Source organism: Aeromonas sp. R3-1, from assembly GCF_040908345.1.
In the GTDB taxonomy this organism is placed as follows: domain Bacteria; phylum Pseudomonadota; class Gammaproteobacteria; order Enterobacterales; family Aeromonadaceae; genus Aeromonas; species Aeromonas veronii.
Map to the genome: position 1 here is coordinate 1 of NZ_JBFODN010000025.1, position 51,475 is coordinate 51,475.

General features: G+C 61.1%; 44 protein-coding genes and 4 tRNA genes. 24 read left to right on the plus strand and 24 right to left on the minus strand.

Annotation, left to right across the window (positions count from 1 at the left end):
* Positions 1-39: 39 nt before the first annotated feature.
* The 9 genes from AB5Y85_RS01440 to AB5Y85_RS01480 form a co-directional block, all read right to left on the minus strand.
* Entirely contained in the window at positions 40-450 is a 411-nt protein-coding gene (locus tag AB5Y85_RS01440) for a DNA breaking-rejoining protein (protein ID WP_257687914.1), read from the minus strand.
* Between the two features lie 159 nt (positions 451-609).
* Complete coding sequence (locus tag AB5Y85_RS01445) at positions 610-1,581, minus strand: formate dehydrogenase subunit gamma (protein ID WP_257687915.1); 972 nt, start codon at positions 1,579-1,581, stop codon at positions 610-612.
* Positions 1,578-2,237 carry a formate dehydrogenase FDH3 subunit beta gene (fdh3B, locus tag AB5Y85_RS01450; protein ID WP_005353752.1) on the minus strand — a complete coding sequence of 220 codons (660 nt, stop codon included), beginning with the start codon at positions 2,235-2,237 and terminating at the stop codon, positions 1,578-1,580. Before fdh3B ends, AB5Y85_RS01445 begins: the two co-directional genes overlap by 4 nt.
* Positions 2,238-2,241: 4 nt before the next feature.
* A complete protein-coding gene (locus AB5Y85_RS01455) occupies positions 2,242-5,118 on the minus strand; it encodes a formate dehydrogenase subunit alpha (RefSeq protein ID WP_064335763.1) in 2,877 nt (958 codons plus the stop codon).
* Positions 5,119-5,141: 23 nt separating this feature from the next.
* The gene (locus AB5Y85_RS01460) at positions 5,142-5,345 is read right to left on the minus strand and encodes a transcriptional initiation protein Tat (protein ID WP_257687916.1); all 204 of its coding nucleotides are present in this window, start codon (positions 5,343-5,345) and stop codon (positions 5,142-5,144) included.
* A 101-nt stretch (positions 5,346-5,446) separates the two neighbouring features.
* On the minus strand, positions 5,447-6,064 hold the full coding sequence (locus AB5Y85_RS01465) for a molecular chaperone (RefSeq protein ID WP_076491393.1): 618 nt from the start codon (positions 6,062-6,064) through the stop codon (positions 5,447-5,449).
* Between the two features lie 9 nt (positions 6,065-6,073).
* Positions 6,074-7,843 carry a 4Fe-4S binding protein gene (locus tag AB5Y85_RS01470; protein WP_257687917.1) on the minus strand — a complete coding sequence of 590 codons (1,770 nt, stop codon included), beginning with the start codon at positions 7,841-7,843 and terminating at the stop codon, positions 6,074-6,076.
* 103 nt (positions 7,844-7,946) lie between these two features.
* Positions 7,947-8,546, minus strand: coding sequence for a DUF3306 domain-containing protein (locus AB5Y85_RS01475; RefSeq protein WP_257687918.1), 600 nt, complete (start codon positions 8,544-8,546; stop codon positions 7,947-7,949).
* Positions 8,539-9,117, minus strand: a complete 579-nt coding sequence (locus AB5Y85_RS01480) for a DUF3305 domain-containing protein (protein WP_257687919.1) — start codon at positions 9,115-9,117, stop codon at positions 8,539-8,541. The genes AB5Y85_RS01475 and AB5Y85_RS01480 overlap by 8 nt, the downstream gene beginning before the upstream one ends.
* Before the next feature lie 313 nt (positions 9,118-9,430).
* Here AB5Y85_RS01480 and AB5Y85_RS01485 point away from each other — a divergent pair, with 313 nt between their 5' ends.
* The 3 genes from AB5Y85_RS01485 (at position 9,431) to AB5Y85_RS01495 (ending at position 12,187) form a co-directional block, all read left to right on the plus strand.
* On the plus strand, positions 9,431-10,339 hold the full coding sequence (locus AB5Y85_RS01485) for a nuclease-related domain-containing protein (RefSeq protein WP_182963480.1): 909 nt from the start codon (positions 9,431-9,433) through the stop codon (positions 10,337-10,339).
* 108 nt (positions 10,340-10,447) lie between these two features.
* Positions 10,448-11,305, plus strand: a complete 858-nt coding sequence (locus AB5Y85_RS01490) for a formate dehydrogenase accessory sulfurtransferase FdhD (protein ID WP_257687920.1) — start codon at positions 10,448-10,450, stop codon at positions 11,303-11,305.
* A 15-nt stretch (positions 11,306-11,320) separates the two neighbouring features.
* The gene (locus tag AB5Y85_RS01495; protein WP_213389712.1) at positions 11,321-12,187 is read left to right on the plus strand and encodes a helix-turn-helix transcriptional regulator; all 867 of its coding nucleotides are present in this window, start codon (positions 11,321-11,323) and stop codon (positions 12,185-12,187) included.
* An 80-nt stretch (positions 12,188-12,267) separates the two neighbouring features.
* Here AB5Y85_RS01495 and AB5Y85_RS01500 read toward each other — a convergent pair whose 3' ends face one another.
* Entirely contained in the window at positions 12,268-14,370 is a 2,103-nt protein-coding gene (locus tag AB5Y85_RS01500) for a HAMP domain-containing sensor histidine kinase (RefSeq protein ID WP_257687921.1), read from the minus strand.
* 25 nt (positions 14,371-14,395) lie between these two features.
* On the minus strand, positions 14,396-15,751 hold the full coding sequence (locus AB5Y85_RS01505) for a sigma-54 dependent transcriptional regulator (RefSeq protein ID WP_058055711.1): 1,356 nt from the start codon (positions 15,749-15,751) through the stop codon (positions 14,396-14,398).
* 255 nt (positions 15,752-16,006) lie between these two features.
* On the opposite strand from AB5Y85_RS01505, the gene AB5Y85_RS01510 reads away from it, so the two are divergent.
* From AB5Y85_RS01510 to AB5Y85_RS01535, 6 genes are all read left to right on the plus strand, one after another.
* Positions 16,007-16,849, plus strand: a complete 843-nt coding sequence (locus tag AB5Y85_RS01510) for a substrate-binding domain-containing protein (protein ID WP_068976719.1) — start codon at positions 16,007-16,009, stop codon at positions 16,847-16,849.
* A 64-nt stretch (positions 16,850-16,913) separates the two neighbouring features.
* Positions 16,914-17,615 (plus strand): ABC transporter permease, encoded by a 702-nt coding sequence (locus tag AB5Y85_RS01515; protein WP_257687922.1) that lies wholly within the window; start codon positions 16,914-16,916, stop codon positions 17,613-17,615.
* Between the two features lie 34 nt (positions 17,616-17,649).
* The gene (locus tag AB5Y85_RS01520) at positions 17,650-18,345 is read left to right on the plus strand and encodes an energy-coupling factor ABC transporter ATP-binding protein (protein ID WP_257687923.1); all 696 of its coding nucleotides are present in this window, start codon (positions 17,650-17,652) and stop codon (positions 18,343-18,345) included.
* Positions 18,317-18,961: a molybdenum cofactor guanylyltransferase MobA gene (gene mobA, locus AB5Y85_RS01525; RefSeq protein ID WP_257687924.1), complete on the plus strand. Its 645-nt coding sequence runs from the start codon at positions 18,317-18,319 to the stop codon at positions 18,959-18,961. Before AB5Y85_RS01520 ends, mobA begins: the two co-directional genes overlap by 29 nt.
* On the plus strand, positions 18,958-20,721 hold the full coding sequence (locus AB5Y85_RS01530) for a bifunctional molybdopterin-guanine dinucleotide biosynthesis adaptor protein MobB/molybdopterin molybdotransferase MoeA (protein ID WP_257687925.1): 1,764 nt from the start codon (positions 18,958-18,960) through the stop codon (positions 20,719-20,721). The genes mobA and AB5Y85_RS01530 overlap by 4 nt, the downstream gene beginning before the upstream one ends.
* 62 nt (positions 20,722-20,783) lie before the next feature.
* Positions 20,784-21,842 carry an FUSC family protein gene (locus AB5Y85_RS01535; RefSeq protein ID WP_257687926.1) on the plus strand — a complete coding sequence of 353 codons (1,059 nt, stop codon included), beginning with the start codon at positions 20,784-20,786 and terminating at the stop codon, positions 21,840-21,842.
* 77 nt (positions 21,843-21,919) lie between these two features.
* Here the strand turns inward: AB5Y85_RS01535 and AB5Y85_RS01540 are convergent, their stop codons facing one another.
* From AB5Y85_RS01540 to AB5Y85_RS01580, 9 genes are all read right to left on the minus strand, one after another.
* Positions 21,920-23,293: an HD-GYP domain-containing protein gene (locus tag AB5Y85_RS01540; protein ID WP_257687927.1), complete on the minus strand. Its 1,374-nt coding sequence runs from the start codon at positions 23,291-23,293 to the stop codon at positions 21,920-21,922.
* A gap of 87 nt (positions 23,294-23,380) precedes the next feature.
* Positions 23,381-23,935 carry a DUF3332 domain-containing protein gene (locus AB5Y85_RS01545; RefSeq protein ID WP_047439970.1) on the minus strand — a complete coding sequence of 185 codons (555 nt, stop codon included), beginning with the start codon at positions 23,933-23,935 and terminating at the stop codon, positions 23,381-23,383.
* A 180-nt stretch (positions 23,936-24,115) separates the two neighbouring features.
* Positions 24,116-25,417 (minus strand): methyl-accepting chemotaxis protein, encoded by a 1,302-nt coding sequence (locus AB5Y85_RS01550; protein WP_005353794.1) that lies wholly within the window; start codon positions 25,415-25,417, stop codon positions 24,116-24,118.
* A gap of 90 nt (positions 25,418-25,507) precedes the next feature.
* Positions 25,508-25,987: a GNAT family N-acetyltransferase gene (locus AB5Y85_RS01555; RefSeq protein WP_040065789.1), complete on the minus strand. Its 480-nt coding sequence runs from the start codon at positions 25,985-25,987 to the stop codon at positions 25,508-25,510.
* A 97-nt stretch (positions 25,988-26,084) separates the two neighbouring features.
* Complete coding sequence (locus AB5Y85_RS01560) at positions 26,085-26,528, minus strand: DoxX family protein (RefSeq protein WP_257687928.1); 444 nt, start codon at positions 26,526-26,528, stop codon at positions 26,085-26,087.
* On the minus strand, positions 26,525-27,277 hold the full coding sequence (locus AB5Y85_RS01565) for a DNA-binding domain-containing protein (RefSeq protein ID WP_257687929.1): 753 nt from the start codon (positions 27,275-27,277) through the stop codon (positions 26,525-26,527). Before AB5Y85_RS01565 ends, AB5Y85_RS01560 begins: the two co-directional genes overlap by 4 nt.
* Positions 27,270-28,118 (minus strand): DUF692 domain-containing protein, encoded by an 849-nt coding sequence (locus AB5Y85_RS01570; protein ID WP_257687930.1) that lies wholly within the window; start codon positions 28,116-28,118, stop codon positions 27,270-27,272. Before AB5Y85_RS01570 ends, AB5Y85_RS01565 begins: the two co-directional genes overlap by 8 nt.
* A gap of 72 nt (positions 28,119-28,190) precedes the next feature.
* Positions 28,191-28,454, minus strand: coding sequence for a DUF2282 domain-containing protein (locus tag AB5Y85_RS01575; RefSeq protein ID WP_005334862.1), 264 nt, complete (start codon positions 28,452-28,454; stop codon positions 28,191-28,193).
* Between the two features lie 434 nt (positions 28,455-28,888).
* Positions 28,889-29,089 carry a YbfA family protein gene (locus AB5Y85_RS01580; RefSeq protein WP_005334863.1) on the minus strand — a complete coding sequence of 67 codons (201 nt, stop codon included), beginning with the start codon at positions 29,087-29,089 and terminating at the stop codon, positions 28,889-28,891.
* 212 nt (positions 29,090-29,301) lie between these two features.
* On the opposite strand from AB5Y85_RS01580, the gene AB5Y85_RS01585 reads away from it, so the two are divergent.
* Positions 29,302-29,595, plus strand: a complete 294-nt coding sequence (locus tag AB5Y85_RS01585) for a hypothetical protein (protein WP_005347702.1) — start codon at positions 29,302-29,304, stop codon at positions 29,593-29,595.
* A 48-nt stretch (positions 29,596-29,643) separates the two neighbouring features.
* On the opposite strand, the gene AB5Y85_RS01590 is transcribed toward AB5Y85_RS01585, so the two are convergent.
* Positions 29,644-29,717, minus strand: a tRNA-Cys gene (locus AB5Y85_RS01590).
* A gap of 57 nt (positions 29,718-29,774) precedes the next feature.
* Positions 29,775-29,850 (minus strand) — tRNA-Gly (locus AB5Y85_RS01595).
* Between the two features lie 249 nt (positions 29,851-30,099).
* Between AB5Y85_RS01595 and AB5Y85_RS01600 the strand changes: the two genes are divergently transcribed.
* From AB5Y85_RS01600 to AB5Y85_RS01650, 11 genes are all read left to right on the plus strand, one after another.
* The gene (locus AB5Y85_RS01600) at positions 30,100-33,537 is read left to right on the plus strand and encodes an ATP-binding protein (protein ID WP_257688043.1); all 3,438 of its coding nucleotides are present in this window, start codon (positions 30,100-30,102) and stop codon (positions 33,535-33,537) included.
* 415 nt (positions 33,538-33,952) lie between these two features.
* Positions 33,953-35,638 carry an ABC transporter substrate-binding protein gene (locus AB5Y85_RS01605; RefSeq protein ID WP_005362139.1) on the plus strand — a complete coding sequence of 562 codons (1,686 nt, stop codon included), beginning with the start codon at positions 33,953-33,955 and terminating at the stop codon, positions 35,636-35,638.
* A 118-nt stretch (positions 35,639-35,756) separates the two neighbouring features.
* On the plus strand, positions 35,757-36,740 hold the full coding sequence (locus tag AB5Y85_RS01610) for an ABC transporter permease (protein WP_005334871.1): 984 nt from the start codon (positions 35,757-35,759) through the stop codon (positions 36,738-36,740).
* Between the two features lies 1 nt (position 36,741).
* On the plus strand, positions 36,742-37,662 hold the full coding sequence (locus tag AB5Y85_RS01615; RefSeq protein WP_005353820.1) for an ABC transporter permease: 921 nt from the start codon (positions 36,742-36,744) through the stop codon (positions 37,660-37,662).
* Entirely contained in the window at positions 37,659-38,678 is a 1,020-nt protein-coding gene (locus tag AB5Y85_RS01620; RefSeq protein WP_257688041.1) for an ABC transporter ATP-binding protein, read from the plus strand. Before AB5Y85_RS01615 ends, AB5Y85_RS01620 begins: the two co-directional genes overlap by 4 nt.
* Positions 38,679-38,689: 11 nt before the next feature.
* Entirely contained in the window at positions 38,690-39,682 is a 993-nt protein-coding gene (locus AB5Y85_RS01625) for an ABC transporter ATP-binding protein (RefSeq protein WP_005353824.1), read from the plus strand.
* 114 nt (positions 39,683-39,796) lie between these two features.
* On the plus strand, positions 39,797-41,518 hold the full coding sequence (locus AB5Y85_RS01630) for a glycoside hydrolase family 9 protein (protein WP_368221078.1): 1,722 nt from the start codon (positions 39,797-39,799) through the stop codon (positions 41,516-41,518).
* Positions 41,511-42,383: a BadF/BadG/BcrA/BcrD ATPase family protein gene (locus AB5Y85_RS01635; RefSeq protein WP_368221079.1), complete on the plus strand. Its 873-nt coding sequence runs from the start codon at positions 41,511-41,513 to the stop codon at positions 42,381-42,383. The genes AB5Y85_RS01630 and AB5Y85_RS01635 overlap by 8 nt, the downstream gene beginning before the upstream one ends.
* A complete protein-coding gene (locus AB5Y85_RS01640; protein ID WP_257688039.1) occupies positions 42,368-44,233 on the plus strand; it encodes a beta-N-acetylhexosaminidase in 1,866 nt (621 codons plus the stop codon). The genes AB5Y85_RS01635 and AB5Y85_RS01640 overlap by 16 nt, the downstream gene beginning before the upstream one ends.
* 212 nt (positions 44,234-44,445) lie before the next feature.
* Entirely contained in the window at positions 44,446-45,999 is a 1,554-nt protein-coding gene (locus AB5Y85_RS01645; protein ID WP_101529850.1) for a PAS domain-containing methyl-accepting chemotaxis protein, read from the plus strand.
* A gap of 66 nt (positions 46,000-46,065) precedes the next feature.
* Positions 46,066-46,422, plus strand: a complete 357-nt coding sequence (locus AB5Y85_RS01650; protein WP_019446729.1) for an MGMT family protein — start codon at positions 46,066-46,068, stop codon at positions 46,420-46,422.
* Positions 46,423-46,438: 16 nt separating this feature from the next.
* Here the strand turns inward: AB5Y85_RS01650 and AB5Y85_RS01655 are convergent, their stop codons facing one another.
* Together AB5Y85_RS01655 and topA are read right to left on the minus strand one after the other, a co-directional pair.
* Entirely contained in the window at positions 46,439-46,603 is a 165-nt protein-coding gene (locus tag AB5Y85_RS01655; protein ID WP_005334891.1) for a hypothetical protein, read from the minus strand.
* A gap of 108 nt (positions 46,604-46,711) precedes the next feature.
* Positions 46,712-49,333: a type I DNA topoisomerase gene (gene topA, locus AB5Y85_RS01660; protein ID WP_005362158.1), complete on the minus strand. Its 2,622-nt coding sequence runs from the start codon at positions 49,331-49,333 to the stop codon at positions 46,712-46,714.
* A gap of 355 nt (positions 49,334-49,688) precedes the next feature.
* Between topA and astB the strand changes: the two genes are divergently transcribed.
* From astB to AB5Y85_RS01675, 3 genes are all read left to right on the plus strand, one after another.
* On the plus strand, positions 49,689-51,026 hold the full coding sequence (gene astB, locus AB5Y85_RS01665) for an N-succinylarginine dihydrolase (protein WP_257688038.1): 1,338 nt from the start codon (positions 49,689-49,691) through the stop codon (positions 51,024-51,026).
* A 241-nt stretch (positions 51,027-51,267) separates the two neighbouring features.
* Positions 51,268-51,352, plus strand: a tRNA-Tyr gene (locus AB5Y85_RS01670).
* A gap of 38 nt (positions 51,353-51,390) precedes the next feature.
* Positions 51,391-51,475, plus strand: a tRNA-Tyr gene (locus tag AB5Y85_RS01675).

A 51,475-nucleotide genomic window follows, 5' to 3' on the forward strand; every position in this document is an offset into this window, starting at 1 on the left:
TGTGGCCGCCACCTCTGTGACGCTTGTCAGCGGCCGGCATTAGCCGCTGATGCCCACCTCCAGCTTGAACGGCGTCTTGGCCTTGCTGCTCTCGGCCGCCCCCATCTGGTAGACCCGAATGGTATAAGTGCCCTTGGCAGGCAGGGTCGCCTCAAAGTTGTTCCCTTCCGTAGAGCCGATAAACATCGCCTCCCCCTTGCTGCCCGGCGGCAGAATATTGAAGTAGGGCTTGCCGGTCAGGATCACCACCATGCTCTGGCCCTTGTTGGCCGTCAGCTTGTAATCGAGGGTCTGGCTACCTTGAATGGTGCCGTTGATGGTTGCCCCTGACTCCCCCTTCTTGAACTGCACCTGCTGGGCCTTGATCCCGTCAGCCGCCTGCGCCACGCCCGCAATACCACCGAAGAGCGCAGATGCACATACCGCTGCCAGCCATGCTTTTCTCATCATTTGTCATCCCTTGTGTGAATGGAACCCCTGTTACTGTTGCTCAAGGTGGCCCAAAAAACCATCGCCGTTTGCGGCATCGCTCAATCAATTTGCCATCACGATCGACCCGCCATCAAAAGGGGCGCCGCAGCGCCCCTTCCCTTTACTCTTTGTCGACCATCAGCTTGATTTGCCCACCTTGGGCTCATCGAGGGTGTGTTTCACCTCTTCATACCAGAGGTCATGGTGCTCCTTGGCCCAGGTCTCGTCCACCTCGCCGGTCACCATCCCCTCCAGCGCCCCTTCCAGCTGGAACAGACCCATGTAGATATGGAAGATAAAGCCGCAGATAAGGATCAGCGCTCCGACGATATGGATGAAGCTGGCCCACTCCATCTGGCGGCGCAGCTGGCCGAAGATGGGGAAGTCGAGGAACAGCCCGGTCGCCACCACAATGCCGCCAAACCAGATGAGCAACCAGAAGATCGCCTTCTCGCCGCCGTTGGAGAAGCCCGCCGAGGGGTGACTTCCCTTGTGCTTGCCAAGCATGCCACCAAACTTCATGAACCACTGCACATCCACCATGTTGACGATGTTGTGGCGGAACCACTTGATGAGTACCCCCATCAGGCAGAGGAAGAAGAGCGGCCCCACGTAGTTGTGGAACACCTTGGCAAACCAGATCCAGTTCTCCCACACCCCGAGACTCACCACCGGCTTGATGAAGTACTTGCCGTAGATGATGGCCAGCCCCGACCCGGAGAGGGTCAGAAACATGGCCGCCGTAGTCCAGTGCAGCGCCCGATCCAGCCTGCTCCAGCGCTTGAGCTTGCGCCCGGTGCGCGGTTTGGAGAGCTTGGTCTGCCCCACCACCAGATACATCAGGCCACACATGGCGAGCGACCCGAAAATGGCGATGGCGCCGAGCGGCGACACCCACTTGGTCTTCACCTCGAACCAGAGCTGGCCCGGCACCGAGATCAGCACCCCGTGCTCCGGCGAGCGGGAGGTGGTCACCCCCTCCTGCCCATCCTTCACCGCCCGCCAATAATCGGCGCCGGCAAAGCCGACCGCCTCTTTCTGCGCATCAGCGAAGCTGGGCGCGCTGAACAGCAGCAAGGCCGTCAGCAGCGCTGTCAGCCAGTGTCTCATTGGCCATCCTCCTGCTTGCCAAGCTTGAGCCCCTTGCCTCTGCCATCGTGAGGTTTGCTGGCGTCGCGATAGAGTGCCTGTTCATCAGCCCCCCAAGCTGCATGAGGGGCGCCGCGATAGGCGACCCGCTCGCGGAAGATATCAGAGATAACCTGCGCATCCCCCGCCAACAGCGCCTTGGTGGAGCAGAGCTCGGCACACATGGGCAGCTTGCCCTCGGCGATGCGGTTGGCACCGTACTTCTGGCGCTCCGCCTCGCTGTGATCCTCTTCCGGGCCGCCGGCGCAGAAGGTGCACTTGTCCATCTTGCCCCGATCGCCAAAGGCGGCGGTCTTCGGGAACTGGGGGGCACCAAACGGGCAGGCGAACAGGCAGTAGCCGCAACCGATGCAGAGATCCTTGTTGTGCAGCACTATGCCGTCGTCGGTGTGATAGAAGCAGTCGGCCGGGCAGACCGCCATGCAGGGGGCATCAGTGCAGTGCATGCAGGCGACCGAGATGGAGGTCTCTCCCGGCAGGCCGTCGTTGAGGGTTACCACCCGGCGACGCTGGATGCCCCACTCGAGGGCATCGTCGTTCTCGTTCTTGCACGCCGTCACACAGCCGTTGCACTCGATGCAGCGCTTGGTGTCACACATGAATTTCATTCTGGCCATGGGATCAGGCTCCTACTTTGCGAAAACGGCACAGGGTGACCTTGGTCTCCTGCATCTGGGTGACCGGGTCATAACCATAGGTGGTAACTATGTTGACCGACTCCCCCAGCACATAGGGGTCAGACCCTTCCGGATATTTGGATCGCAGATCCTTGCCCTCGAAGTGGCCGCCGAAGTGGAACGGCATAAAGGCGAGCCCCGGTTTGACCCGCGGGGTCACCAGTGCCTTCACCTTGACCCGGCCCCCTTCCGGCCCCTCGACCCACACATCCTGACCGTCGCGCACGCCGACGTCATTGGCATCCGCCGGGTTCATCTCGACGAACATCTCCTGCTGCAATTCAGCCAGCCAGGGGTTGGAGCGGGTCTCGTCGCCGCCCCCCTCGTATTCGACCAGACGGCCGGAGGTGAGGATGATGGGGAACTCCTTGCTGACATCCTTCTCCTGCACCGAGGCGTACTGGGTCGGCAGGCGCCATAGGCTCTTCGAATCAGGCCAGGTGGCGTAGTCGGCCAGCAAGTCGCGGCGCGGGGTGTAGAGCGGCTCGCGGTGCTTGGGCACCTGATCCGGGAAGGTCCACACCACGCAGCGCGCCTTGGCGTTGCCGTAAGGGACGAAGCCGTGCTTGATGGCGACCCGCTGGATACCGCCGGAGAGGTCAGTCTTCCAGTTCTTGCCCTCGGCCTCTTTCTTCTCGGCCTCGGTCAGCTCATCCCACCAGCCAAGCTGTTTCATCAGGTCGGCAGTGATCTCGGGATAACCGTCTTCCACCTCGCTCCCTTTCGGCCAAGAGTCTTCGGCGAGCAGCGAGACGCCCTGATACTCGATGCCGAAGCGGGCGCGGAAACCGCCGCCCCCTTCCGATACCGGAATGCTGGTGTCGTAGAGGATGTGGCTGCCGGGATGCTTCATCTCAGGGGTGCCCCAGCAGGGCCAGGGCAGACCATACACTTCGCCGCTGACCGGGCCGCCTTCGGCCTTGAGGTTGGTCTTGTGGAAGGTGTGCCAGTTCTGCTGGTGCGCCTTGAGCCGCTCCGGGCTCTGGCCGGTGTAGCCCACGCTCCACATGCCGCGGTTGTACTCGCGGGTGATGTCTTCCAAGAGCGGCTGGTTGTTCTCCACCTTGATGTGCTTGAACAGCTGGTCGGCAAAGCCAAGCTTCTTGCTCAGCAGATACATGATCTCGTGATCGACCTTGGATTCGAACAGAGGCTCAATCACCTTATCGCGCCACTGCATGGAGCGGTTGGTGGCGGTGACGGAACCATAGGTCTCGAACTGGGTGGTGGCCGGCAGCAGGTAGACGCCGTCGGTGCGATCGTTCATCACCGAGGCGACGGTGGGGTACGGGTCGACAATCACCATCATGTCGAGCTTTTGCATCGCCTTCTTCATTTCCGGGCCGCGGGTCTGGGAGTTGACCGCATGGCCCCAGTAGAACATGGCGCGGATGTTGGAGCCCTGCTCGATGAGATCGGCGTTCTCCAGCACACCGTCCACCCAGCGGGAGACCGGAATGCCATTGTTGTTCATCGGCAGCTTGCCGTTGTAGGCCTTGTTGTCGAAGCGGGCCTTGATCCACTCGTAATCGACATCCCACACCCGGGCCCAGTGCTTCCAGGAGCCCTCTTCCAGCCCGTAGTAGCCGGGCAGAGAGTCGGAGGTGACGCCAAAGTCAGTGGCCCCCTGCACGTTGTCGTGACCGCGGAAGATGTTGGTACCCGCCCCGCTCTTGCCCACGTTGCCGAGGGCCAGTTCGAGGATGCAGTAGGCACGGGTATTGTTGTTGCCGGTGGTGTGCTGGGTACCGCCCATGCACCAGACCACGCAGCCGGGGCGGTTGTCGGCCAGCAGCTTGGCAGCGCCATAGACCTGCTGTTCGTTGAGGCCGGTTACCCGCTCCACTTCCGCCGGGGTCCAGCGCGCCACCTCTTTTTGCACCTCGTCCATGCCATAGACGCGGGTGCGGATAAACTCTTTATCTTCCCAGCCATTCTTGAAGATGTGCCAGAGCATGCCCCAGATAAAAGCGACGTCGGTGCCCGGGCGCAGGGAGAGGTACATGTCCGCCTTGGCGGCGGTGCGGGTGCGGCGCGGGTCGACCACCAGGATCTTGCAGCCGTTGCGCTCTTTCGCCAGCAGGATGTGCTGCATGGCGACCGGGTGGGCCTCCGCCGGGTTGGAGCCGATAAACATGATCGACTTGCTGTTGTGCATGTCGTTCAGGCTGTTGGTCATGGCGCCGTAGCCCCAGGTGTTGGCGACGCCAGCCACCGTGGTGGAGTGGCAGATCCGCGCCTGGTGATCCACGTTGTTGGTGCCCCACAGGGAGGCCATCTTGCGAAACAGATAAGCCTGCTCATTGGAGTGCTTGGCGGAGCCGAGCCAGTAGACGCTGTCGGGGCCGGACTCCTTGCGCAGGCGCAGCACCTCGTTGCCCACCTCTTCGATGGCCTGATCCCAGCTGATGCGCTGCCACTTGCCACCCACCAGCTTCATCGGGTACTTGAGGCGACGCTCACCGTGGCCGTGCTCGCGCAGGGCAGCCCCCTTGGCGCAATGGCCGCCAAGGTTGAAGGGGTGATCAAAGGCCGGCTCCTGACCGGTCCAGACGCCGTTCTGCACCTCGGCATAGACGCCGCAGCCCACCGAGCAGTGGGAACAGATGGTGCGCTTCACCTCGACCGGCACCCCGGCCGCCACGGTTTTGGCCTCGGCCCGCTGCATCATGGCCGGGGCCAGCCAACCGGCGGCCACGGCGCCACCGGCCACCAGACCGGAGTTGACCATAAAGGCGCGACGGGTCAGCCCCTGACCGCGAATGGCCTCATTGCCCTGCTCGCCCGCCTGGGGCAGCTCGGCACGTTTTGTCAGTTTCATGAGTTCTCCTTCACTGATCCGGCTCAGTCGGTGCCGCGCAGGGTGCGATAAAAGTCGTGAACATGGGGGGTCTCCCGATAGCCCTTGTCAGGCTCGGTGTCCTGGGTCAGCACCTCTTTGCCCACCACCCGACCGGTGGCACCGGCCAGCACGCCTATGGTGGCGACCACGCCAACTCCCTTGATCAGATTGCGGCGGGACGGGTCTTTCAGCTGTTCATCGCTCATTCTTGTGACCTCTGTTGTTGTTCTTGCCGGCGCCTGCACGCCAGCTTCGCGTCCAATGGGATATCTCGTCTGTTCGTTTTGTTGTGGGTGGTTCGGGGCATTCAGCCCGGCACCACGCAGGCGCCAAACGGCAGGCGCAATTCGTTTTCCAGCTTGAAGAAATCTTCGGCAAGGGCCCCGACCGCCCGGTAGAAGCTGCCCCCTTTCGCCTGTTGCTGATCGCGGCAGCAGGCGAGTACCCAGGGGGCAAGGTGGCGCTCATAGAAGCGGTTGCGCTCCGGGTGTTGCTCGCCAATCAGTACCGCCATCACCTCACAGAGGGCGGCGAGATGATCTTCCGGTTCGCACACTCCGCTCTGGCGCTCAAAACCGAGGGACTGGAGGTCTGCGCGCAGTACCGCCAGCGGCAGCTCCATCAATGAGCCGGTGAGATACCAGGAGGCAAACGGCACAATCTCTCCGCGCCCCAGCCCGATAAAGAGATCCTGATACTCCTCGGCAAGCTCGTTTTCGTGGTGGCTACTGGCCGCCAGCTGCACCAGCCCGAGCCCTCTGGCAAAGGGGCCAGGCATAGCCTGCAACCCTTGCAGCCAGGCGAGCTGTTCGCCACGGGGGGCGGCACGCCAGAGGCTTGCCAGCAGGGCGTAGAGATCGGCGCTGCTCTGTTCCAGTTCGGTCATGGTCAGTTCGCCAGCCTTTTCGTTATGTTGTTCACTCATCACTGGCCCTCACACCTTGAGCTGGGAGACGGGATCCGCCGCCAGCGCCGCAAACACATCCTTGACCCGACAGTCCTCGCACATCAGCAGCCGCTGGGCGGCCTCGTTCTGGAAGTGGGAGTGACCGGCCAGTTTTTGCTGGATGCGGCGGATCATCGAGGCGGGCGCGAACGGCTTGCCGCAACGAATGCAGCAGGCCGCCTCTTCGGCTTTGAGGCTCTGCACGGCGCGGCGCGCCTCGGGCACGGGTTGCAGGCGGGGCATCAGTACGATGGCCTGCTCGGGGCACGCCTTTTCGCACATGCCGCACTGGATGCAATCCTGCTCGATAAAGTTGAGACCCGGAGTGTGCCCCACCGCATGCAGGGCACGGCTCGGGCAGACCGCCACGCAACCCATGCAGAGGGTGCAGTCAGACTCTTTGAGTTCCACACTGCCGTATTGGGCGCCATGGGGCACCGCCAGCGGCTCGCAGCTCCCCTCATTGGCCTGCCAGAGGGCATCGAAGGCGGCAAACAGGTTTTCCCGTTTGTCTCCTTTCAGCGGCTTCTCCAACAGGGCAACGGCTGGCTGCGCGTAAAGAGACTCATCCATTTCGGCATCGCCGTTAAACAGAGCAATGCGATCGGCAGCAAGACCGGCACCCGCCAACAGCACGGCGGCGCTGGCCAGTTCCCGCTCAACCAGTGCCCGCACGCTTGCGGGGGCATCGTCACCCAGCGCAATGCTCACCGCGCTGGCGCCATAGGCAAGGGCGGCGAACCAGCTTTCGATGCCTAAACTCGCGCTCTCCTCCACCCAGACCGGCAGCCAATTGGCGGGCAGGCGGGTGAGTTCGGATTCCACCCATTCGCGCTCGTTTTCACCGGCGATCAGTAACTGGGGCGCTTCGCCGCCCGCCTCCCGGTAGTGCTTGAGCAATCGGAACAGATAGTCGCCGCTGGTGTTGGCATCGGGCTGGTGATAGGCAATCGCCCCGGTCGGACAGGCAGAGGCGCAGCTACCGAAGCCCTGACAGAGATGGGGATCGATCTGGATGCGACCATTGATGGGCTTGAGGGCATCGGTCGGACAGACATCGAGGCAGCGGCTGCAACCCGGCACGCCGCGGGCGGTAAAGGCGCAGGCCTCGGGGTCGAGGCGAAAATAGCGTGGCTTGTCGAAGATACCGGTCAGTGCGCAGATCTCGGCAAGCCGTTCGGCCAGCCCTTGATCATCGGCCAGATGCAGATAGCCAACCGGCGGGCGCTCCAGTGCAAAGAGCGGGGCGCGGCCCAGATCGGCCACCAGATCAAAGTGCGGTTCGCGTGGCTGTTCACTAACAGCAGCCGCTTGGTGTGGAAAGCCTTGTTGTGGGAAGCAAAGCGCCGCCAGGTTAACCCGATCCCCCTGCCCATTGAGGCCAATGAGCTGGAACTGCCCCAGATACCCTGTCAGGCCCGGTTCGCGCAGGGTCAGGGCCGCGAGGGATGCCGTGGCATCGAAAATGGTTTCGAGATCGGCCACCTCTGCATCGTGGACCGCTTCGGTCACCAGCAGGGTGGGCTTCACCCCGGCGGGCAGCAGGCTAGCAGCGCGGCGAATGCGATCTTCCGGGCCGACCAGCAGCAGGCGCCCCTGACTCTGGTAAGAGACAGTGGCCGGGATCAGGTTGTCGGTCTTGACCGTATGCTGCAGGGCATAGGCGCGAGCGCGCGCGTTATGCGCGGCTGCCCCCGCCTCCCCCGCCTCGTGGGTCAGATTTGGGCTCAGATTTGGCAATGTTTGTTCAGTGCTCACATACGCTCCTGCGCGCGCCACCTCATGGGATGGGCGCTTGTTGGTAAGCCGAGAGAGCAAGAGGCGAGCCAACTCCCCCGGAAAAAAAGTGACTGACAGGGAGTCAGGATCCTGAGGGTTCCATTCCCCCACCTTTGGTTGGGACATTTTGTCCACCAGAGGAAACCAAAATGTCCCGATCATCGGTGTGGGTTTGAGAATGGTTATCAGCCAGCTCGGGCGGCTCGGCGGCAGGTTCGCTGGCAAGCGCCACCGGTTCAGCGGATCCGCTGGCCGGATTGGCCGATTCGCTCTCCGGGGCGATCACCTGATCCACCAGCCAGTTGCGCAGCCCGGCGGTCAGGGCCGTAGGCAGCAATTCGGGCTGGCTGAAATCCTGGGTGTAGTCGTCGAGCCCATCCGGCTTGTGGCTGCGAAACATGGCCCGCAGCGCCTCCCTGTCGGGGAGTTTGGCCTTGCCCGGCAGAGCCGTTTTCAGCGGCGGTTCGCCACTCTCGGCCCCCTCAACGGCAAGGGGGTCACAGCTCCCCTTGTCAGTGCTGACTACGGGGCTATCCAGCGCAGTATCTGAGATTTCAACTTCGCCACTGCCTTCGATGGGGGCGGCAACTGCCTCGGGGATAACCTCTTCCCTCGGCTGCAATGCCTGATGCTTGCGCGCCTCACTCTTGCGAGACGACCAGCGCTTGAGGAACTCACTCATGGGCGCTGTTTCCGGCCTTGTTTACGGCACAGGTTCCGACGTCGCTGCCACGCTCGCGGCCATCGGGGCCGGTGGCTTTAACGGCGCCACAGCTGGCTTGATCCTGGCTATCGACACCCAGCTGATCCTGCGCCCGACCCTTGCCCTTCTTGCCCTTGCGGCGGGCCTCCAGCAGCTCGCCGTGGCGGCCAATAAAGGCCTCCACCCAGGCTTGCAGCGCGTCGGGCAGCGGGCAGGAGAGCACCTGCCGCTCGCCATCCATATAGGCGGCGGCCACGGTCTGGCTCAGGGTCAGGCCATCGGCCACAAAGCCGCTGTCTACGCGGCTTCCGGTGACAAAGAGGCGGGGCGAGCCGGAGCTCAGATTGAAGCGATAATCCCCCCGCTCATCGCGAAACAGGGTAAGGGGCAAGGCACCGGCAGCCTCGGGCTCGGCGGGGTGGAGCGCCGCAATCTCGAAACGGCGGCTCTGCCAGCGGCCAACCTGGCTGTCGATGGCCTTTAACTCCAGTTGCAGCCAGCGCTGCGGGGGCAAGGTATTGGTGGTGTCTTGCACTGTCACGGCTCCCATCAGAAGGTCTCTGCCGGGCCGCCCTCCCCCATGAACCACCCAGTTCGGGGTGGATCAGGGCAGGAGTTTTATGGCGGCCACGGCCATCAATGGGATAAGACTTAGCAAGAGTGGGGCCAAGGAGGGATGGGGTTTCGGCAGCTCGATTAGCGAATCTCATTCGGATGATCGCGCATTCATAACATGGCGCAATGACAGAGGATTTAGCGTCTAACTTTTAGCTTTATAAACAATTAACTAACGCAAAATCATATTGATAGACTCTTACAGGGCCGCTACGCTACAGCGTCACACTTCAACAAAGACGATCGAAATGGAATTCTCTTCGCTTGTTGTATCTACTCTGGCGACCACCAGCTTGTTATTGGTGCCAATGTTCTTATCAGTAGGGATCATCTTGTTGATAAGGAAAAAACTGCGTTCACACAACGTCAGTCCCTTAACCGCAGACCTTCTAAGGCCAGCAGGCCATACGCTTAAGCAACAGATACAAGATCTGGAGATAGATCTCTTTTCCCAAATCATCTTCACTCCATTGGTCATGGTGATGATAGGGTTCTACATCTTGCTGCAGCACTACACGCAGAATACGGCCATTACCTCTCCTGTGTTGCTTTTCATTGGGATAATGATGCTTGGGATCTTCACTTACGGCACAGCCAAAACATACAAGACAGCAAAACGGCTGCAGCATCTCAAACTGGGGTATTCATGCGAGCTTGCCGTTGCTCAAGAACTGGATCACATTGTGCGTCCCCCTCAGCACCCCTATCGGGTCTACCACGATATTCCCTTTGATAACTTCAACATAGATCATCTGATCATCTGCCCCAATGGGGTATTCGTCATAGAAACCAAAGGCAGATCCAAGCCCATCAACGATGGTGCAAAGCAGTTCAAAGTTCGGGTTGAAAATGATGCTCTCCATTTTCCCAATCATACGGAAACAGAACCATTGGAGCAGGTTCGCCGCAACGTCACTTCGGTTCGTAACTGGCTCAATAGCGCCACAGGCAACGATATTCCCGTTGGGGGCATATTGGTTCTACCTGGCTGGTTTGTGGATTTGCGGCAAAAAGCAATATCACCCTATGTGGTAAACCCTTCTGCATTGCCAAAGTTACTGCATCAGTTTCGCGTTGGAACCCTTGAACTCTCGCAAATTCAAGCCATTGCCTATCAAGTCGAGCAAAAAGTCCGGGATGTAGCCAAATCCGGTTGAACATGGCACTCACAAATACCCCGAGATAGAACCTCACCCTAAAGTAATTTGGAACAAAACTTGCTGTATCCCTCCCCTTAGATCCCGGCAACCGGTCGCGAGGGGCCCATGACACCGACCTTTATCAAAAGCAATGCTGCCGCCCAGCTCACCATGGCCGTCGAGGTGATGGATGAACAGGGCACGATGAACACCCGCCAAATCGCCTGTGAGCGGCCACTGACGGTCTACCTCAACTGGAAGGAGATAGTGACCCTGATGACGCTGGGGGCCCGCCCCGAGGCGCTGGTGCTGGGTTATCTGAAAAATCAGGGCTTTATCGAGGATATTTCGGCCATCGAATCGGTGATCGTCGACTGGGAGAGCGAGGCCGCCGCCGTGGTGAGCAGCCAGCAGGCTGACGATCTCGACAAGTCACTGGAGAAGAAGACGGTCACCTCCGGCTGCGGTCAGGGCACCATGTATGGCAGCGTGATGAAGAAGCTCGAAGGGGTGGTTTTGGCGGCGCCCGAGCTTAAACAGAGCACCCTCTACGCCCTGCTCAAGGCGCTGTCGGCCCATAACGAAACCTACAAGATGGCGGGCGCCGTCCATGGCTGCGCCATCTGTCGCGGCAGCGAAATCCTCTCCTTTGTCGAGGATGTGGGGCGCCACAATGCGGTGGATACGCTGGCGGGCGAGCTCTGGATGCGCGGCGAGGCTGGCCACGACAAGATCTTCTACACCACCGGGCGGCTCACCTCGGAGATGGTGATCAAGGTGGCGCAGATGGGCATTCCGGTGCTGCTGTCGCGCTCCGGCGTCACCCAGATGGGGCTGGATCTGGCCCGCCAGCTCGGCATCACCATGATTGCCCGCGCCAAGGGGCGCCATTTCGAGGTATTCAGCGGTCACGACCATATGGTGCTGGACGAGAAGCCGCCGGTGCTGGCGCCCAGCTCGGCAGGTCGCGGGATGCGGGATTAAGTCATGAACGAGTTTATGAACGTGAAGCAGGTGGCGGAATACCTCGATCTCAACGAGAAGAAGGTCTACCAGCTCGCCAACGAGGCGCGCATCCCCGCCACCAAGGCGACCGGCAAGTGGCTGTTTCCCCGCTCCCTGCTCGACCGCTGGCTGCTCGGCAGCTGCCACGAGGGGGTGATGAACGACCGGCTGCTGCTGGCAGGCTCGGACGACGTGCTGCTGCACTACGCCAGCAGCCGCTTGGCCCAGCAGCTCGGCACCCAGGCACTGGTGGGCTACACCCCGTGCGGCACCCGCCAGGGGCTGGCGATGCTGGCACGCGGCCATGTGGATCTCTGCGCCATCCACTGGGGGCAGGCCGAGGAGGCACACCTGCGCCACCCGGCGCTGGTGCAGCAGTATCAGGGCCACCGGCAATGGGTGATCGTTCATGGATTCAGGCGGGTGCAGGGGCTGGTGCTGCGGCAAGGGCTGCAACCCAAGGAGGCGAAAGAGGCGCTCGACTGGCGCTGGGCCATGCGCCAAGAGGGGGCTGGCAGCCAGCGCGCCCTGCAGGAGTGGCTGCAAACCCAGGGGGAGTCGCTGACCCGGCTGGAGCGCACCCTCGAGGTCAACAGCGAGCGGGAACTGGCTGCCGCCATCAGCCGCGGCGATGCGGATGTCGGGCCCGGCGCCCAGAGCACAGCCACCGAATTTGGCCTCGGCTTTATGCCCTTGTCGCAGGAGTGCTTTGATATGGTGATGCCGCAGGGGGTCTTCTTTCGCACCCTGCTGCAACAGCTGATCGGCTGGCTGCAATCCCCCGAGGGGCGCGAGCTGGCGGCCCGCCTCGGCGGCTATGACCTGACCCAGAGCGGCAAGCTGGTGTGGAGCCCGCAGTAAATAACCACTCACCCACAGACAAAACAGCCCGTCAACCATGTGGACGGGCTGTTTTTATCACGGGCCTTTTTTAAGCAGCATCAATCGCTTGTCTCACGCCCCTCGGCATTGAGGGCAATGCGCCACCCTTCCAGTTTCGCGGGCTCGCTGCCGCTTGGCAGCAGGGCGTGGCTGCGCAGCCGCACGGTAAAGCAGCTCCCCTGCCCCGGGGTGGAGTCCACCAAGAGCTCGCCACCCCAGCGGCTGATGATGCGGTGGCTCAGGGCCAGCCCCAGACCGGTGCCGGTAGCGCGGGTGGTGAAGAAGGGGTCGAAGATCTTGTCGATAATCGCCGCCTCGATGCCGCTGCCGTTGTCGATGACCCGCACTTCGGCCCCGCGCAGCTGATCCAGTTCATCGACCCAGTCGCGGCTCTCGACCCGGATCTCCCCCTGCTCCCCCAGCGCGTGGCTGGCGTTGACCAAGAGGTTGATCAGCACCTGCAACAGCTGCTGGCGATCCGCCTCGATGGGCTGCTGGGCCCTGAGATCGGCTACCAGCTCAATCTGCTGCTGGCGCAGGGCGGAGCGCACCAGGGTCAGGCTCTCCTCGATGATGGGGTTGAGGTGCTGCCACACAGGCGCCGTCTCGTAGTCGCCGGGGCGCGAATATTGCAGCAGGCTACGTGTGATGGCGCGGATGCGCTCAATCTGGGCCAGCACCAGCGCCAGCTCCTCGCTGACCGGCTCGGCCGCCTCTCCCAGCTCCAGCTTCATCAGCTCCACATTGCCGAGGATCACCGCCAGCGGGTTGTTGATCTCGTGGGCCACCCCGGCCGAGAGCTCGCCAAGGGCTGCCAGCTTCTCGCTGATCAGCAGCTGCTGGCGCGCCTCGGTCAGCATATGAATATGATCTTCCAGCTCGGCGGTCTTGAGCTCGAGGCTTTGGGTGCGCTCGGCCACCTTCTGCTCCAGCTCGTCGGCGCTGCGGGCCATCTGCTGCTGATGCGCTTCTTGCCTGTCCAGCATGGCGTCAAACTGGCGACCGAGCTGGGCCAGCTCGTGGTCGGGATCGAGCGCCAGCGGGCCGATGCGAGCGGACTCCCCGGCCTGCACCTGCCGCACCACCTTGTGCATCCGCTCGATGGGGGAGAAGAGATCCCGCGCACCGCGATAGACCAGCAGGCCGGAGAGCAGCAACAACAGCACTACGCCGGAGCCCAGCTCCACCAGATTGGTGAGGTAGGTGCGGATAATGGGCCACTCGAGAAAGCCCACATAGAGCATGCCGAGCCGCTCGCCCCTGGCTCCCAGCAGCGGCTCGTAGCCAGAGACATACCAGGCGTCGTGGACGAAGGCGCGGTCAACCCACATCTCCCCCCGCCCCAGCACTTGCTCGCGCACCGGCGGCGAGACCCGGGTGCCCACCGCCCGACCCACCTGACGGCTACTGCTGACCGGTACGTTGGTGCTCACCCGCAGATCGTCGAGAAACAGGGTGACAGTGCCGACGCTGCCATCTGGCAGGGTGTTTTTGGCAAACACCTGACCCTTGAGCTCATCCACCAGCCGGGTGCTGCCGTTGACAAGCTCGCCACCCTCCAGCACCGCCCAAAGGGAGCCGTCGCGGCCCATCACAGGGGTTAGTGACAGGCTGATCAATCCCCGGCTCTCCACCACCCTGGTGCCATCCCGCTGCCACAGCACGGCCCGCTTGGCCAGTTGCGGGGAGAGGGCGAGCATCTCCTGCTGCGACCAGACCACAAAGTGGCTGACGCTGCGTCCGGCCGTGAGGGCGGCGCGCTCCTGCGCCGTCAGCTGATCCAGCTCGGGGCCACGGCGCAAGCGTAGAAAATCGAGACCATAGTTGGCCGCCAGCGGCATCACCCAGTCATGCAGATGATCCGGCGATTCCCGCAGCCGCAGCTGAAAAGCCCAGGCATCGCGCAGATGCTCGAGATGCTCGGTCTGGCGCTGCTGCTGCACCGTGATGGCGTGGTGGGCCACCCCGAGATCGCTGCGCACCGTGGTGAGCAGGTTCTGCCAGCTGTAGGTGAGGGTCCAGTAGAGGGTGAGCGCGATCATGCCCACCAGGGTGAGCATGATGGGTACCGAGGTGAGCAGCAGCAGGCGCCAGCGCACTTTGGTGCTCACGCAACGGGGCAACAGGGCGCGCATGCAGCGGGAGAGCAGGGTCAGTTTCATCGCCACCCCATCCGATCAGCCTTCCTCATTCGATGGCCCACTCCTTGAACTTGCGATCCAGCGTCTTGCGCGCCACCCCAAGCACCCGGGAGGCGGCCGACTTGTTGCCATCATGGCTCGCCACCACTTGCAGGATGTGGGCTTTTTCCACCTCCGCCAGCGGCCACGCCAGCGGATAACCCTCCTCGCTCGCGCCCTGTTCGGCCGGCTTGCTGCTCTGCCAGTAATCCGCCGGGGGCTTGCCCAGCAGCAGGCAGCGCTCGATAAGGTTGCGCAGCTCCCGCACGTTGCCGGGCCAAGGGTAGGCCTGCATCGCCACCACATCCTCGTGGGTCCAGCTCAAGGAACCCATCCCCATCTCGGCGGTGAGCTGGCGGGTGAAATGGTGCACCAGCGCGGGGATATCGTCGATGCGCTCCCGCAACGGGGCCACCGGCAGCGCCACCACGTTGAGGCGATAGAAGAGATCTTCGCGAAAGCGGCCCGCTTCCACCTCGGCCTTGAGGTTGCGGTTGGTGGCGGCGACGATGCGCACATCCACCGCCAATTCGCGCTCGGCACCGACCGGGCGGATGGCCTTCTGCTCCAGTGCCCGCAGCAGGGAGGCCTGCATGGCGAGCGGCATCTCGCCGATCTCGTCGAGAAACAGGGTGCCCTGATGGGCGACCCGAAACAGGCCGTCACGCCCCTTGCGGGCGCCGGTAAAGGCCCCCTGCACATGGCCGAACAGCTCGCTTTCCAGCAGCTCCGGCGCGATGGAGGCGCAGTTGAGGGGCACAAAGGCCCCCATCCGGCCGGAGAGTTGATGCAGGGCGCGGGCCACCAGCTCCTTGCCGGTGCCGGACTCCCCCTCCACCAGTACGGCGGCGTTGGAGGGGGCCACTCTGGCGATGAGCGTCTTGAGCTCGCGGGTCTTGGCACTGTCGCCGATCAGGGTGGGCGGGAACAGCTTGCTCACCTCCCGGCGCAGCAGCAGGTTCTCCCGCTCCATCTGGCGGCGCTCGATGACTCTGTCCACCGCCTGCACCATCTGATCGAGGTTGAAGGGCTTGAGGATAAAGTCGCTGGCGCCGAGGCGCAGCGCCTTGAGGGCGGTCTCCATATCGCCAAAACCGGTCATGAAGATAATGTCGCTGCGGCGGGTGGCCGGGTCTATGGCCTCGTGCCACTCTATGCCGGAGCGCCCCGGCAGCCGGATGTCGGCGATGATAAGGTCAAAGTGAAGGCGGCAGCGCAGGGCTTCCGCCTCCTCCACGCTGGCGGCAGTCTCAATCTGGGCAAAACGCTTGGCCAGCGCCTTGGCCAGAAAGCTGCGCATGCCGGGCTCATCGTCAACGATAAGCAGGGAGAGGGCAGACCAGCGGCTGGGAGGGAGTGTCATGGAAAAAAGTACCTCGGATGCACGTACGGTCGGTGAATGTCCCGATAACCGGAACCTTAGTGGGACATTTTGTCCTTACCGTATCAAAAGCACCAACACCAATTATTAAAAGCGATAACAAGCTCACCTAATTGATTTTAATAAGCTTCTGTTTTTAAACAGCAAACCGTGAATGCAGCGGCACAGGAACAGTTTGGCACCCTGCTTGCTTACTCTTGCCCTCTCCTCATCCACCCTGAAAAAAGTTGCATCACGATGACGATAAAAACCAACCTCAAACGTTTTGCCCTCTCCCTCGCCGCCAGCCTGCTGATCGCCGGTGCGGCCCACGCCGAAGCGGATACTAATGCCACAAAAGCGCCGATCCGCCTCGCCACCACCACCAGCACCGAGCAGTCCGGTCTGCTGGGCTGGCTGCTGCCCCAGTTCACCAAGGAGACCGGTTATCCGGTGCAGGTGATGGCGGCCGGTACCGGCCAGAGCCTGAAGATGGGCGAGAACGGCGATGCGGATCTGGTGATGACCCACGCCCCCTCTGCCGAGAAGAAGTTTGTCGACGCAGGCTTTGGCATCGAGCCAGTGCACCTGATGTACAACGACTTCGTTATCGTCGGCCCGGCCAAAGATCCGGCGGGTCTCGGCAAACTGCACGACGCAGCCAAGGGGCTGCAAGCCATCAAGGAGCAGGGCCAGACCTTTATCTCCCGCGGTGACGAGTCCGGTACCCACATCAAGGAGAAGACCCTGTGGCAAGCCGCTGACGTCAAACCCGAGTTTGCCGGTTACAAATCCATCGGCCAGGGGATGGGCCCGACCCTGACCATGGCCTCGGAGCTGGGTGCCTACACCCTGACCGACCGCGGCACCTGGCTCGCCTACCAGAGCAAGCTGGATCTCGCCGTACTGCTGGAGGGTGACAAGCGCCTGTTCAACCCCTATCAGGTGATCCTGGTCAACCCCAAGCGCTACCCGGATCTCAACACCGAAGGGGCCCGCACCCTGAAGAACTGGCTGGTCTCCGAGCATGGCCAGAAGTTGATCGGCGACTTCAAGGTGGCGGGTCAAGCGCTGTTTGTAGCGGATGCCAACGGGAAATAATGGCAACCCTGACCCCTGCGATAACGTTAATGGCCCTCGCCCTGCACGATGAGAGAGAGGTCTGATGCCGACATTGATCGACACGACATTGGCGGCCCTCGCCCTGCTGTTCAGTGGTGACACCGAACTGTGGCAGGTGGTGGGGGTCTCCTTCTCCGTCTCCTGCATCGCCCTGCTGCTGGTGTTGCTGCCCGCCTTGCTGCTGGGCTTTGCCCTGGCCTATCTGCCGCTGCCCGGCCGCTGGCTCTGGCTCTCCTGCATCAATACCCTGCAATCGGTGCCGACCGTGGTGATTGGCCTCTTGCTCTACATGCTGCTGTCGCGGGCCGGCCCCTTTGGCGACTGGAAGCTGCTCTTTACCCAGCAGGCGATGGTGGTGGGGCAGATGCTGATCGCCTTCCCGGTGATCGCCACCATGGCCCACGCGGCGTTTGTTCAGAGCGATCGGCGCGCCTGGGAGACCGCCCTGACCCTGGGGGTCTCCTGGCCCAAGGCGCTGATCGGCCTGATGCACGAGTGCCGCTTTGGCCTGCTGGCGTCGGTGATCGGCGCCTTCAGCCGCATCGTCACCGAGGTGGGTTGTTCCATGATGGTGGGGGGCAATATCCTGCACTTTACCCGCAATATCCCCACCGCCATCGCGCTGGAGACCCAGAAAGGGGCCTTCACCCAAGGGGTGGCGCTCGGCATAGTGCTGCTCACCCTCGCCCTCTTGCTCAACCTGCTGCTGACGGCCTGTCGCGGCCACAGCTATCTGAAGAACTGACCATGCCCCCACTGTGTACCAACAGGAGTACCCCATGGCCCTGACCGCCCACCAGCTAACGATGCGCTTTGGCGAGCGCCAGCTGTTCGAGATTGACCGGCTCGCCATCGCACCGGGGGATGCCATCTGGCTGCATGGAGCCAACGGGGTGGGCAAGACCACCTTGCTCAAGATCCTGGCGGGGCTGCTCACCCCCACCCGCGGCCACACCAATCTGCCGGGGCGCTGGCAACAGCGGCTCAACCGGTTGCTCAAGCGGGATCTGGGGCCGGGCCGGGTCACCTATCTGCACCAGACCCCCTATCTGTTCGATCGCACGGTGCACGACAACGTGGCCTGGGCGCTCGATAAACAGCTCGGCAGCGAGATCCGGGGGTTCGAGGCGTTGCGCCGGGTCGAGCTGGAGGGGCTGGCGCGGGAGCACATCAGCATTTTGTCCGGTGGCGAACGGCAACGGCTGGCGATGGCCCGCGCCTGGGCGCTGCAACCGGCCTTTCTGCTGATGGATGAGCCCACCGCCAATCTCGACACACATTCGGTTGCCCTGATGGCCGCATTGGCGCAAGATCTGCGGGAACATGGCAGCGGCCTGGTCGTCATCAGCCACCAGAGCAACGCCCTGACCGACCTGTGCGAGCGGCAATGGACCCTCGCCCGTGGCCAGCTGCAAGAGACGACCCCTTTAAAAATCATCGAGCGACATGACTTCAAAAAGCGACAGCCACTCTGATCCCGTTGCCGTATCAGCAGTGATCCTGGCAGGAGGCCGCGCCACCCGGATGGGAGGCGAAGACAAGGGATGGGTAGCACTGGCGGGACGCCCCCTGATCGACCATGTTTTGGCGCGCCTGCGCCCCCAGGTGGATGAGGTGCTGATCAACGCCAACCGCAGTCAGGCCCGCTATCAGGCGCTGGCCCCGGTCATCAGCGATGACAACAACGACTATCTCGGCCCGCTGGCGGGCATGCAGGCAGGCCTTGCCGCCGCCCGTCACGACTGGGTGCTATTCGTTCCCTGCGATGGCCCCGCCCTACCGCTGGATCTGATGAGCCGCTTTCGCGCCGCCCTGACCCCGGATACCGAGCTGGTAGTGGCCCACGACGGCAACTGGCTGCAACCCGTGGTCGCCCTGCTGCACAAATCCCTGCTCCCCTCCCTCACCGCCGCGCTGGCAGAGGGGGAGCGCAAAATCGATATCTGGTTTGCCCGCCACCATATGGCGGTGGTGAGCTTTGCCGATCAGCCGGATGCCTTTATCAATCTCAACAGCCCTGCCGAGCTGGCCGCCTACGAGGCCCGTCTGCTTGCCCCGGCTATCGACCCCCAACAAGGAGTCACCTCATGACCCCGGCACCCACTCTTCCCCTGCTCGGCTTCGCCGCCTGGAGCGGCACCGGCAAGACCACCTTGCTGGAGCAGTTGATCCCCCTGCTGGTGGATCGTGGCCTGCGCATCGGGGTGCTCAAACATGCCCACCACGACTTTGATATCGACCAGCCGGGCAAGGACAGCTACCGCCTGCGCAAGGCGGGTGCCCAGCAGATGATGGTCGCCTCCCGCCGTCGTCATGCCCGTATCATTGAAACGGAACTGGCCGAAGCCGATTTTCGCCAGCTGCTGGCCAGCTTCGATCAGACAGAGCTCGATCTGCTCTTGGTCGAGGGGTTCAAGCACGAACACTTCCCGAAAATCGAGCTGCACCGCGCCGAGATTGGCAAGCCGCTGCTCTTCCCCGAAGACCGGGACATCATCGCGCTGGCCAGCGATCAGCCCCAACAGAGTGGCGAACAACAGCAGACAAGCCTGCCCCGCCTCGATATCAACGATCTGGCGGCCATTGCCGACTTCGTCTGCCGCTGGCTTGACAGCTGCCAGAGCAAGGAGCCTGAAGCAGGCAAGGGCTTTCTCTCGGTCGAGGCGGCCCGCAACGCCATTCTGGCAGCCCTCACCCCGAGCACTACCTGCAGCGACAAACCGCTGGCCCAGTGCCACGGCGCCGTGCTGGCCGCCGATCTGATAAGCCCCATCAATGTGCCCCCCCACGCCAACTCGGCGATGGATGGCATTGGCCTTCGCAGCGACGATCTCGCCGTCGGCCGCTGGCAGCTGGTGGGGGAAGTGCTGGCAGGCCAGCAGCGCCACGAGCCTGTGCTGGCCGGTCAGGCGGTGCAGATCATGACCGGCGCTCCGCTCCCCCCCGGGGTAGATACTGTGGTGATGCGGGAAGAGACGCTGATTGAAGGTGAGTGGGTCACCGTCACCGCCCCGATCCGCGCAGGGCAGAATGTGCGCCTCGCCGGGGAAGATCTCACCAAAGGTGCGGTCGCCATCCCGGCCGGTACCTGGCTTGGCGCCCCCCAGCTGGGGCTGGCGGCATCACTCGGTCAAGCCAGTCTCACTGTGCGAACCCCGCTGAAAGTGGTGCTGTTCAGTACCGGTGACGAGGTACAGGCCCCGGGCGAGCAGCTCGCCCCCGGCCACATCTTCGACAGCAACCGCTTCACCCTGATGGCCCTTATCCGCGCCGCCGGTTGCGAGGTGATGGACCTTGGCATCATTCCCGATGACAAGACCATTCTGCGCCAGCAGCTGGAGCAAGCCGCCGCCAGCGCCGATCTGGTGCTGAGCTCCGGCGGGGTCTCGGTAGGCAACGCCGACTTTATCAAGCAGGTGCTGGCGGAGCTCGGCCAGATCGATTTCTGGCGCATCCAGATGCGCCCAGGCCGCCCGCTCGCCTTTGGCAAGCTGGGGCAGACCCCCTTCTTCGGCCTGCCGGGCAATCCGGTGGCGGCGATGATCTGCGTGCTGCAGTTTGTCGAGCCCGCCATCGCCCGCTTGCAGGGCAAGCTGTGGCAGCCGCTGCGTCTCTCGGCACTGGCAGACGAGAAGATGAAGAGCCGCCCGGGGCGCACCGAGTTTCTGCGCGGCATCTTTCATCAGGACCGTAACGGCCAGCTGCGGGTGCGCACCACTGGGCCACAGGGCTCGGGCATTCTCAGCTCCATGGCCGAGGCCAACTGCCTGATTGAAATCGTACCGGATCAACCCGGGATCGCCGTTGGCGAACGGGTCTGGATCCACCCCCTGCAGGGACGACTGGCCTAAATCCCGACGGGGCGTCGGCCGGATGCACGGCGCCCCGTCACCCACCTGACAGGAGGCAGACCGTGCGTCTTGATGCCCCCCTCTCACGACTCGATCTGCTGGTCTATGGCCGCTACCGGATCGTCCATGGCCTGCGCATTGCGCTCGCCTTTATGCTCACCTTTCTGCTGACCCGCGAGCTGAAACTGCCGGAGAGCACCTGGCCGCTGATAACCTTGGTGGTGGTGATGGGCCCCATCTCGTTCTGGGGCAATGTGCTCTCCCGCGCCCTGCAGCGGGTGGTGGGCACCATCTTCGGCGCCAGTTGCGGGGTGGTGGCGCTTTATCTCGAGATCTACTCGCTACCGCTTACCCTGATCTGGTGCGGGTGCATCATGTTCCTTTGCGGCTATCTAGCCCTCGGCAAGCGCCCCTATGTGGGGCTGCTGATCGGCATCACGCTGGGAGTCACCATGGGGGCCATGCCGGGGGATATAGAGACGGCGCTGTGGCGCAGTGCCGACGTGATACTGGGCTCCCTGCTGGCGCTGCTCTTTTGCAGCATCTATCCCCAGCGGGCCTACAGCCACTGGCGGCTGCAACTGCACCAGATCCTGCAGCAGTCGGGGCGGCTCTATCACACCCACCTCTCCCCCAATGTGCTGGAGCGCCCGCGCCTCAAGCACAATCTCTCCCAGCTGTTGGCACAGACCGGCAAACTGCGGGCCCTGCTGGCCCCTGCGGCCAAGGAGACACGCCACAGCGTCGCCCTGTTTGATGCGGTGCAGGTCACCGTGCGCAATACCCTCTGCACTCTTGAGATGCTGGCCAACACCTACTGGAACGATCGGGAGAGCCACTTCCTGATGCAGAGCACGGCTGCGCTGCAAGCCTGCCATCTGGCCACCGAAGAGGCGATCAACCAGCTTGCCCTGATGATGCAAACCGGCGACGGGCGTGGTGCGGATGCCGCCATCGCCCGCCTGCACGAGGTGGCGACCCAGATATCGCTGCCGCCCAACGCAGAGGCAGCCATCAATGGCTACCTCTGGCTCAACGTCCAGCTGACCGAACAGCTCACCCACCTGCACCGCCTGCTGGGGCTGATCCTCACCCCGCCCCATCGCAAGCAGCCCGACTAGACCCAATACAAAACGCCCCGCAATTGCGGGGCGTTTTGCTGTCTGACTGGCCGTTTGGGCCATGAAGGCAGCAAATCTTAACTGGCATTGGCCAGCGGCTGCTCGGTGGTGAGGTAGAGGGAGAAATCCTGAATACCCGCCTGCAGGGCGGCAAAACAGTCAGGGTCTATTGCGGTGCCCAGATTCTCCGCCATCATCTCCAGCGCCTGCGGCACAGGGATGGCGCCGCGATAGGGGCGCTTGGCGGTGATGGCATCGAAGATGTCGGCTGTGGTGATGATGCGCGTCTCAAGGGTAATCTCGTCCCCTTTCAGCCCCTTGGGGTAGCCCTTGCCATCGAGCCGCTCATGGTGGGCGCCCGCCACTTGCGCCAGCTCCTCGAAGGCACCGATGCGGCTCAGGATCTCCTCGGTGTAGGCGGCATGCATCTGCACCGCCGCCCACTCCTGCGCATCGAGTTTGCCCGGCTTGTCGAGAATGGCGTTGCTCACCCCGAGCTTGCCCACATCATGGAGCAGAGCGCCCCGCTTGAGCCAGCGTCGACGCGACTCGGACAACCCCATCTGGGTGGCAAGAATGTCGGTATAGAGCGCAACACTGCCGCTGTGACCTGCGGTGTAGGGACTTTTGGAGTCCACCACCTGCCCGAAGGCCGCCGCGATTTCGTCCAGATAATCTTCATCCAGCGCTACCTCCCCTTGCCCGGCCGGGTGGACCAGCACCCACTCGGTCAGTCGGGGATCGGCCAGTCCTTGCCAGAACTCCTCGTCGGCCAGCGCTTCAAATTCCCGAACCAGTGCCGGATCAAACCAGCTGCCACTGCGCTCGCGCAGCTCCTTGAGCGCCGCATCCGGACCTGCAGCCGCGTGAAACACATCCACCACCTGACAGAGTAGGGCAATTCGGGAGAAGAGCGGGATCGCCTCGCCAGCCAGTTGCAGGGGCCGACCTTTGCCATTCCAGTGTTCATCAAGGGAGAGGATGCTATCGGCTACCTCGTCACTGAAACGCAGCTGGCGAGCAATATCCGCCCCCCGATGACAGCGGGTCTGGATCAGTTCGTTGGCAATCTGGTCGCCGTTGCGAAAGATATGAAACAGGCTGCGAAAACGTCCCAGCAGATCCGCCTGCAAGCCGGTGTGGCCCAGCACAAAGTTGACTACCTCGGAGAGGGAGCCATCCACCAGTTTGAAATCGCGTTTGAAGTGAAGATCGTCGGTGAGATAGAGCTCGCAGATGCGGGCGGCATTGCTGCTGCACCCAAGATCCTTAAGCAAGAGCGTGTAGTAGAGATCATGGCGCAGCCGGGCGTCCAGTCCCAGCCGCTCACCCAGACGGGAACCTATCCAGCAGCAGCGAATGCAGTGTCCTCTTGGTTGCCCCTCAGTCATATCGAGCGCATGACTGAGGGAACCAATCAACTCCGCCAATCGCAATCCATTCACCGTCATAGTCTACTCCCTTAGACATCATGGCGATTTTGCCAGCAGATTAGGTATACCCCATCTGAAGCTGGATCGATCTGGATTCAGTTGAATTTAGGCAGCAGCCTTGCCCTGATTAGCCCGCTCTTCCAGCTCTGCACGGCTCAGGGTAGAGACAAAGCGGCCATCGAAGTAGATATCCATCAGCTCGCCACGCTTCTCGCCACGCATCATGCTGCGGCGGCCATCCAGATAGTGCACTTCCATCTGGGCGGTATGCTCGTCCGGGTAGCTGATCTCCACCTCGCGCACCCCTTGTGGCAGCATGGCCAGCGGCACCGTCTTGAGGGCCGGATCCAGATGCTGGTTCACCTTGATCACCGGATTGGCTTTCATGTCCACCACAGCCGGAGATTTGCCGGTGATGGGGTTCTTGCCAGACCAGAACTCGATGGTATTGAAGACGAACAGGTCAGCGGTCGCGGCCAGACCGTAGACAGGGGAGAGCAGCATAAAGACCCCGGCACGAGCGTAGCGGTTATCCACCACGCTCAGGTTGCCCTTGGTGACCATGCCGGAAAGCCCCATCTGCCCCATACAGCCGCCCAGCCCCATGCTCGCGACCATAACCAGCAGGGCCATTGCCCGCCCCTTCTGTTGTAATGCCATCGTGTTCTGTTCCTGCTCTGAAATAAATGAGGCGGCAAGCCTAATCAAGGGGCCAGAAGAGGACAATTCACAATGGCGGGACGATACAGGAGGGGTTCAGATTGGCATATCAAGTGCGCAATAAATACGCACCGATGGGATTATCATCCGATCGGTGCCTCGTTCAACAACCAATAACCGTCAGGAGCCGATTGCCAGATTGGAGACTGTCTCGGTCACATTGATGGCACCCTGCTCGATCTGTGCCATCACGCCACTCACCTCGCCGATCTGCTCCTTGCCACGCTGGGCACTGGTGGCCACCTCATTGATGTTGCCGGTGATCTGGGCCGTCAGTTCGCGGTTTTTCTGAACCACGCTGGCGATCTCGCCGGTCGAGAGGGAGGTGCGCGCAGCCAGCTGACGTACCTCGTCGGCCACCACCGCAAAGCCGCGCCCCTGATCGCCGGCCCGGGCAGCCTCGATGGCTGCGTTAAGGGCCAGCAGATTGGTCTGCTCGGCAATACTGCTGATGGTCGAGACAATGGCTTCAATGCTTTTCGACTGCTCATTGAGCTGGCCAATCAGGCCGGAAGTGCGACTCACCTGTTCGGAAATGGCGCTGGAGATGGCAACCGATGCCGCCAGCAGTTCAGACCCGGTTTCGGCAAAGCGGGTGGTCTCCTGCGAAATGGTCTGGGCTATGTTGGCCGCCTCGCTCACTGCCTGGGCGCGCTTGATCCGCTCTGTCACCTCACTGGCAAACTTGATCACCTTGACCACCTTGCCGCTCTCATCCTTGATGGGGTTGTAGGTAGCCTCCAGCCAGATCTCGTTGCCGTGGCTGTCACGGCGACTGAACAGTCCAGACTTGAGCTGGCCGTGGGCCAGATCGTCCCAGAAGTGGGGTTGCTCGCGATAGAAGCTCTCATCGCAAAACAGCCTGTGATGCTGCCCCTTGAGCTGCGAAAGGGAGTAACCGACGCAGGAGAGGAAATTCTGATTGGCCGTCACAATCTCCCCCATGGGGGTGAACTCGATAATGGCGAGCGCCCGATCGAGTGCCGAGATGATCGCTTTCTGACGACTCAACTGCTGATAACTCTCGGTGATATCGGAGGCAATCTTGACCACCCTGACCACCTTGCCGTCAAGCTTGACCGGGAAGTAGGTAGCCTCCAGCCACAACTCCCGACCCTGTTTATCAAAGCGTTGGTAAGTGCCACTGTGGCTATGCCCCTGACGAAGCTGTTCCCAAAACTGGGCGTAGGAGGATGACTGGACGTAGTGGGCATCACAAAAAATCCGGTGGTGTTTACCAATCACCTCCTGCTCGCTATAGCCCACCACATTCAGAAACAGCGGGTTCGCCTCGAGGATCTCGCCACTTGGAGTGAAACTGATGGTAGCGACACCGACTTTTACTGCATCAATAAATGCTTGGGCCTGGGCCAACTGCATTTGACACGCTTGTAATTCCGCTTTGAGTTTGAAGTTGAACATCTGCCCTGCCCCTCTATTACCTGGTTACAACTACGTCACATCTGCATGAACTTTAGACGAGAAACCATAGAGATAACGGGGGCCCATCGATTAAGGTGCCAGGTTCCACTCCAGATAGGCCGGATTGGCGACAAAGCCGATCCGCTCATAGAGAGGGCGCCCCTGCTCGCTGGCATGGAGCCACACCTTGCCCAGCTGACGCGATCTGGCGAAGGCTGTAATGGCATCGAGCAGCGCCGTGGCGATCCCCTGCTGGCGCCATTGTGGCCGCGTATACATATTGAGCAGATACCCCTCCATCCCCGCCAGATTGCCGGGATAGGGTGGCCGTTCAAACAATGCCAGCGTCCCTGCTGCCACGATCTGTTTGCAGCCCTCCTGCGTATCGGCCTCAGCCAGCCAGGATAAAGCACTCTCTTCACTCATCGCCCGGGTGAAATAGTCAAGGGTGGCCTGCCACAAGGCCGGGTCTGCCTGCGGCGTCACCAGCTCACCGACCTCACAAAACAGCTCCATGCGCAGCGCCACCAGTGCGGGAATATCTGCGGCCCTTGCCTGACGAATAATCATTGGCTGCTCCTTTTCTCTCATGGGAAATTTCGCCGGCCGTCATTATGACAAAGAGCGCCTTGTGGCGCTCTTTGTCATTGGGGAAATCACTGATAAATCAATGGCTGCGACGTGTCAGCCAGTGATCCAGGCTCAGCACCCCGCCGCCCCAGATGATCAGGGTCAGCAGCATCCAGCCCCACAGCTGGTGATCGTAAAAACCACCCACCCAGAGGGTCGGGTAGGAGATCACCGCCATGATATTGAAGCCAAACAGCAGCAAGGCGGCCGGGCGGGTAAAAAGCCCCGCCAGCAGGAAGAGCGGCAACAGCAGCTCGGTCGCCGTACCCAGATAAGCAGCCCACAACCAGGGCAGCAGGGGCACCTGATACTCGGATTCAAACAGATAGAGGGTGGAATCCCACGCCGTCAGCTTGAGCCAGCCTGAAGTGATAAAAACCGACGCGACCCAAAGCCGCGCCAGCAACAGCACACCGGTACTGCTCCAGCGCGGCAAATCACCACTTGAGCTGGCCAGCGCCAGCCATTTGTTTGCCATCATGGCATTACCTCCATATCCACCAGCAGACCAAGGGTTATCAGGCGAGTGAGATGTTCACTGGCCGCAGGGTCGGCCGCAAGCAGATCGACCAGCGCCGTACCGGCGAGACATCCCTGTAGCAGCGCCCACTCACCAGCCGTCAGGGGCAAGGGGGCAACCCGGCAATCCGGCTGTTTCTTCAATGCCAACCAGACGGGGGCATCAAGCACCTCCACCGCTTCACCACCGTGCAGCGCCATCTGCCACAGGGCCAGCACCGGATAATCGCTGGCAACCAGCAGCAGATCCGTGGCTGGCAACAGCCGCAGCCGCTCCCATTGTTGCGGCGATAATGCTGCCAGACGCTCGGCTGGCCAGCAGCGTGATTCCAGCGGCAGCAGACTGGCACGCTCAAGCTGCCATTCGAACTGCGCCAGCGCCTCCAGCCAGGGCAGTCCGGTTGTAGTCGGCAAGCGGGCCAACCATTGACCAAACCCGGCGCCATAGTGCATGACGCTCCCTTCCCTGAGCGGCTCGGCCAATACGAAGCCACGGGCCGCCGCTGCAAAAAAGTCATCCCCGACCATGGCCTTGACGGCGGGATAACTGCTCGCCAGCACCTCGCCAAGGCTCAGGATGAAGTGGTTGCGATAGACCTGCAGCACAGACTCGGCAGAAAAGAGCCGGGAGCTGATGTGAGGGGAAATGGCGTCAGGCACCCCCAGCAGACCATCGGCAAAGTGCTGTTGCAGTTGTGCCAGTTCAGCCATGGGCTACCTCCCGTGGCGCACTCATGGCGCGCGCCTCATCCAGAATGGCACTGGCCTGCGCCGCCTCTGCCTGCAAGACCGGCAGCGGCGGGATCTCGAGGTCCCACTCAATCAGGGTGGGAATGGCCTGCTTGCGGCAGATCTGGCGATAGAGTTCCCAGACCGGCGCCACCACAGGGGCGCTGTGGGTATCGATATAGAGGGAGCCTTCCGGCAGCTGCTTCTCGGTATAACCGGCCAGATGGATCTCCCCGACGGTGGCGAGATCGATCGCCGCCAGATACTCATCGCAAGAGAAACCGTGATTGAAGGCACTGACATAGAGATTGTTGAGGTCGAGCAGGATGCCGCACTCGCTGCGCTGCTGCAGCTCGGCCAGAAATTCCCACTCGCTCATCTCTCCGGCCAGTTGCAGATAAGAGGATGGATTTTCAATCAACATGCGGCAACCCAGGGTCTGTTGTACCTGCTGGATCTTGTCGCTCATGTTGCGCAGGGAGGCTCGGGTATAGGGCACCGGCAGCAGATCGTTGAAGTAACGCCCACCAATGCTGCCCCAGCTGAGATGTTCGGAGATCCGTACCGGTTTGATCGCCGCGGCCAGTGTCGACAACTGCTGCAGATGGTGCGGATCGAGCGGGTCGGCAGAACCGAGGGACATGCCAACGCCGTGAAGACTGACGGGGTAGTGCTGCGCCAGTTCGGCGAGCACCTGAAAACCGTGACTGTGCCGTTCGAAGTAATTTTCACTGTGCACCTCCAGCCAACCGACTGCCGGCAGGGTTTGCCGGATCTCGTCGTAATGGGGAGAGCGTAATCCGATACCAATCAAAGGGTTCATCGCAAGACTCACTTTCACCAATCAGAGAAGATGCAGGGGGCGGCCCGTTGGCCATCCCCTGCCCGATGTCTCTTACTTGGGTTGCAGCGAACCGCCGACCAGCTTCTCGCACAGCCCTTTTGGCATCACCACAAAGGCATCACCCTGAGCATCTTCCTTGGCAGTACCGGCGCAGGAGCTGCTCTTGGTCGCACAGTCATTTTTGCTGGCCTTGACCACGCCGTAGCACTTCTCCTTTTCATCGGCAGCCATTGCTGGTGCCGCGATAAATTGGGCGCCCAGCGCCAGCAGACCGGTCATGGCGGAGGCGATAGCAGTGCTTTTTTTAACATTCATGTTCATGTTCCTTTTGATGTCGTTGGATGTTGCTGATATCCCCGATTTGTCGCAACCGGGTACCTGCAATAGAACCGGCAAACGGGATATTCCCTTTCAAAAAAAACACAAAAAGAGTTAAAAAACCCAAAGGCAAACACTCAATGAATTGATTTTAAACAACTATTTCATCATTGAAAATTTCTCGACGACCACCAATTAATGAACGAGGAAAGTGCCATATGGTGCTTTCATCCCGTTAATCTTCTTCACTGCTTCCATCAAAAGAGATGTGTCAGACATAAAAAACCCCCGCCAACAGGCAGGGCTGGATGCAACTTTAAAGAAACAAGAAATAAACAATCGGAGTGGTGTTGGGAGCCAGGAGTTGCAGCAAGCAGATAAAAAAAGAGACAGCTTTGGCTGTCTCTTTTTGCACAAGGTGCGAATGGGGTTTAGTAGAAGATCCGCTCGCCACGCTCGCTCATTTTGAGCCAAACCGGTTTGGTGCTGGTTTTATTCCAGATCCGGTGCAGATAGCTGTAGAAGCGTGCACGATCGCTGCGAAACAGCATCACGGGGAAAGCCAGAATGCCCACCAGCAACACATAAATGCGACGAAGAATAATCTGAGTCAGGGAAAAGGGATGAAACATGATGTAACTCCTTACTGGTAAGACCACTGAGCAAAGATTACCCCACTCCATGTAGGATTACTACATCACCAACGCATTTTTTTATAAAAAAATGGTGAAAAACGGGAAATGCTGAAAACGGGTTACGTCATTAACCAACAGTTAACAAACTTGCGAAAATCGTGCGCTTTGCCACAGTTATCAGGGGAAAAACATGCAGTAGGGAGACACGCATGAAACTGCCGGAAGTGGCACTGCTGGTGCTGATGGTTGCCCTGACACGGGCACAACTGGAGGAGTGGCAACTGAATCGGGAAGATGCCATCGTGCTGGCCGAACGGGGCGTGCCCACCGTCAGCCTGTGGCAATGCGGCACACTGAAGCAACGGATTGCGGATCTCAACCAGCACAGTGCCGAGGTGCAGTTTCAATATCGGGGGCAAAACATGGCGGATGTGAGCCACTATCTCGAGCGCGAGTGGAAACAGGCTGGCTGCGAACAGTTACTGGTACAGCAAGGATACTGACCAAGCTTCACTGATCGAAGAGTGATGAATCAGGGAAAAGAGAGAATATGGAGGCACGTTCCGGAGTCGAACCGGACTAAACGGATTTGCAATCCGCTGCATAACCGCTTTGCTAACGCGCCATGCTGACAAGACTGATTGTCTTGAAAGTGATTTCCATCGTTGGTGTGATGGAAAATTGGAGCGGGAAACGAGACTCGAACTCGCGACCCCGACCTTGGCAAGGTCGTGCTCTACCAACTGAGCTATTCCCGCGTTACTGCTTTCGTGCCAGTTGCCTGACAACGAGGCGCATTATACGTACCACGAGCGCCAGCACAACCCCTTTTTCGCAATTAAAGCCCTGATGCAGACTGTTTGCTCAGGGTTTAAACGCCTTGCTGCATTTTTCTCCAGCCAGCTGTGACCCACCAAGCGAATTTGGGATAAAGTCGTTGAAATGATTACGCTTTCGTTCGAGACTTGAGCGGCTTAATAACCGGATTCTCAATTGAAAATCACAAGATGAAATGGATCTTCACGCTTCGTGGGCTCAGGCCGCAGTTAATGCTGGCTTTTTTCATGTTGGGCATGGTGCCCTTTTTGGTCATCACCCTCTTCTTCCTATACAGCCACGGCAAGGATCTCACCACCCAGACCTCCAACCATCTGGTCTCCGTCCGTAATATCAAGAAGAGTCAGCTCGAGGATTACTTCAACAACCTCAAAGAGCAGATCATCAACTTCTCCCAGCAGGATTTTGCCGGCAACAGTATCGGCCGTTTCTATGGCTTTACCGGCGCCTTCGAGAAGCTGGGCACCACACCGCAGGAGGCCCGCAGCCGTGCTCAGGCCCGCTATCTGCCCGGCTCCTGGGATCAACTGCGCAAACCGGACAGTCAGGTGGAGATCGAACCCTCCATCACGGCACTTATCCTCGCCGACGAGATGTATGGCCGGGTGCACCAACGCTTTCATCGCGGCTATGCCGACATGGTGCGCAAGTCCAACTACAGCGACATCTTTCTGGTGGACCTCAACGGTGATGTGGTCTATTCGGTCACCAAGCACCCTAACTTTGCCACCAATCTGCTCTCCGGACCTTATCAGGGCAGTGGCTTGGGCCAGACCTTCGCCAAGATCAAACGCCGCCTTGATGGCGGCCAGAAACCGCAGCAGATCTTCGAGTTCACCGATTTTGGCCGCAACGAGCTGACCGGGCAGGTGGTCGCCTACATGGCAGCCCCCGTGATGCAGTACGACTATGTGCGCGGGGTGGTGATTTTCGAGCTACTGCCGGACAAGCTCAACCAGATCATGGCGGAGCGGGAGGGGCTGGGCGAGACCGGCGAGACTATCCTGATCGGCCCTGACAAGCGGATGCGCGCCGATGCCTGGCTGGCACCGGAGTTCAGCGTCGAGAACAGCTTCAGCCCCAATTTCCGGCCGCTGCAAACCCCCCTCATCACCAAGACGCTCTCCGGCGAGCAGGGGGTCGGGCTGTTCCACTCCTATCAGGATGACGAGGTGCTGGCCGCCTACACCCAGGTGAAGGTGTTCGATACCGAGTGGGCCTTTATCGCCGAGATCTCCACCCGGGAAGCCTATGCCCCGATCCGCCAGCTGGAAACTCTGGTAATTGTGCTGGGCGCGGGTTCGGTACTGCTGCTGATCCTCTTCTCCCGCTGGCTCTCCCACTCCATCACGGCGCCGCTGCGCTCCCTGACCGAAGCGGCCGAGCAGGTGGCCGACGGCGCGCTGGATCACCCCATCGCCATCGAGCGCACCGGCGATGATATCGACCGGCTGGCCGAGGCATTTCGCCATATGCAGCGCTCGGTGAAGGACAAGATCGAACTGATCGAACAGCAGACCCAGGAGCTGCAACAGCAGGTCAAGCTGACCCACAAGCAGAACCTCAGCCTGCAGCAAGCGGACAAGCTCAAGGATGAACTGCTGGCCAACACCTCCCACGAGCTGCGTACCCCCATTCACGGCATCAAGGGGATGGCCGAGTCGATGCTCGCCAGCCAGCAGGATTTGACCGAAGGGCAGCAAAAGCAGCTCGGGCTCATCATCAAGAGTGCAGACGGCCTGGCCCGTCTGGTGGACGATCTGCTGGACTACCACCAGATGCGCTACGGCCAGCTGGAGATCCACTCCCAGCCCGTCTCATCCAAGGGGGTTATCCGGCTGGTGCTGGACCTCTGCCAGCATCTGGTGCAGGCCAAACCCCTCACTCTGGTGGATATCAGCCCGGCCGAACTGCCGCCGGTGCTGGCCGACGAACAGCGGCTCGAACAGGTGCTCTACAACCTGGTGGGCAACGCCATCAAGTACACGCCGCAGGGCAAGGTGGTGCTCAGTGCCATCGTCGAGAACAACTTCCTGCGCATCAAGGTCACGGATACCGGCATCGGCATCGCCCCCGATCATCTCGAACATATCTTCGAGCCGCTGGTACAGATGAGCCCGGAGGTAAGCAAGCAGGGGGCCGGCCTTGGTCTCTCCATCACCCGTCAGCTGGTGCACCTGATGGGGGGCGAGCTGTTTGTCGAGAGCGAGCCGAGCGTCGGCTCTACCTTCGCCTTTACCCTGCCCCTTGCCACCGGCAAAGCGGCCAATCTGACTCTCGACAGCCGCCAGATCGAGCATCAGCTGGTGCGCCAGCAACCGCTGATCCTGCCGGACTGGGAGAGCGACGATCTGCCCCCTCCCCCCGAGGGGGCGCCGCTCATTCTGGTGGTGGATGACGAGCCCATCAACCTGCACATACTGCGCCATCTGCTGCAACCCTGCGGCTACCGCATCCTGCCCAGCAGTGACGGCCACGATGCGCTGGCCAAGCTGGCCGAGGAGTCGGTGGACCTCATCCTGCTCGATGTGATGATGCCGACCCTTTCCGGTTTTGACGTCTGCCGCCGCCTGCGCCAGCAACACCCGAAAGATATGCTGCCGGTGCTGCTGCTCACCGCCCTCAACCAGCCCAAGGATATCGAGGAGGGCTTCGGGGCCGGTGCCAACGACTATCTGGTCAAACCCTTCTGCAAGGAGGAGCTGTTTGCCCGGGTCAAGGCACTGCTCGAGGCCAAGGCCGGACGCGCCTCGCTGGTAGAGAACCGGCTATTGAAGCAGGAGATCGAACATCGCCTCACCCTGCAGGATCGGCTGCATCAGGATCAGCAGCGCCTGCTGGCCCTGCTCGGCGAAGGGGCCGACCCCATGATCTTTATCGACGAGCAGGGCACAGTGCTGTTTGCCTCCCGGGTACTGGCGCGCCTGCTGGGACAGGAGCCGGAAGCCATGGAGGGGCAGCCCCTCAATGAGTGGCTCGCCACCCCGCTGCAACAGCAGTGGCCCGACCTTGCCAGCGAGCGGGAACACAATCTGGAGTTTCTGGTAGCCGGGCAAAAAGATGTGCTCAACGCCCGTGCCCTGCCCATCGCGCTCGGAGGACAGGCCGCTTTCGCCCTCACTCTGAGTACCGAGCTGCGTCAGGATGAGAACCGGGTAATGGCGCTGGAGAACGCCCTCAAGAACCTCTCGCGGCAAGCTATCATCGAAGATGAACAGCTGCTGGGTGAGCTGAGCCGCCTGGGTGGCGAGTTCCGTTCGCTGGCCGACGACCTCATTCGCCAGCAGGATGACGAGCCGCTGCGCCGTGCGCTGGTAGAGACCATGCAGCTCACCCTGGATGCCTGGCAGCAGGGGACCGGCAAGGGCAAAATCGTGCTGGCGGAGAAGAGCAAGCTGTGGCGGGTCTATATGGACAGATCCAGCCCGCAGACCCGCACCCTCGACAAATACCTGAGTCTGGACACCCTGCCCAAGTCGCCACGCTGGAAGACGGTCGTGGCCACCACCGAGTATGTGCTGGGCCACTGCCCGCTCAATGACCACCAGCGCCAGCAGTTGCAGCACAGCGCCCAGACCCTGCGTCAACTCGCCAACCGCAAACCGTGACACGGCGCCCTAAACGGGCGCCGGATCACAATTGGCAATCTGGTTTCTTTTTATGCAAAACAAAGCCCCGCACAACCCCGAAACCGAGAGCAGATCCAATTCACAAATTTGTCATATACGCCATTTTCACAGCCACTTTTTACGCGAACGCAAATAACGCAAGGTAATGATTTTAAACAGATAAAAATCGATTTTGACGAGATTGACGTAACACCGTCAATTTTTACGAAAACAACGAAATCAATAGTTGTTGTTTTCCTGTTAATTCTGGTTTGCTTAGGGCGTTGGAAAACAGAACGACAAAGGTTAGACACCTGACCAACACAGAGGGCCGATTTCATCAGCATGCGAAACCGGTGCTCACACAAAACAAGGCGAACCCTCGGGAATGCCAAAAAATAAGAAAGGAAAACATATGCTTGCCAAAGTATCCAAAATCTCTACCGCTGTAATGCTGGGAACCATGATGCTTGCCGGTGCCGCCGGTAACGCCATGGCCGCAGAAAACAAAACCGTGCTGACCATGGTCGCACAGCAGGAAACCGCCTGGGTCAAGAACTTCAACCCCTTCCTGCAAGCGGGCTTGCTGCACACCACCCGTCACTTCATCTATGAGCCGCTGGTGATCTTCAACGATATGCAAGGGGGCAAACCCGTCTATCGTCTGGCCACCAACTATGCGTTCAGCGATGACCTGAAATCCGTCACCTTCGATCTGCGTGACGGCGTGAAGTGGTCTGACGGCGAAGCCTTTGATGCCGATGACATCATCTTCTCCTTCAATCTGGTCAAGGCCAACAAGGCGCTGGATGAGCGCTCAATCTGGACCCAGATCAAGAGCGTCGAGAAGCTGGCCCCCAACAAGGTCAAATTCGACCTGACCGAGGTCAACACCAACGTGGTGAACGATCTGGTGCTGGTACCTATCGTGCCGGAGCATCAGTGGAAATCGGTGAAAGATCCGGTTGCCTTCACCAACGACAAGCCGGTTGGTACTGGCCCCTTCACCGAAGTGGACAACTTCTCCGCCCAGCTCTATACCCAGTGCCGCAACCCGCACTACTGGGATAACGCCAACCTCGCTATCGACTGTCTGCGTATGCCGCAGATGGCCACCAACGACCAGGTGCTGGCGGCTGTCATGAAGGGTGACATCGACTGGTTCGGCTCCTTCGTGCCGGATATCGAGCGCCTCTACGTCGGCAACGATCCGAAGAACAACAAATACTGGTTCCCAGCCTCCGGTACCGTGGCGTTCAACGTCAACTTCCAGACCAAGAACCCGGGCAATAACGAAGCCTTCAACGACATCAACTTCCGCCGCGCCTTCTCCATGGCGATGGACCGCCAGTCCATGGTGGATATCGCGGGCTACGGCTACCCCACCGTCAACGAGTACCCGTCAGGTCTGGGCAAAGCCTTTGACTCCTGGAACAACCCGGAAGTGGACAAGAAGTACGGCAAGTACAACAAGTTCGATCTGGAAGGGGCCAAGGCCCTGCTGAAAGAGGCAGGCTACAAGGATTGTGACGGCGACAAGTTCCTCGACACCCCGAGCTGCAAAAAGATCGAGTTCAAGGTACTGGTACCGAACGGCTGGACCGACTGGGTCAACACAGTTCAGATTGGTGTAGAAGGGCTGCAGGCGCTGGGCCTGAACGCCAAGACCGCCACCCCGGAAGCGACCGTCTGGACCGAGAACCTGATCACCGGTGACTTCGATGTCGCCCTGCAGGGTTACTTTGCCGGTGCCAACCCGCACAAGTACTTCGAGACCGCGTTCCACTCCCGCAACATGGGTGACCGTGGCAACCGCTTCGCCGCACCCCGTTACAAGGACCCCGAGCTCGACAAGCTGATCGATGACTTCACCCAGACCGCCGATGCGGCCAAGCAGAAGGAGATCATGTTCGCCATCCAGGATCGTGTTGGTGCCAACCAGACCATCATTCCGGTCTTCAACAACCCGACCTGGTACGAGTACAGCACCAAGCGCTTCAACGGCTGGTTCAGTGCTGATAACCCGGTAGCCAAACCTCAGCTCCACCCGGACACCCCTGAGCGTCTGCTGCACGTGTTGTCCCTCAAGCCAAACAGCTAAACAATCCCGGCCCCCTGCGGGGGGCCATCTTCCCCGTTAATCCCCTTCTTGCCAGGCACCGCCGGGGTTGGGGTCGCTATACCCGACGCGGGGCAGACTTGCAGTAAAAGGTACTATCATGGGATTCATACTGAGACGCTTTTCCTTCTATCTGGTTGCCTTTCTGGTAGCCGCCACCATCAACTTCCTGTTACCCCGTGCCATGCCAGGGGATCCTGTCTCCGTGATGTTTGCCCGCGCTGGCGCCATGATGGAACCCGCAGCCCTGGAAGCCCTCAAAGCCACCTTCGGCTTTGTCGACGGCCCCATCGGCACCCAGTTTCTCACCTATGTGAAGAGTGTCTTCACCTGGGATCTCGGCACCTCGGTGCGCTTCTACCCGCAGCAGGTCTCTGACGTGCTGGGCCGTGCCATCGGCTGGACCCTGTTTCTGGTCGGCACCTCCACCATCCTGAGCTTCTCCCTCGGTTCCATCGTCGGCATCTTCGCCGCCTGGTATCGCGGCGGCCGGATGGACAGCATTCTCTCCCCGCTCACCCTGGTGATGCAGGCCATTCCGCCGGTGGTGGTCTCCCTGCTCGCCCTGTTCCTGTTCGGAGTCAGCCTCGAGTGGCTGCCCATCGGCTACGCCTACAGCCCGGAGATCAAGGCTGACTGGGGCTGGGAGCACATCAAGAGCATCATGACCCACGCCATCATGCCGGTGCTGACCCTGGCCGTGGTGCAGGTGGGGGGCTTCCTCATCACCATGCGCAACAACATGATCAACCTGCTGGGTGAGGATTACATCACCATGGCCAAGGCCAAGGGGCTCTCCAGCAACCGGGTGATCTTCAACTACGGCGCCCGCAACGCCATTCTGCCCAGCGTCACCGCCCTCTCCATGGCGCTCGGCTTCGTTATCGGTGGCTCCCTCATCACCGAGGTGATCTTCAACTATCCCGGCCTGGGCCTGACCCTCTATCAGGGCATTCTGGCCCGCGACTACCCGCTCATTCAGGGGCAGCTGCTCATCATGACCATCACCATGCTCAGCTTCAACTTCCTGGCCGACGTGCTCTACGTCTTCCTGGATCCCCGTCTGCGTACAGGAGGCAAATAAGATGCGTATGCCGACCATTCTCAAGATCCTGCTGGGCAACAAGAAGGCTGCCTGTGGCCTCGCCATCGTGGTTGCCTTCGTACTGATGGCCCTCTTTGCCCCCATTCTGGCCAGCAACGAGCCGACCAAACGGGTGGCTCGCCCGCACCAGCCGCCCAGTGCCGAGTTCGTGATGGGTTCAACCCGCATGGGCCACGATATCTGGGCCCAGTTCACCAACGGCGCCCGTATCTCGCTGCTGGTGGGCTTCAGCGCAGGCCTGCTGGTCTGCACCCTGGCCGTCGCCATCGGCATCACCGCCGGTTACTTCGGCGGTCTGGTGGACGAGTGCCTCACCTTCCTGATGAACGTGGTGCTGGTGATCCCCAACCTCCCCTTGCTACTGGTGCTGGCGAGCTTTATCGGGGAGGCGTCACCGGCGGTGATTGCCGTGATAATAGGGTTGACCTCGTGGGCCTATGGTGCGCGGGTCATCCGCGCCCAGACCCTGGCGCTGCGCGAGAAGGAGTTCGTCATCGCCGCCGAAGTGCTGGGCGAGCCGGCCTGGCGCATCATTCTGGTGGAGATCCTGCCCAACCTCATCTCCATCATCGGAGTGAGCTTCATCGGCTCCATCATCTACGCCATCGTCACCGAAGCGACCCTGGAGTTCCTGGGGCTTGGCGACCCGACCGTGGTGAGCTGGGGCATCATGCTCTACAACGCCCAGACTTCCAGCGCCATTCTGGTCGGCGCCTGGTGGGAGATCCTGGCTCCCTGCTTTGCCATCGCCACCCTGGGTGCCGGTCTGGCTCTGCTCAACTTCGCCATCGACGAGATTGCCAACCCGCAGCTGCGCTCCCACAAAGGGTTGAGCCGCTGGAAGAAGCTGGCCACACCGGTCGCCACACCACTCTCTGCCGCACAGGAGAAGACAGCATGAACAAGCATCCCCTGCTGTCAGTACGCAATCTTTGCGTCGACTACATCACCGAAAATGGCGACGTGCGCGCCGTCAACTCGGTGAGCTTCGATATCAGACAGGGCGAGATCTTCGGTCTCGCCGGAGAGTCGGGCTGCGGCAAATCCACCGTCGCCTTCTCGGTGGCCCGGCTGCACAAGCCGCCCGCCTACATCAGCGGTGGCGAGATCCTGTTCAAGGGGGAGAACATCCTCCATTACAACGACGAGCGGCTGCGCTCCTATCGCTGGCAACAGGTGTCGGTGGTATTCCAGTCCGCCATGAACGCCCTGAACCCTGTGCTGCGGATGGAGGAGCAGTTCTGCGACGTGCTGCTGGCCCACAACCCCGGCATGACCCGTTACGAGGCGATCAAGCGCGCCCAGGAGCTGCTCACCATCGTCGATATCCACCCGAGCCGGCTCAAGGATTACCCGCACCAGTTCTCCGGCGGCATGCGCCAGCGGCTGGTGATTGCCATCGCCATGGCGCTCAACCCCGAGCTGCTCATCATGGATGAGCCGACCACGGCGCTCGATGTGGTGGTACAGCGGGAGATCCTGCAGAAGGTCTATGCCCTGAAAGAGAAGTTCAACTTCTCCATTCTGTTCATCACCCACGACCTCTCCCTGATGGTGGAGTTCTGCGATCGCATCGGCATCATGTATGCCGGTGAACTGGTGGAGGTCGCTCCCTCCAAGGCGATCCTGACCGCGCCGCTGCACCCCTATACCAGAGGGCTCGGCAACTCCTTCCCGCCCCTGCACGGGCCGAAGAAGGTGCTGGAGGGGATCCCGGGCACCCCGCTCAACCTGCTGGAGGTGCCGGTCGGCTGTCGCTTTCAGGCCCGCTGCGGCAAGGTGCACGATCGCTGCCGTCAGGAGTACACCAGATTGGCCGAGATCCGTCCCGGGCAACAGACCGCCTGCCACCTCTATGAGAAGCAGGGACTGCAACAAGATTCCGTGATCTATCTGGACAAGGCCGCTGGCTGTTAAGGATGTCTGTCATGCAAATCGCCAAAACCGATGCACCCATCATCGAAGTCCAGCACCTCTACAAGGACTTCCCCATCAACTCCAATGCCATCAAGAGTGGCAAGATGCGGGCACTCTCCGACATCACCTTCAACCTGCACCGGGGCCGCGCCCTGGCGGTGGTCGGGGAGTCGGGCTCCGGCAAGAGCACCATCGCCAAGATCATCGCCAAGATGTACAAGCTCAGTGCCGGGCGCATTCTCTATCGCGGCCACGATCTGGAGGAGTTCAACAAAGGCACCGCCCTGCTGGACTATCGCCAGAGCGTGCAGATGGTGTGGCAAGATCCGTTCGGTTCGCTCAACCCGACCCACACCATCTATCACCACATCGCCCGCCCCCTGCTGCTGCACAGCAAGGTGATCGACAAAAAAGAGCTGCCCGACATGGTCTACGCCCTGCTGGAGAAGGTGGGGCTCACCCCCGCCAAGGCAACGGCGGCCAAGTATCCGCACCAGCTCTCCGGCGGCCAGCGCCAGCGGGTCAACATCGCCCGCAATCTGGCGGTGGAGGCGGAGGTGGTGCTGGCGGACGAACCCACCTCCATGCTCGACGTCTCTATTCGCATCGGCATCCTCAACCTGATGGAACAGATGAAGAACGAGCTCGGCGTCTCCATGCTCTACATCACCCACGACATCGCCACCGCCCGCTATGTGGCGGAAGATCTGGCAGTCATGTATGTGGGTCACATGGTGGAGTGGGGCGAGGTGGACGAGATCCTGCACCACCCGCAGCACCCCTACACCCAACTGCTCATCTCGGCGGTACCCGACCCGGAGAAGAGTATCCACGCCGAGCTGGAGGGGGGCCGCAAGGGGGAGATCCCGCTCTGGACGCCGGAGTCCTGCGGTTGCCCCTTTGCCGGGCGCTGCAATCAGGCAATGCCCCGCTGCAAGGAGGCGCTGCCACCCATCACCAAGCTTGCCGACAACCACTTCGTGCGCTGCTACCTCTACGAGTGAAGGTGAACCCGATACCGGCCGGACAACCCTGTCCGGCCATGCCTCGATACGGGGCGGCCACAGCCCCGTGATGTGCCTCACCGCCCGGCGGTGAACCACAGGAGTAATACCTTGATGGAACTCTTGATCAATCAGGTGGGCTACGAGTGCGACGGACATAAGGTCGCCCTGTTGCAAACCTCCCCCGCCCCTGATCTCGGCGGCTATGTCAGGCTGCAACGCCTCGATGATGGCCAGATCCTGTTTGAAACCCCGCTGCAACCGGCCGGCAGCGTTCCCGGCTGGCAGGGCCGCGCTTACTGGCGTGCCGACTTCTCCGCCTTCAAGGAGCCCGGCCACTATCGGCTGGAGGCGATCACTGCCCAAGGCATAGTCCGCTCGACCCGCTTTGCCATCGGCCAGGATCTGCTGGCCAGCCACTGCCTCTCCGATGTCATTCACTACTTCAAGGGCCAGCGCGCCAGCGGCACCTTCGATCGGGCCGACCGCAGCGCCCGCCTGTTTGGCACCGACCAGCACAAAGATGTGCACGGCGGCTGGTTCGATGCCAGCGGCGACATGAGCAAGTACCTGAGCCACCTCTCCTACGCCAACTACCTCAACCCCCAGCAGACCCCCATGGTGGTGTGGGCTCTGCTCAAGTGCCGGGAACTGCTGGCCCCGCGCCGCGATATCGACGGGGTGAACCTCTGCAAGCGGCTCAATGACGAGGCGCTGCACGGCGCCGATTTCCTCTGCCGGATGCAGGATGAGTCGGGCTTCTTCTACATGACCCTGTTCGATAAGTGGAGCAAGGATCCCGCCCAGCGCGAGCTGTGCGCCTATGCCACCCAGCAGGGGCTCAAGTCTGCCAACTGGCAGGCGGGGTTCCGCCAAGGGGGCGGCATGGCCATCGCCGCGCTGGCCCGCGCCGCCCGCGAGAGCGTTAGCGGCGACTTCGATGCCAGCCGCTACGCCGAGGCAGCCAAACGCGGCTACCTGCATCTGTGCGAACACAACCTTGCCTACCTTGATGACGGGGTCGAGAACATCATCGACGACTACTGCGCCCTGCTGGCGGCGGTGGAGCTGACCCGCACCTTCGGCGCCGAGTGGCTGAATGAGGCGAGAGCCCGCGCCAGCAAGCTCTGTGCCCGCCAGCGCCCTCATCCTGAGCTGGGTCACTACTGGTCGGCCAACGAGGATGGCTCGCGCCCCTACTACCACGCCGCCGAAGCGGGTCTGCCGGTGCTGGCGCTGCTGGAATATCTGGGCGTAGAGCCGGATCAGGGGCACCAGGCCCAGGTACAAACCGTGGTGGAGCAGGCACTGGCCGCCGAACTGGCGCTCTGTGCCCGCGCAGGCAACCCCTTCTCCCTCGCCCGCCAATATGTGAAAGGGGTGGATGAAGCGCCGCGCGTCAGCTTCTTTATGCCCCACAACAACGAATCCGGTTACTGGTGGCAGGGGGAGAACGCCCGCCTCGCCTCGCTGGCGACCATGGCCTTTGCTGGCGCCCGCCACTTCCCCCGCCAGAGCCAGCCGCTCATCACTTACGGTCAGCGCCAACTCGACTGGGTCCTCGGGCAAAACCCCTTCAACGCCTGCATGCTGGCGGGCCACGGCATCAACAACCCCGCCTATACCGCCGGGTATCCCAATGCGCAGGGGGGAATCTGCAACGGCATCACCGCCGGGTTTGATGACGAAAACGACGTGGCTTTTATTCCGGAGGAGTACCAGGATCGGCTGGATCAGAACTGGCGCTGGGGCGAGCAGTGGATCCCCCACGCGGCCTGGTTTGCTTTGGCTATCAGCTGGCAGAATGCGCAGGGAAATGGAGGTCGCCATGATTGAGTTCTGGGTAGGCGTCGATGGCGGGGGCACCCACACCCGCGCCCGCATTCGGGATCGGGCGAGCAAGCTGCTCGGAGAGGGACGCGCGGCTGGCTCCAATCTGGAGCTGGGCATCCCCCATGCCCACGCCAATGTGCTGGCCGCCATCGCCAGCGCCCGCCTTGCCGCCGGGATCTCTATCGAGAGTGAACAGCAGATGGGGGTCGGGCTGGCGCTCGCCTCCGCCGAGCTGGCCGACTGCTATCACGCCCTGCTCGAGATGCCCTTCCCCTTTGCCAGCGTCAGGCTCACCTCCGATGCCTTCGGTGCTTGCCTCGGCGCCTTTGGCGGCCGTGAGGGGGCCATCCTCATCGCCGGTACCGGCTCGGTGGGGCTGGTCTATCAGGAGGGGCAGATCCGCACCTGCTCCGGCCGCGGCTTCCCCATTTCAGACATAGGCAGCGGCGCCTGGCTGGGGCTGCGCGCCATCCAGCAATCCCTGCTCTGCCACGACGGCATTCTGCCCCCCAGCACCCTCGCTATCCGCTTGATGGACCGCTTCAAGCGGGATCAGGCCGAGGTGGTACGCTGGGCCGCCCGCGCCATTCCGGCGGACTATGGCCACTTTGCCCCCTGGGTATTCGATGCCGCCAGCGATGGCGACGAGCTCGCCAATCAGCTGCTGGACGAAACCTGCGAACAGCTGCGGATCCTGCTGGAGGGAATGACCCAGCTCGGTGCCAGACAGATCGCCCTGCTGGGGGGGATTGGCACCCGCCTCGCTCCCCGTCTCGGCCAGCTCAACCTGATCCCCCCCCAGGCAGATGCGCTCGATGGCGCCATCCTGTTTGCCCAATCAGAGGATTTTCCATGTCTACACCCCTGATCCACACCCAGGTAGCCCGACGTGACGGCGAGGATGTCTGGTTCACTTTCACCCTCTCCCGCATGCCTGATACCAAGTGGAAGCTGCACTTCTGTCTGGCTCGCCATATCGACCCCGACTCCTTGCAAGGAGGCGAGCTGGCGCGCCAAAGCGGCAGCTACAAGGTGATTGTCCCGAACGCTGACAGCTGCGAGCTGCGCTTTTGCTGCCGCCAGACGCCCATCAAGAAGCTCTCCGACATGCCGCAGGGGTTCTTCCTCAGCCTGCCGGAGGCGACCACGGGTGCACAGCTGCTGCCGGTGACACTGGCCGCTCAGGATCTTGGACTGGAAAACCCGCCGGTAACCCGCCCCGACCTGCCGGATGTCGAGTCCCTGCCCGGCATAGTGCCGCAACCGGCCCATCTGGTGCAGCTGGAGGGGAACTTCCGGCTGGCCGAGCGGGCTCATGTCAGCGCTCCCCGCGATGTGCCGAAACTGCTGGCCCACTTCAACGAGCTGACGTCGCTGGCGCTGGAGCAAGATCACGACGCTGAAATCCGGCTGACCGAGGCCAAACTGGCACCCGAAGCCTACCAACTCACCATCACGCCGCAGGAGGTGGTGATTGCCGCCGCCGACGAAACGGGCTGGCGCCATGGGCTGGTGACGCTAGCCCAGTGGTATCTGCAACATGGGGAGAGCCTGCCCTGCGTCACGCTGGAGGATGCCCCGCGCTTTGGCTTTCGCGGCATTTTTCTCGACTGCGCCCGCCACTTCCACACCCCGGCCACCATCAAGCGTCTGCTCAAACTGATGAGCCTCTACAAGTTCAACCGCTTCCACTGGCATCTGACCGATGACGAGGGGTGGCGACTCGAGATCAAGGCCTTCCCGGCACTGACCGACGTGGGTGCCTGGCGCGGCCACGATCTGGCGATCGGCCCCCAGCTCAGCGGCGGTGCCGAACCCTATGGCGGCTACTACACCCAGAGCGAGGTGAAGGAGCTGGTGAGCTATGCCAGTGAGCTCGGCATCACCGTCATTCCCGAGATCGACATTCCGGGCCATTGCCACGCCGCCATCAAGGCGCTGCCCGAGTTACTGATCGAAACGGCGGATCACTCCCGCTACCGCTCGGTTCAGCATTTCGATGACAACGTGCTCAACCCCGCCCTGCCCGGCACCTACCGCTTTCTGGAGGCGGTGCTGGACGAGGTATGCGAGCTCTTCCCCGGCCCGCAGATCCACATGGGGGGTGACGAGGTGCCGACCGGGGTCTGGACCGACAGCCCCACTTGCCAGCAGCTGATGGTCGAGCAGGGCTACGCCGATTGCCGCGAGCTGCAGGGCCATCTGCTGCGCCACTGCCAGCGCTATCTGGCCGCCAGAGGCAAACAGATGATCGGCTGGGAGGAGATCCTGCATGGCGACAAGGTGAGCCGCAAAGCGGCCATCTGTGCCTGGACCAGCTTTCAGGCGGGGCTGGATGCTGCCGCGGCCGGTTATCCGGTGGTGATGGCGCCCGCCCAGTTCCTCTATCTGGATCTGGCCTGGAGCGCCGATATTCATGAACCCGGCCTCTACTGGGCGGGGACCCTCAATCTGGAGCAGATCTACGCGTGTGACCCTGCCCCAGCCGATTTCCATGCCAACGATAACATCCTCGGGGTGCTGAGCCCCTTGTGGTCAGAATTGATCACCAGCCGTGATCGTCTCGACTACATGTTGTTCCCGCGTATGCTGGCCACGGCCGAGGTGGCCTGGAGCGATCCCGCCCACAAGGGCTGGGAGCACTTCGCCGCCCGCCTGCCGGGTCAGCTGCAGATCCTCGATCAGTTGCAGGTGCGCTACCGGATGCCACAGAGGTAATGTTGTCTCTACTTTGGCGGCCAATCGGCCGCCTTTTTTACGATTAACCAACAAAACATCAACTTCCCCCTACCATTCATCCGCCATTATTGGCAAAATCCAGCCCCCAATGAAGCTGGTCTGCCTCCTGCTGGCGCGAGCCTGCGGCCACCTCCAGATCTGCCACAATAACAACGACAACATTATCAACAAGAACATCGGAGCGTATTCCTATGGCCCGCAGAGATGTCCATACCCTGGATAGCGAAGTGGAGTTTCCTGCCGACGTACAACTGGTCTCCACCACTGACCTGCGCGGGGTGATCACTTATGCCAATCCGGCTTTTTGCACCATCGCCGGCTATAGCGCCGACGAGCTGGTCGGTCACAACCACAATCTGGTACGCCACCCCGACATGCCCAAGGCCGCCTTCGCCGATCTCTGGGCCCGCCTCAAGGAGGGCAAACCCTGGCGCGGCATCGTCAAGAATCGCTGCAAGGATGGTCGTTACTACTGGGTAGATGCCTATGTGACCCCCATCTATGAAGGCAACAGGATCAGCGGCTACCAGTCGGTACGCTGCAAGCCCGAGCCCCAATTCAAGCGCATCGCTGCTCAAACCTACCAGGCACTGCTCAAGGCCGAGCGCGGCAACAGCAGCAACCTTCCCTCTCTTGCCAGAGTGCGCACCCCGGCCATTACCCTGCTGCTGCTCGGCCTGATGGGCTGGACCTTCGCCAGCCAAGGGGCCATGACCGTCCTGCTGATGCTGCTGCCCCTGTTGCTTATTGGCGGAGCCTACTGGCGCGAGCTCTTTGCCCTGCCCCACTATCTGCAGCAACTGGGCCGCGAATATGACAGTCTGACCCGGCTGGTCTACTCCGGTGACAACCCCGGCGCCATTGCCGATTTTCATATCAAGATGCTGCAGGCCCGCATCCGAACCGTGTTGGGGCGGATCAACGATGCCACGGCACCTCTGCAAACCCTGGCCATCAATCTGAAGCAGGCCTCTCATCAGGCCTGTCTCGATATCAACGAGCAAGATGCCCAGACCCAGCAGATGGCTACGGCTATGACTCAAATGGCCAACACAGCTCACGAGATCGCCCGCAACATTCAGGACTCCAACGGTCAGGTCAACGAAGCTCGCAATCGTTGTGAACAAACCAACCAGCAGTTGAACCAGACCGAGCAACAGATCGAACAGCTTGCCAAACAGGCAGAGCTGGCGTTCAACTCGGCGGTAGAGCTCGCCAGCGAATCCGAACGGATTGGCAGTGTCATGGGCGAGATCCAGGGCATCGCCGAGCAGACTAACCTGCTGGCCCTCAACGCCGCCATCGAAGCGGCTCGCGCCGGAGAGCAGGGCCGTGGTTTTGCGGTGGTCGCAGACGAGGTGCGTACTCTATCGACCCGCACCCACAAGGCAACCGAGCAGATCCAGGGCAGCATCAAGCAGATCCAGCACACGCTGGTACGTTGGAAGGGGATGATGCAGGAGAACCTGCAACAGACCCGCGCATGTGCCGAGATGACCCGCCAGGGTGCCAGCAGCCTCCATACCGTGCTGACAGAGATAGAGCTGGTCACCGAACACTCCACCCAGATCGCCACCGCTGCAGAGCAGCAACAAGCGGTCGTGGAGGAGATCAGCCGCAGTATCCACCAGATATCCGCATACTCCCACGCCAACAGTCAGAAGATGCTGGATGTCGATCACTCCAGTCAGGCTCTGCTGGAACGGGCCAAGCAACTGAAGGGGCTTAGCCAGACCTTCGGCTGAATCATTGCCAGCCCCATGACAGAAGCGCCACAATGGCGCTTCTGTTGTTTTTGACGAATCGGGTCTATGAGCATTGAACCAAGTCCATCCCCATTGAACAAAACGGCCCGTATCGAAGCGATCATCGCCTTGATCCCGGCAGGCCGGGTGGTCAGCTATGGTCAGGTGGCCGATCTGGCGGGGCTGCCCGGACGGGCAAGACTGGTAGGCAAGGTGCTGCGGGAAACCGACAAGGTACTGCCGTGGCATCGGGTACTGGGCGCCGCGGGCACCATCTCGTTACCGAAAGGGTCGCCAGGCTTTGCCGAACAGACGGGACGCCTGCAGCAAGAAGGGGTCGTGGTGATCGGTGGGCGGGTCAGAATGAAGGAGTGGCAATGGCAGCCCGATCTGGCCGAGCTGCTTTTTCTACTGCCGTTTTGAGAGGGTCACAGCCGGATCACTCCAGCGGCGCCAGGATCTCGTCGCTGCGCACCTGCACCGGTATGGTCTCGTCCGCGCGCTGAAGCAGCACCAGCAGGCTCTGCCGGTCCACTTCCAGCACATAGGCCGCCCCTTCACGGGTCATGCAGCTCATGCCCGGCCGGATCTCGTTAATCTCCATCTCAACCTCCTTGTCTACTTCGCGATTGACGACAGCTGCACTCCTTGCAGCTGTCTCAGTATACCGCTATCCATAAGCAAAGAGGCCCCTTGTCGGGGCCTCTTTTCATCAGGCTTTTTTAGCCTTTGGCAAACTCTCTTGCCAGGTTCCGTTGTCGTAGTGAGCGGTCCAACCGGTCGCCTTACCGTTGACCTCGCTCATCACGTACTGCTCCTTGGTCTTGCGACTGAAGCGTACGATGGCAGGGTTGCCGTCCGGATCGGTGAGCGGGGCACCGGCCAGATACTTGTGCTTGGCGGAGATGCGATCCTTGAAGCGCTTGAGCTCTTCCACCAGCGGCGCGCGGGTCTCGCGGGATTTGGGGAAGTTGCTGGCCGCCAGGAACAGACCGGCAGCCCCGTCACGCAGTACAAAGTGAGCATCGGACTGGGTGCACTTGAGCTCCGGCAGCGGCACCGGATCCTCCTTCGGCGGCGCGATGTCGCCGTTTTTCAGGATCTTGCGGGTGTTCTTGCAGGTCTCGTTGGTGCAGCCCATGTATTTGCCGAAACGGCCGTTCTTGAGCTGCATCTCGGCTCCGCAACGGTCGCACTCGATGCTCGGCCCTTCGTAGCCCTTGAGCTTGAACTGGCCCTTCTCGATCTCGTAGCCATCGCAATCCGGGTTGCGACCACAGACGTGCAGCTTGCGGCTGTCATCGATGATGTAGGCATCCATCGCGGTACCACAGACGCCGCAGCGGTGCTTGGCGCGCAGCGCTTCGGTTTCCGCCTCTTCACCGTCAGTGGCGGAGACAAATTCGTCGGCAGAGACCAGGTTGATGGTCTTCTTGCAGCGCTCTTTCGGCGGCAGGGCATAGCCGGAGCAGCCAAGGAAAACACCGGTGGTGGCAGTACGAATGCCCATCTTGCGGCCACAATCCGGGCAGTCGATGTCGGTCATCACCATCTGGTTGGCACGCATGCCGCCCTCTTCGGGCGCCTTGTCGGCCTTCTCCAGCTCCTGGGTAAACTCGGCGTAGAAGGCATCCAGCACCTTCTTCCACTCAAGGCTCCCTTCGGCGATGCCATCGAGCTTGTCTTCCATCTTGGCGGTGAACTCGTAGTTCATCAGCTCAACGAAGTTCTCCACCAGACGATCGGTGACAATCTCGCCCATCTTCTCGGCGAAGAAACGGCGGCTCTCGACCCGCACATAACCGCGATCAACGATGGTGGAGATGATAGAGGCGTAGGTAGACGGACGGCCGATGCCGCGTTTTTCCAGCTCGCGCACCAGCGCGGCTTCGGTGAAACGGGCAGGCGGCTTGGTGAAGTGCTGGCGCGGATCCAGCTTGACCAGTTTCAGCACCTCGCCAACGGTCACCGCCGGCAGTTGACTATCTTCGCCCTTGCGACCCATCGGCGGCAGTGCCTTGGTCCAACCGGCGAAGCGCAGGGTACGGCCACGGGCCTTGAGCTCGAACTCACCCGCCTTGACGGTCAGGGTGGAGGAGTCGTATTGAGCCGGGGTCATCTGGCAAGCAACGAACTGACGCCAGATGAGATCGTACAGACGCATGGCATCCGGCTCCATCCCTTCCAGCATCTCGGCAGTCACCTGTACGTTGGAGGGACGGATCGCTTCGTGCGCTTCCTGGGCATTGGCCTTGGCGCCATACAGATTCGGCTCGGCTGGCAGATAGGCCGCGCCATACTGCTCGCCGATATATTCACGCACCGCCTCAACCGCCTCTTTGCTGAGGTTGGTGGAGTCGGTACGCATATAGGTGATGTAACCCGCTTCATAGAGACGCTGGGCCATCATCATGGTCTTCTTGACCCCGAAGCTCAGACGGGTAGAGGCCGCCTGCTGCAGGGTAGATGTGATAAACGGCGCGGACGGTTTGGAGCCGGTCGGCTTGTCTTCCCGGTTCACCACCTTGTAGTCGACCCCTTCCAGGGCTGCGACAGCGGCAAAGGTCTCGGCCTGGGTCACCGGCTTGAAGTCGGCACCGTTGCGGCTGACCACTTCCATCCGCAGATCGCTCTTGTCGGCGGTCAGCAGGTCGGCATTGAGATCCCAGAACTCGACCGGTACGAACGCCTTGATTTCGCGCTCTTTATCGACGATGAGACGCACCGCGACAGACTGCACCCGACCAGCAGAGAGACCGCGGGCCAGCTTTTTCCACAGCAGCGGGGAGACCATGTAACCCACCACGCGGTCGAGGAAACGACGGGCCTGCTGGGCATTGACGCGGTCAATATTGAGTTCGGACGGCTGGGCGAACGCCTCCTTGATGGCGCTCTTGGTGATCTCGTTGAACACCACGCGCTTGTAGCGGCTGTCATCGCCACCGATGATCTCGCGCAGGTGCCAGGCGATCGCCTCTCCTTCTCTATCCAAGTCGGTTGCGAGATAGATGGTGTCGGCTTTCTCGGCCAGACTTTGCAACTCGCTGACCACCTTCTCCTTGCCGGGCAAAATCTGGTAGTTAGCCTGCCAACCAGCGGTCGGATTGATACCCATCCGGGCAAACAGGGCCTTGCGATCCTTGGCAGCCTTCTCGGATTCGCTCAACTTGATGCCGCGAATGACAGGTTTCTTGGGCTCGGTGCTGGCGCTGCCGCTGGTGGGCAGATCGCGAACATGACCCACGCTGGATTTCACCACGTAGTCCTTGCCCAGATATTTGTTGATCGTCTTGGCCTTGGCCGGAGACTCCACTATGACCAGTGATTTGCCCATGCTGTAACTATTATCCTCATTGCACCCGACGGGGTTGGTGTGCGGTTTTGTGGGGCTGTATAAGAGATTTGGCGCGAAAAAGCAATCTTGTGAGCAAATTTGCCTGACCAGCCCGAACCACACGGCTTCTTTTATTGCTTCTTTATTTATTAATGCGAAGGCAGCAGGCCGGACGCAACCGCTTTTTCAATTTTCTGCCATACCGCCCCTCTTTTTATATCTGAAACGACATAAAAACGTCTGCCAGTTACCAGCTTGTTACAAAAACATAAAATCTCTTTATAATGGCCCAACCCCGACGCATTGTGCGCGGAAGGAACCGCTACCCATCATAAAAATCGAAAGGATGTACTCAATGAAGCACTTCGAGGTCAATTTCGACGGTCTGGTCGGCCCGACTCATAACTATGCCGGCCTCTCCTACGGCAACGTTGCCTCCCAGAGCAATGCCCAGGAGGCTTCCAATCCGAAAGAGGCCGCCAAACAGGGGCTGCGCAAGATGAAGGCGCTGACCGAGCTTGGCATGACCCAGGGGGTACTGGCGCCACAAGAGCGTCCCGATCTCGCCACCCTGCGCCGCCTCGGCTTCACCGGCAACGATGCCCGGGTGCTGGAACAGGCCGCCAAACAGGCTCCCGCCGTACTGGCTGCCTGCTATTCGGCTTCCAGCATGTGGACCGCCAACGCCGCCACCGTCTCTCCTAGTGCCGATACTCAGGATGGCCGCATTCACTTCACCCCCGCCAACCTGACCAACAAGTTTCACCGCTCTCTGGAGCCCGACGTCACGGGCCGTATCCTGCGCGCCGTGTTCAACAATGATCGCCACTTCAGCCACCACCTCCATCTGCCGGAAAATGACCACTTCGGCGACGAGGGGGCCGCCAACCACACCCGCCTCTGCCGCGCCTATGGCGAGGCGGGGGTCGAGCTGTTTGTCTATGGCCGCAGTGCCTTTGACTACTCCCGCCCGGCGCCGAAGCGCTATCCGGCCCGCCAGACTCTGGAGGCAAGCCAGGCCATCGCCCGCCTGCATGGCCTCGGCGAGGAGAGCGTGGTGTTTATTCAGCAAAATCCGGAGGTGATCGATCAGGGAGTATTCCACAACGACGTGATCGCGGTGGGCAACCAGAACGTGCTCTTCTTCCACCAACAAGCGTTCCTCAACACCGAAGCGGTGCTGACCGAAATCCGCGGCAAGTTTGGCGAAGGGGAGCTGCACTTTATCGAAGTGCCGACCGCCGAGGTATCCGTGCTGGATGCGGTGAAATCCTACCTGTTCAACACCCAGATCCTCACCCTGCCGAGCGGCGAGATGGCCATTATCGCCCCCACCGAGTGCCGCGATAATCCGGCGGTGTCGGCCTATCTTGGCAAGCTGCTGACGCAGGAGACTCCGATCAAGGCGGTCCACTATATGGATGTGAAACAGAGCATGCGCAATGGTGGCGGCCCCGCCTGCCTGCGACTGCGGGTTGCCATGAACGATCAGGAACTCGCCGCAGTCAATCAGGCCTGCCTCATCAACGACAGCCAGTTTGCCCGCCTCGATGGCTGGGTAGATCGCCACTACCGTGACCGCCTGACCCTCGACGATCTGAGGGATCCAGCATTGGTGCAGGAGTCCCGCAGCGCACTGGACGAGCTGACCCAGATCCTGAAACTGGGTTCGGTCTACCCGTTCCAGCGCTAAATGCGATGCCCGGCAAGACCGCCAACGCTGGCGGTCTTCTGCTATCTGCCTTCTCTTCAGCGCGATCGCCAAATTGCTCGGATGCTGTTTTGTGCAGAAAAGCAGCGCACAACTTGCTGATAAGCTTGAATTTTGAGCTGGATGTATCAAAAAATCGACGAACAGTCATTTTTTACTGCCAGATGCCTCATCAAGGGGTTCACAAAGCCTCTGGATCTGATAGTATGCGCCTCGCACTTGGGGAGGGGTTCCCGAGCGGCCAAAGGGATCAGACTGTAAATCTGACGGCTCTGCCTTCGAAGGTTCGAATCCTTCTCCCTCCACCATTCAAGTGCAAAGTAGTGACAATCAGGAAATACCCCGTGGAGGGGTTCCCGAGCGGCCAAAGGGATCAGACTGTAAATCTGACGGCTCTGCCTTCGAAGGTTCGAATCCTTCTCCCTCCACCA

Excerpts from the sequence above, each read along its gene's own strand:
- AB5Y85_RS01440 (WP_257687914.1), bottom strand. The coding sequence starts at position 450 with ATGATGAGAAAAGCATGGCTGGCAGCGGTATGTGCATCTGCGCTCTTC.
- AB5Y85_RS01445 (WP_257687915.1), bottom strand. The coding sequence starts at position 1,581 with ATGAGACACTGGCTGACAGCGCTGCTGACGGCCTTGCTGCTGTTCAGC.
- fdh3B (WP_005353752.1), bottom strand. The coding sequence starts at position 2,237 with ATGGCCAGAATGAAATTCATGTGTGACACCAAGCGCTGCATCGAGTGC.
- AB5Y85_RS01455 (WP_064335763.1), bottom strand. The coding sequence starts at position 5,118 with ATGAAACTGACAAAACGTGCCGAGCTGCCCCAGGCGGGCGAGCAGGGC.
- AB5Y85_RS01460 (WP_257687916.1), bottom strand. The coding sequence starts at position 5,345 with ATGAGCGATGAACAGCTGAAAGACCCGTCCCGCCGCAATCTGATCAAG.
- AB5Y85_RS01465 (WP_076491393.1), bottom strand. The coding sequence starts at position 6,064 with ATGAGTGAACAACATAACGAAAAGGCTGGCGAACTGACCATGACCGAA.
- AB5Y85_RS01475 (WP_257687918.1), bottom strand. The coding sequence starts at position 8,546 with ATGAGTGAGTTCCTCAAGCGCTGGTCGTCTCGCAAGAGTGAGGCGCGC.
- AB5Y85_RS01480 (WP_257687919.1), bottom strand. The coding sequence starts at position 9,117 with ATGGGAGCCGTGACAGTGCAAGACACCACCAATACCTTGCCCCCGCAG.
- AB5Y85_RS01485 (WP_182963480.1), top strand. The coding sequence starts at position 9,431 with ATGGAATTCTCTTCGCTTGTTGTATCTACTCTGGCGACCACCAGCTTG.
- AB5Y85_RS01490 (WP_257687920.1), top strand. The coding sequence starts at position 10,448 with ATGACACCGACCTTTATCAAAAGCAATGCTGCCGCCCAGCTCACCATG.
- AB5Y85_RS01495 (WP_213389712.1), top strand. The coding sequence starts at position 11,321 with ATGAACGTGAAGCAGGTGGCGGAATACCTCGATCTCAACGAGAAGAAG.
- AB5Y85_RS01500 (WP_257687921.1), bottom strand. The coding sequence starts at position 14,370 with ATGAAACTGACCCTGCTCTCCCGCTGCATGCGCGCCCTGTTGCCCCGT.
- AB5Y85_RS01505 (WP_058055711.1), bottom strand. The coding sequence starts at position 15,751 with ATGACACTCCCTCCCAGCCGCTGGTCTGCCCTCTCCCTGCTTATCGTT.
- AB5Y85_RS01510 (WP_068976719.1), top strand. The coding sequence starts at position 16,007 with ATGACGATAAAAACCAACCTCAAACGTTTTGCCCTCTCCCTCGCCGCC.
- AB5Y85_RS01515 (WP_257687922.1), top strand. The coding sequence starts at position 16,914 with ATGCCGACATTGATCGACACGACATTGGCGGCCCTCGCCCTGCTGTTC.
- AB5Y85_RS01520 (WP_257687923.1), top strand. The coding sequence starts at position 17,650 with ATGGCCCTGACCGCCCACCAGCTAACGATGCGCTTTGGCGAGCGCCAG.
- mobA (WP_257687924.1), top strand. The coding sequence starts at position 18,317 with ATGACTTCAAAAAGCGACAGCCACTCTGATCCCGTTGCCGTATCAGCA.
- AB5Y85_RS01530 (WP_257687925.1), top strand. The coding sequence starts at position 18,958 with ATGACCCCGGCACCCACTCTTCCCCTGCTCGGCTTCGCCGCCTGGAGC.
- AB5Y85_RS01540 (WP_257687927.1), bottom strand. The coding sequence starts at position 23,293 with ATGACGGTGAATGGATTGCGATTGGCGGAGTTGATTGGTTCCCTCAGT.
- AB5Y85_RS01545 (WP_047439970.1), bottom strand. The coding sequence starts at position 23,935 with ATGGCATTACAACAGAAGGGGCGGGCAATGGCCCTGCTGGTTATGGTC.
- AB5Y85_RS01550 (WP_005353794.1), bottom strand. The coding sequence starts at position 25,417 with ATGTTCAACTTCAAACTCAAAGCGGAATTACAAGCGTGTCAAATGCAG.
- AB5Y85_RS01555 (WP_040065789.1), bottom strand. The coding sequence starts at position 25,987 with ATGATTATTCGTCAGGCAAGGGCCGCAGATATTCCCGCACTGGTGGCG.
- AB5Y85_RS01560 (WP_257687928.1), bottom strand. The coding sequence starts at position 26,528 with ATGATGGCAAACAAATGGCTGGCGCTGGCCAGCTCAAGTGGTGATTTG.
- AB5Y85_RS01565 (WP_257687929.1), bottom strand. The coding sequence starts at position 27,277 with ATGGCTGAACTGGCACAACTGCAACAGCACTTTGCCGATGGTCTGCTG.
- AB5Y85_RS01570 (WP_257687930.1), bottom strand. The coding sequence starts at position 28,118 with ATGAACCCTTTGATTGGTATCGGATTACGCTCTCCCCATTACGACGAG.
- AB5Y85_RS01575 (WP_005334862.1), bottom strand. The coding sequence starts at position 28,454 with ATGAATGTTAAAAAAAGCACTGCTATCGCCTCCGCCATGACCGGTCTG.
- AB5Y85_RS01580 (WP_005334863.1), bottom strand. The coding sequence starts at position 29,089 with ATGTTTCATCCCTTTTCCCTGACTCAGATTATTCTTCGTCGCATTTAT.
- AB5Y85_RS01585 (WP_005347702.1), top strand. The coding sequence starts at position 29,302 with ATGAAACTGCCGGAAGTGGCACTGCTGGTGCTGATGGTTGCCCTGACA.
- AB5Y85_RS01600 (WP_257688043.1), top strand. The coding sequence starts at position 30,100 with ATGAAATGGATCTTCACGCTTCGTGGGCTCAGGCCGCAGTTAATGCTG.
- AB5Y85_RS01605 (WP_005362139.1), top strand. The coding sequence starts at position 33,953 with ATGCTTGCCAAAGTATCCAAAATCTCTACCGCTGTAATGCTGGGAACC.
- AB5Y85_RS01610 (WP_005334871.1), top strand. The coding sequence starts at position 35,757 with ATGGGATTCATACTGAGACGCTTTTCCTTCTATCTGGTTGCCTTTCTG.
- AB5Y85_RS01615 (WP_005353820.1), top strand. The coding sequence starts at position 36,742 with ATGCGTATGCCGACCATTCTCAAGATCCTGCTGGGCAACAAGAAGGCT.
- AB5Y85_RS01620 (WP_257688041.1), top strand. The coding sequence starts at position 37,659 with ATGAACAAGCATCCCCTGCTGTCAGTACGCAATCTTTGCGTCGACTAC.
- AB5Y85_RS01625 (WP_005353824.1), top strand. The coding sequence starts at position 38,690 with ATGCAAATCGCCAAAACCGATGCACCCATCATCGAAGTCCAGCACCTC.
- AB5Y85_RS01630 (WP_368221078.1), top strand. The coding sequence starts at position 39,797 with ATGGAACTCTTGATCAATCAGGTGGGCTACGAGTGCGACGGACATAAG.
- AB5Y85_RS01635 (WP_368221079.1), top strand. The coding sequence starts at position 41,511 with ATGATTGAGTTCTGGGTAGGCGTCGATGGCGGGGGCACCCACACCCGC.
- AB5Y85_RS01640 (WP_257688039.1), top strand. The coding sequence starts at position 42,368 with ATGTCTACACCCCTGATCCACACCCAGGTAGCCCGACGTGACGGCGAG.
- AB5Y85_RS01645 (WP_101529850.1), top strand. The coding sequence starts at position 44,446 with ATGGCCCGCAGAGATGTCCATACCCTGGATAGCGAAGTGGAGTTTCCT.
- AB5Y85_RS01650 (WP_019446729.1), top strand. The coding sequence starts at position 46,066 with ATGAGCATTGAACCAAGTCCATCCCCATTGAACAAAACGGCCCGTATC.
- AB5Y85_RS01655 (WP_005334891.1), bottom strand. The coding sequence starts at position 46,603 with ATGGAGATTAACGAGATCCGGCCGGGCATGAGCTGCATGACCCGTGAA.
- topA (WP_005362158.1), bottom strand. The coding sequence starts at position 49,333 with ATGGGCAAATCACTGGTCATAGTGGAGTCTCCGGCCAAGGCCAAGACG.
- astB (WP_257688038.1), top strand. The coding sequence starts at position 49,689 with ATGAAGCACTTCGAGGTCAATTTCGACGGTCTGGTCGGCCCGACTCAT.